This is a genomic window from Bacillus sp. IT-79MI2 (assembly GCF_949768135.1).
In the GTDB taxonomy this organism is placed as follows: domain Bacteria; phylum Bacillota; class Bacilli; order Bacillales; family Bacillaceae_G; genus Bacillus_A; species Bacillus_A pseudomycoides.
The window spans coordinates 1-56,706 of record NZ_CATKPV010000052.1 but is presented as its reverse complement, the minus strand read 5'-3'; the positions used below and the strand labels follow the sequence as shown (position 1 = coordinate 56,706).

The 56,706-nt window shown below is 36.7% G+C and carries 65 protein-coding genes and 2 pseudogenes (1 of these 67 only partly in view); 32 read left to right on the top strand and 35 right to left on the bottom strand.

Going from position 1 to position 56,706, the window contains the following annotated elements:
* Window positions 1-365: the 5' portion of a hotdog fold thioesterase gene (locus ACM6HU_RS10560; protein ID WP_016112332.1), read on the bottom strand. It extends 19 nt beyond the left edge of the window; 365 of the gene's 384 nt are visible here — the first part of the coding sequence; the start codon lies at window positions 363-365; its stop codon lies beyond the left edge, outside the window.
* A gap of 93 nt (window positions 366-458) precedes the next feature.
* Between ACM6HU_RS10560 and ACM6HU_RS10555 the strand changes: the two genes are divergently transcribed.
* Both ACM6HU_RS10555 and ACM6HU_RS10550 read left to right on the top strand, forming a co-directional pair.
* Window positions 459-1,202, top strand: coding sequence for a DUF3298 and DUF4163 domain-containing protein (locus ACM6HU_RS10555; RefSeq protein ID WP_016112333.1), 744 nt, complete (start codon window positions 459-461; stop codon window positions 1,200-1,202).
* Window positions 1,203-1,252: 50 nt separating this feature from the next.
* Window positions 1,253-1,843 carry a biotin transporter BioY gene (locus ACM6HU_RS10550; RefSeq protein WP_016132151.1) on the top strand — a complete coding sequence of 197 codons (591 nt, stop codon included), beginning with the start codon at window positions 1,253-1,255 and terminating at the stop codon, window positions 1,841-1,843.
* Between the two features lie 47 nt (window positions 1,844-1,890).
* Here the strand turns inward: ACM6HU_RS10550 and galU are convergent, their stop codons facing one another.
* Window positions 1,891-2,778 carry a UTP--glucose-1-phosphate uridylyltransferase GalU gene (gene galU, locus ACM6HU_RS10545; RefSeq protein ID WP_016112335.1) on the bottom strand — a complete coding sequence of 296 codons (888 nt, stop codon included), beginning with the start codon at window positions 2,776-2,778 and terminating at the stop codon, window positions 1,891-1,893.
* Window positions 2,779-2,969: 191 nt separating this feature from the next.
* On the bottom strand, window positions 2,970-4,694 hold the full coding sequence (locus ACM6HU_RS10540; RefSeq protein WP_077295378.1) for a phospho-sugar mutase: 1,725 nt from the start codon (window positions 4,692-4,694) through the stop codon (window positions 2,970-2,972).
* Window positions 4,695-4,837: 143 nt separating this feature from the next.
* On the opposite strand from ACM6HU_RS10540, the gene cdaS reads away from it, so the two are divergent.
* Window positions 4,838-5,443: a sporulation-specific diadenylate cyclase CdaS gene (gene cdaS, locus ACM6HU_RS10535; RefSeq protein WP_016132153.1), complete on the top strand. Its 606-nt coding sequence runs from the start codon at window positions 4,838-4,840 to the stop codon at window positions 5,441-5,443.
* Between the two features lie 38 nt (window positions 5,444-5,481).
* Here cdaS and ACM6HU_RS10530 read toward each other — a convergent pair whose 3' ends face one another.
* The 5 genes from ACM6HU_RS10530 to ACM6HU_RS10510 all read right to left on the bottom strand — a co-directional run bounded on the left by ACM6HU_RS10530 (window position 5,482) and on the right by ACM6HU_RS10510 (window position 9,018).
* Window positions 5,482-6,966 (bottom strand): leucyl aminopeptidase, encoded by a 1,485-nt coding sequence (locus ACM6HU_RS10530; RefSeq protein ID WP_016132154.1) that lies wholly within the window; start codon window positions 6,964-6,966, stop codon window positions 5,482-5,484.
* Between the two features lie 75 nt (window positions 6,967-7,041).
* Window positions 7,042-7,416: a DUF309 domain-containing protein gene (locus tag ACM6HU_RS10525; protein ID WP_077295376.1), complete on the bottom strand. Its 375-nt coding sequence runs from the start codon at window positions 7,414-7,416 to the stop codon at window positions 7,042-7,044.
* 69 nt (window positions 7,417-7,485) lie between these two features.
* Complete coding sequence (locus ACM6HU_RS10520; protein ID WP_016112340.1) at window positions 7,486-8,112, bottom strand: 3D domain-containing protein; 627 nt, start codon at window positions 8,110-8,112, stop codon at window positions 7,486-7,488.
* An 85-nt stretch (window positions 8,113-8,197) separates the two neighbouring features.
* Entirely contained in the window at window positions 8,198-8,515 is a 318-nt protein-coding gene (locus tag ACM6HU_RS10515; protein ID WP_016112341.1) for a YuiB family protein, read from the bottom strand.
* The gene (locus tag ACM6HU_RS10510) at window positions 8,512-9,018 is read right to left on the bottom strand and encodes an NUDIX domain-containing protein (protein WP_016112342.1); all 507 of its coding nucleotides are present in this window, start codon (window positions 9,016-9,018) and stop codon (window positions 8,512-8,514) included. Before ACM6HU_RS10510 ends, ACM6HU_RS10515 begins: the two co-directional genes overlap by 4 nt.
* 152 nt (window positions 9,019-9,170) lie before the next feature.
* Here ACM6HU_RS10510 and ACM6HU_RS10505 point away from each other — a divergent pair, with 152 nt between their 5' ends.
* On the top strand, window positions 9,171-9,506 hold the full coding sequence (locus ACM6HU_RS10505; RefSeq protein ID WP_229161394.1) for a DUF5391 family protein: 336 nt from the start codon (window positions 9,171-9,173) through the stop codon (window positions 9,504-9,506).
* A gap of 143 nt (window positions 9,507-9,649) precedes the next feature.
* Here the strand turns inward: ACM6HU_RS10505 and ACM6HU_RS10500 are convergent, their stop codons facing one another.
* The gene (locus tag ACM6HU_RS10500; RefSeq protein WP_016132155.1) at window positions 9,650-10,858 is read right to left on the bottom strand and encodes an NAD(P)/FAD-dependent oxidoreductase; all 1,209 of its coding nucleotides are present in this window, start codon (window positions 10,856-10,858) and stop codon (window positions 9,650-9,652) included.
* Between the two features lie 468 nt (window positions 10,859-11,326).
* On the opposite strand from ACM6HU_RS10500, the gene ACM6HU_RS10495 reads away from it, so the two are divergent.
* The 4 genes from ACM6HU_RS10495 to ACM6HU_RS10480 all read left to right on the top strand — a co-directional run bounded on the left by ACM6HU_RS10495 (window position 11,327) and on the right by ACM6HU_RS10480 (window position 14,770).
* Window positions 11,327-12,316 (top strand): NAD(P)/FAD-dependent oxidoreductase, encoded by a 990-nt coding sequence (locus ACM6HU_RS10495; protein WP_016132156.1) that lies wholly within the window; start codon window positions 11,327-11,329, stop codon window positions 12,314-12,316.
* Window positions 12,317-12,504: 188 nt separating this feature from the next.
* A complete protein-coding gene (locus ACM6HU_RS10490; RefSeq protein WP_016132157.1) occupies window positions 12,505-12,771 on the top strand; it encodes a hypothetical protein in 267 nt (88 codons plus the stop codon).
* An 89-nt stretch (window positions 12,772-12,860) separates the two neighbouring features.
* Window positions 12,861-13,340, top strand: a complete 480-nt coding sequence (locus ACM6HU_RS10485) for a GyrI-like domain-containing protein (protein ID WP_016132158.1) — start codon at window positions 12,861-12,863, stop codon at window positions 13,338-13,340.
* 182 nt (window positions 13,341-13,522) lie between these two features.
* Window positions 13,523-14,770, top strand: coding sequence for an MFS transporter (locus ACM6HU_RS10480; RefSeq protein ID WP_016132159.1), 1,248 nt, complete (start codon window positions 13,523-13,525; stop codon window positions 14,768-14,770).
* Window positions 14,771-14,787: 17 nt separating this feature from the next.
* On the opposite strand, the gene ACM6HU_RS10475 is transcribed toward ACM6HU_RS10480, so the two are convergent.
* The 3 genes from ACM6HU_RS10475 to ACM6HU_RS10465 form a co-directional block, all read right to left on the bottom strand.
* Complete coding sequence (locus ACM6HU_RS10475) at window positions 14,788-15,666, bottom strand: helix-turn-helix domain-containing protein (RefSeq protein WP_077295372.1); 879 nt, start codon at window positions 15,664-15,666, stop codon at window positions 14,788-14,790.
* A gap of 145 nt (window positions 15,667-15,811) precedes the next feature.
* The gene (locus tag ACM6HU_RS10470; protein ID WP_016112350.1) at window positions 15,812-16,744 is read right to left on the bottom strand and encodes an N-acetylmuramoyl-L-alanine amidase family protein; all 933 of its coding nucleotides are present in this window, start codon (window positions 16,742-16,744) and stop codon (window positions 15,812-15,814) included.
* Between the two features lie 308 nt (window positions 16,745-17,052).
* Window positions 17,053-17,313 (bottom strand): hypothetical protein, encoded by a 261-nt coding sequence (locus tag ACM6HU_RS10465; protein WP_016132161.1) that lies wholly within the window; start codon window positions 17,311-17,313, stop codon window positions 17,053-17,055.
* A 199-nt stretch (window positions 17,314-17,512) separates the two neighbouring features.
* Between ACM6HU_RS10465 and ACM6HU_RS10460 the strand changes: the two genes are divergently transcribed.
* Window positions 17,513-17,965 carry a DUF523 domain-containing protein gene (locus ACM6HU_RS10460; RefSeq protein ID WP_414848131.1) on the top strand — a complete coding sequence of 151 codons (453 nt, stop codon included), beginning with the start codon at window positions 17,513-17,515 and terminating at the stop codon, window positions 17,963-17,965.
* A gap of 32 nt (window positions 17,966-17,997) precedes the next feature.
* Here the strand turns inward: ACM6HU_RS10460 and ACM6HU_RS10455 are convergent, their stop codons facing one another.
* From ACM6HU_RS10455 to ACM6HU_RS10430, 6 genes are all read right to left on the bottom strand, one after another.
* Window positions 17,998-18,351 (bottom strand): YxeA family protein, encoded by a 354-nt coding sequence (locus tag ACM6HU_RS10455; protein WP_016112353.1) that lies wholly within the window; start codon window positions 18,349-18,351, stop codon window positions 17,998-18,000.
* A gap of 191 nt (window positions 18,352-18,542) precedes the next feature.
* Window positions 18,543-18,698: an FbpB family small basic protein gene (locus tag ACM6HU_RS10450; RefSeq protein WP_077295370.1), complete on the bottom strand. Its 156-nt coding sequence runs from the start codon at window positions 18,696-18,698 to the stop codon at window positions 18,543-18,545.
* A 264-nt stretch (window positions 18,699-18,962) separates the two neighbouring features.
* Window positions 18,963-19,316, bottom strand: coding sequence for a HesB/IscA family protein (locus ACM6HU_RS10445; RefSeq protein WP_016112355.1), 354 nt, complete (start codon window positions 19,314-19,316; stop codon window positions 18,963-18,965).
* A 41-nt stretch (window positions 19,317-19,357) separates the two neighbouring features.
* Entirely contained in the window at window positions 19,358-20,224 is an 867-nt protein-coding gene (gene dapF, locus ACM6HU_RS10440; protein WP_016132163.1) for a diaminopimelate epimerase, read from the bottom strand.
* A 178-nt stretch (window positions 20,225-20,402) separates the two neighbouring features.
* A complete protein-coding gene (locus tag ACM6HU_RS10435) occupies window positions 20,403-21,629 on the bottom strand; it encodes a NupC/NupG family nucleoside CNT transporter (RefSeq protein ID WP_016112357.1) in 1,227 nt (408 codons plus the stop codon).
* A 155-nt stretch (window positions 21,630-21,784) separates the two neighbouring features.
* The gene (locus tag ACM6HU_RS10430; protein ID WP_000595023.1) at window positions 21,785-22,024 is read right to left on the bottom strand and encodes a YuzB family protein; all 240 of its coding nucleotides are present in this window, start codon (window positions 22,022-22,024) and stop codon (window positions 21,785-21,787) included.
* Between the two features lie 679 nt (window positions 22,025-22,703).
* Here ACM6HU_RS10430 and ACM6HU_RS10425 point away from each other — a divergent pair.
* Together ACM6HU_RS10425 and ACM6HU_RS10420 are read left to right on the top strand one after the other, a co-directional pair.
* The gene (locus ACM6HU_RS10425; protein WP_016112358.1) at window positions 22,704-23,774 is read left to right on the top strand and encodes an NAD(P)/FAD-dependent oxidoreductase; all 1,071 of its coding nucleotides are present in this window, start codon (window positions 22,704-22,706) and stop codon (window positions 23,772-23,774) included.
* 354 nt (window positions 23,775-24,128) lie between these two features.
* Window positions 24,129-24,287, top strand: coding sequence for a YqbF domain-containing protein (locus tag ACM6HU_RS10420; RefSeq protein ID WP_016112359.1), 159 nt, complete (start codon window positions 24,129-24,131; stop codon window positions 24,285-24,287).
* Between the two features lie 93 nt (window positions 24,288-24,380).
* Here the strand turns inward: ACM6HU_RS10420 and ACM6HU_RS10415 are convergent, their stop codons facing one another.
* Both ACM6HU_RS10415 and ACM6HU_RS10410 read right to left on the bottom strand, forming a co-directional pair.
* The gene (locus ACM6HU_RS10415) at window positions 24,381-25,187 is read right to left on the bottom strand and encodes a nucleotidyltransferase domain-containing protein (protein ID WP_077295368.1); all 807 of its coding nucleotides are present in this window, start codon (window positions 25,185-25,187) and stop codon (window positions 24,381-24,383) included.
* A gap of 87 nt (window positions 25,188-25,274) precedes the next feature.
* A complete protein-coding gene (locus ACM6HU_RS10410) occupies window positions 25,275-25,583 on the bottom strand; it encodes a YuzD family protein (protein ID WP_016112361.1) in 309 nt (102 codons plus the stop codon).
* Window positions 25,584-25,791: 208 nt separating this feature from the next.
* On the opposite strand from ACM6HU_RS10410, the gene ACM6HU_RS10405 reads away from it, so the two are divergent.
* Window positions 25,792-26,028 (top strand): NifU family protein, encoded by a 237-nt coding sequence (locus ACM6HU_RS10405; protein ID WP_000431179.1) that lies wholly within the window; start codon window positions 25,792-25,794, stop codon window positions 26,026-26,028.
* 91 nt (window positions 26,029-26,119) lie between these two features.
* Here ACM6HU_RS10405 and yutH read toward each other — a convergent pair whose 3' ends face one another.
* Window positions 26,120-27,121, bottom strand: coding sequence for a spore coat putative kinase YutH (gene yutH, locus ACM6HU_RS10400; RefSeq protein WP_033670849.1), 1,002 nt, complete (start codon window positions 27,119-27,121; stop codon window positions 26,120-26,122).
* Window positions 27,122-27,240: 119 nt separating this feature from the next.
* Between yutH and ACM6HU_RS10395 the strand changes: the two genes are divergently transcribed.
* Window positions 27,241-27,732 (top strand): phosphatidylglycerophosphatase A, encoded by a 492-nt coding sequence (locus tag ACM6HU_RS10395; protein ID WP_016112363.1) that lies wholly within the window; start codon window positions 27,241-27,243, stop codon window positions 27,730-27,732.
* Between the two features lie 296 nt (window positions 27,733-28,028).
* Window positions 28,029-28,304: a stage V sporulation protein S gene (locus ACM6HU_RS10390; protein WP_003201532.1), complete on the top strand. Its 276-nt coding sequence runs from the start codon at window positions 28,029-28,031 to the stop codon at window positions 28,302-28,304.
* Window positions 28,305-28,461: 157 nt separating this feature from the next.
* On the opposite strand, the gene ACM6HU_RS10385 is transcribed toward ACM6HU_RS10390, so the two are convergent.
* Window positions 28,462-28,947, bottom strand: a complete 486-nt coding sequence (locus ACM6HU_RS10385; RefSeq protein WP_077295366.1) for a GNAT family N-acetyltransferase — start codon at window positions 28,945-28,947, stop codon at window positions 28,462-28,464.
* 165 nt (window positions 28,948-29,112) lie between these two features.
* Between ACM6HU_RS10385 and ACM6HU_RS10380 the strand changes: the two genes are divergently transcribed.
* From ACM6HU_RS10380 to ACM6HU_RS10350, 7 genes are read left to right on the top strand one after another with little or no spacing between them, the layout of a single operon-like run.
* Window positions 29,113-30,369, top strand: coding sequence for a TerD family protein (locus tag ACM6HU_RS10380; protein WP_016112365.1), 1,257 nt, complete (start codon window positions 29,113-29,115; stop codon window positions 30,367-30,369).
* A gap of 12 nt (window positions 30,370-30,381) precedes the next feature.
* A complete protein-coding gene (locus tag ACM6HU_RS10375) occupies window positions 30,382-31,596 on the top strand; it encodes an HpcH/HpaI aldolase/citrate lyase family protein (RefSeq protein ID WP_016112366.1) in 1,215 nt (404 codons plus the stop codon).
* Window positions 31,523-32,911 carry a phosphoribosyltransferase family protein gene (locus tag ACM6HU_RS10370; RefSeq protein ID WP_077295364.1) on the top strand — a complete coding sequence of 463 codons (1,389 nt, stop codon included), beginning with the start codon at window positions 31,523-31,525 and terminating at the stop codon, window positions 32,909-32,911. The genes ACM6HU_RS10375 and ACM6HU_RS10370 overlap by 74 nt, the downstream gene beginning before the upstream one ends.
* Entirely contained in the window at window positions 32,908-34,026 is a 1,119-nt protein-coding gene (locus ACM6HU_RS10365; RefSeq protein ID WP_098116784.1) for a cysteine protease StiP family protein, read from the top strand. The genes ACM6HU_RS10370 and ACM6HU_RS10365 overlap by 4 nt, the downstream gene beginning before the upstream one ends.
* Complete coding sequence (locus ACM6HU_RS10360; protein WP_016132166.1) at window positions 34,023-34,835, top strand: HAD family hydrolase; 813 nt, start codon at window positions 34,023-34,025, stop codon at window positions 34,833-34,835. Before ACM6HU_RS10365 ends, ACM6HU_RS10360 begins: the two co-directional genes overlap by 4 nt.
* Window positions 34,836-34,895: 60 nt before the next feature.
* Window positions 34,896-35,564 (top strand): vWA domain-containing protein, encoded by a 669-nt coding sequence (locus ACM6HU_RS10355; RefSeq protein WP_016132167.1) that lies wholly within the window; start codon window positions 34,896-34,898, stop codon window positions 35,562-35,564.
* A complete protein-coding gene (locus ACM6HU_RS10350; protein ID WP_016132168.1) occupies window positions 35,561-36,856 on the top strand; it encodes a helix-turn-helix domain-containing protein in 1,296 nt (431 codons plus the stop codon). The genes ACM6HU_RS10355 and ACM6HU_RS10350 overlap by 4 nt, the downstream gene beginning before the upstream one ends.
* Window positions 36,857-36,905: 49 nt before the next feature.
* On the opposite strand, the gene ACM6HU_RS10345 is transcribed toward ACM6HU_RS10350, so the two are convergent.
* From ACM6HU_RS10345 to ACM6HU_RS10330, 4 genes and pseudogenes are all read right to left on the bottom strand, one after another.
* A complete protein-coding gene (locus ACM6HU_RS10345) occupies window positions 36,906-37,169 on the bottom strand; it encodes a response regulator transcription factor (RefSeq protein WP_016132169.1) in 264 nt (87 codons plus the stop codon).
* Between the two features lie 18 nt (window positions 37,170-37,187).
* Complete coding sequence (locus ACM6HU_RS10340) at window positions 37,188-37,733, bottom strand: hypothetical protein (RefSeq protein ID WP_016132170.1); 546 nt, start codon at window positions 37,731-37,733, stop codon at window positions 37,188-37,190.
* Window positions 37,734-37,898: 165 nt separating this feature from the next.
* Window positions 37,899-40,471: pseudogene (locus ACM6HU_RS10335) on the bottom strand (FtsX-like permease family protein).
* Window positions 40,455-41,243 carry an ABC transporter ATP-binding protein gene (locus tag ACM6HU_RS10330; RefSeq protein WP_016132172.1) on the bottom strand — a complete coding sequence of 263 codons (789 nt, stop codon included), beginning with the start codon at window positions 41,241-41,243 and terminating at the stop codon, window positions 40,455-40,457. The pseudogene ACM6HU_RS10335 and the gene ACM6HU_RS10330 overlap by 17 nt, the downstream one beginning before the upstream one ends.
* A 259-nt stretch (window positions 41,244-41,502) precedes the next feature.
* Between ACM6HU_RS10330 and ACM6HU_RS10325 the strand changes: the two are divergent.
* Window positions 41,503-41,589, top strand: a pseudogene (locus ACM6HU_RS10325) (flavodoxin family protein); the annotation flags it as partial.
* 602 nt (window positions 41,590-42,191) lie between these two features.
* Here ACM6HU_RS10325 and ACM6HU_RS10320 read toward each other — a convergent pair.
* The 3 genes from ACM6HU_RS10320 to ACM6HU_RS10310 form a co-directional block, all read right to left on the bottom strand.
* Complete coding sequence (locus ACM6HU_RS10320) at window positions 42,192-42,956, bottom strand: TIGR01457 family HAD-type hydrolase (protein WP_003208886.1); 765 nt, start codon at window positions 42,954-42,956, stop codon at window positions 42,192-42,194.
* A 98-nt stretch (window positions 42,957-43,054) separates the two neighbouring features.
* Window positions 43,055-43,687: a helix-turn-helix transcriptional regulator gene (locus ACM6HU_RS10315; protein WP_016132174.1), complete on the bottom strand. Its 633-nt coding sequence runs from the start codon at window positions 43,685-43,687 to the stop codon at window positions 43,055-43,057.
* Window positions 43,688-43,768: 81 nt separating this feature from the next.
* A complete protein-coding gene (locus tag ACM6HU_RS10310; RefSeq protein ID WP_003201498.1) occupies window positions 43,769-44,209 on the bottom strand; it encodes a DUF86 domain-containing protein in 441 nt (146 codons plus the stop codon).
* A 147-nt stretch (window positions 44,210-44,356) separates the two neighbouring features.
* Between ACM6HU_RS10310 and glpX the strand changes: the two genes are divergently transcribed.
* From glpX to ACM6HU_RS10295, 3 genes are all read left to right on the top strand, one after another.
* Entirely contained in the window at window positions 44,357-45,328 is a 972-nt protein-coding gene (glpX, locus tag ACM6HU_RS10305) for a class II fructose-bisphosphatase (protein ID WP_016112379.1), read from the top strand.
* Between the two features lie 18 nt (window positions 45,329-45,346).
* Window positions 45,347-45,613 (top strand): DUF3055 domain-containing protein, encoded by a 267-nt coding sequence (locus ACM6HU_RS10300; protein ID WP_003208880.1) that lies wholly within the window; start codon window positions 45,347-45,349, stop codon window positions 45,611-45,613.
* Window positions 45,614-45,988: 375 nt separating this feature from the next.
* Entirely contained in the window at window positions 45,989-46,489 is a 501-nt protein-coding gene (locus ACM6HU_RS10295; RefSeq protein ID WP_016132175.1) for a hypothetical protein, read from the top strand.
* 112 nt (window positions 46,490-46,601) lie between these two features.
* Here the strand turns inward: ACM6HU_RS10295 and ACM6HU_RS10290 are convergent, their stop codons facing one another.
* Window positions 46,602-46,874 (bottom strand): YutD family protein, encoded by a 273-nt coding sequence (locus ACM6HU_RS10290; RefSeq protein WP_371388589.1) that lies wholly within the window; start codon window positions 46,872-46,874, stop codon window positions 46,602-46,604.
* Between the two features lie 148 nt (window positions 46,875-47,022).
* Between ACM6HU_RS10290 and ACM6HU_RS10285 the strand changes: the two genes are divergently transcribed.
* Window positions 47,023-47,601: a YhcN/YlaJ family sporulation lipoprotein gene (locus tag ACM6HU_RS10285; protein WP_016112382.1), complete on the top strand. Its 579-nt coding sequence runs from the start codon at window positions 47,023-47,025 to the stop codon at window positions 47,599-47,601.
* A 39-nt stretch (window positions 47,602-47,640) separates the two neighbouring features.
* Here ACM6HU_RS10285 and ACM6HU_RS10280 read toward each other — a convergent pair whose 3' ends face one another.
* Window positions 47,641-48,375 (bottom strand): MerR family transcriptional regulator, encoded by a 735-nt coding sequence (locus ACM6HU_RS10280; protein ID WP_016112383.1) that lies wholly within the window; start codon window positions 48,373-48,375, stop codon window positions 47,641-47,643.
* Window positions 48,376-48,542: 167 nt separating this feature from the next.
* Here ACM6HU_RS10280 and ACM6HU_RS10275 point away from each other — a divergent pair, with 167 nt between their 5' ends.
* The 4 genes from ACM6HU_RS10275 (at window position 48,543) to ACM6HU_RS10260 (ending at window position 51,216) form a co-directional block, all read left to right on the top strand.
* On the top strand, window positions 48,543-49,322 hold the full coding sequence (locus ACM6HU_RS10275) for a YhfC family intramembrane metalloprotease (RefSeq protein WP_016132176.1): 780 nt from the start codon (window positions 48,543-48,545) through the stop codon (window positions 49,320-49,322).
* Window positions 49,323-49,411: 89 nt separating this feature from the next.
* Complete coding sequence (locus ACM6HU_RS10270) at window positions 49,412-49,981, top strand: histidine phosphatase family protein (protein WP_016132177.1); 570 nt, start codon at window positions 49,412-49,414, stop codon at window positions 49,979-49,981.
* 28 nt (window positions 49,982-50,009) lie between these two features.
* Window positions 50,010-50,720 (top strand): N-acetyltransferase, encoded by a 711-nt coding sequence (locus tag ACM6HU_RS10265; protein WP_077295395.1) that lies wholly within the window; start codon window positions 50,010-50,012, stop codon window positions 50,718-50,720.
* Window positions 50,721-50,739: 19 nt separating this feature from the next.
* Complete coding sequence (locus ACM6HU_RS10260) at window positions 50,740-51,216, top strand: YbaK/EbsC family protein (RefSeq protein WP_016132179.1); 477 nt, start codon at window positions 50,740-50,742, stop codon at window positions 51,214-51,216.
* A gap of 108 nt (window positions 51,217-51,324) precedes the next feature.
* On the opposite strand, the gene lipA is transcribed toward ACM6HU_RS10260, so the two are convergent.
* On the bottom strand, window positions 51,325-52,221 hold the full coding sequence (gene lipA, locus ACM6HU_RS10255) for a lipoyl synthase (protein ID WP_003201659.1): 897 nt from the start codon (window positions 52,219-52,221) through the stop codon (window positions 51,325-51,327).
* Window positions 52,222-52,411: 190 nt separating this feature from the next.
* Here lipA and ACM6HU_RS10250 point away from each other — a divergent pair, with 190 nt between their 5' ends.
* A complete protein-coding gene (locus ACM6HU_RS10250) occupies window positions 52,412-53,410 on the top strand; it encodes a M23 family metallopeptidase (protein WP_003208964.1) in 999 nt (332 codons plus the stop codon).
* Between the two features lie 156 nt (window positions 53,411-53,566).
* Here the strand turns inward: ACM6HU_RS10250 and yunB are convergent, their stop codons facing one another.
* The 3 genes from yunB to ACM6HU_RS10235 form a co-directional block, all read right to left on the bottom strand.
* Window positions 53,567-54,304 carry a sporulation protein YunB gene (yunB, locus tag ACM6HU_RS10245; protein ID WP_016132180.1) on the bottom strand — a complete coding sequence of 246 codons (738 nt, stop codon included), beginning with the start codon at window positions 54,302-54,304 and terminating at the stop codon, window positions 53,567-53,569.
* A gap of 55 nt (window positions 54,305-54,359) precedes the next feature.
* Window positions 54,360-54,662 (bottom strand): YunC family protein, encoded by a 303-nt coding sequence (locus ACM6HU_RS10240; protein WP_003201652.1) that lies wholly within the window; start codon window positions 54,660-54,662, stop codon window positions 54,360-54,362.
* 67 nt (window positions 54,663-54,729) lie between these two features.
* Window positions 54,730-56,121, bottom strand: coding sequence for a bifunctional metallophosphatase/5'-nucleotidase (locus ACM6HU_RS10235; RefSeq protein ID WP_077295358.1), 1,392 nt, complete (start codon window positions 56,119-56,121; stop codon window positions 54,730-54,732).
* A 194-nt stretch (window positions 56,122-56,315) separates the two neighbouring features.
* Between ACM6HU_RS10235 and ACM6HU_RS10230 the strand changes: the two genes are divergently transcribed.
* Window positions 56,316-56,609 (top strand): hypothetical protein, encoded by a 294-nt coding sequence (locus tag ACM6HU_RS10230; RefSeq protein ID WP_141522328.1) that lies wholly within the window; start codon window positions 56,316-56,318, stop codon window positions 56,607-56,609.
* The last annotated feature ends 97 nt before the right edge of the window (window positions 56,610-56,706 follow it).

Below are 56,706 nucleotides of genomic sequence, written 5' to 3'. Positions count from 1 at the left end.
TTAATTGCAACTGTACATCTTGAAATGCAAAGTAAATCATCATTTTCATCAATGATTCGCACATCCCAAACCATTGTTGTTTGTCCTTTATGGATTGGCGTACCGATTGCTGTTACGATTCCATCGCGTTTCGAGCGAATATGATTCGCATTTATTTCAAGACCAAAACAAATACACTTTTCTTGATCAATTAAATTATAGGAGCCTACGCTCGCTACAGTTTCTGCTAATGCAACTGATGCGCCACCGTGTAAAAAACCAAAAGGTTGATGTGTGCGTCCATCTACTGGCATAGTTGCTACTACTTTTTCTTCCGTCATTTCTAACAGCTCAATCCCAAGTGCATCCATTAATGTTTTCGGCATACTACTTCCTCCTTTTTCTTGTTTAAAAATGTATAATTTTCCCTATTTATTTTCAAACTACCTATAGCACTTATATAAGGAGGTTCTATCTACATGAAAAACAAATTCTATATTCTATTACTCTTAGTCTCCTTGCTCATTATTGTACCAAATTATACGAATGCAGCCCACCCTTCTAACCTGACAATCGATATTAAGCCTGTCACACAAAAAGGTAAGAAACCTTATCTTGAATATCAAATTAGCAGACCTTATTTTAGTAATTTTTACGATACAAAATTTCAAAAAAAGTTGAATACATACTATAAAACAACTACTGATCGTTTTAAAACAACATTAGCGAAAGAAGCAAAAAAATATTATACAGAGGCTCAGGAATCAAATGCTCCTTTTCATCCATATGTTGCAAATGTTGACTATAAAGTAACATTGCAAAAATCTCCCTTACTCAGTCTCTATGTAAATTATTATCAGTATACAGGTGGAGCACACGGACTATATACATGGAAGGCGAATACATTTGATTTAAATGAAAAAAGATTACTTAATTTGGACGACTTATTTCAAAAAGACAGTACGTATCAAGATATCATCCGCACAGAAATCGTTAGACAAATTAAGCAAAATGAAAGCATCTATTTTCCAGATGCAACTGAAAAAGTCATGAGTACAAAGAAATTTAACTATTATTTAGAACCCGATCATCTTGTCATCTATTTCTCATTATATGAAATAGCTCCTTACTCAAGCGGTATTCCACAATTTCGCATTCCATACACTTTACTTAGAAAAGCACTAAAGCCTAACTATCAAAACATTTTAATTGACAACGGATAAATGGATTCGCTACTATATTGTTAACCAAACAACAACTGGAGGTTAACAATATGAGACGATTACGTGCTTTAGATTTAGCACTAGCTGCTATGTTTGTTGCGCTCATGGCAATCGGTGCGAATATCGTATCCTGGGCACCGTTTTTACAAGTGGCTGGTATTCCACTTTCCATGCAACCATTTTTCGCAATTTTAGCAGGTCTTCTTCTTGGAAGCAGACTTGGGGCCTTATCTATGACTGTTTATATGCTTGTTGGTGTTGCAGGAGCACCAATTTTCGCGCAGTTCAAAGCTGGATTTGGCGCACTTTTAGATCCTACTGGTGGTTTTATTATCGCATTCATTATCGTTGCTTACGTATCAGGAAAACTAGTAGAACCAAGAGAAAAACCACAATTCAGTACCTTTGCAATCGCGTCTTTTACAGGAATTATTTTAACCTATATCATTGGTACTACTTATATGTATGCGGCTGTAAACTTCTGGATGGGCGGAAATATGAGTTACAAAGCGGCCTGGACAATTATGATGTGGTTCGCGGTTAAGGATATGATCTTTACAATTATCGGTGCTATGATTGCACCTCGAATATACTATGCAGTTCGTCGTTCTGCTTATCAGCATTCTCATTCAACACTATGACAATGAAAAAGAGTTACTCCAACGTATGGAGTAACTCTTTTTTTATATTATGATTCTTGCTTCATTTGTTCTTCTAAAATTTTCTTCATCATAACAAGCATGTCATCTCTTAATTCTTCATGCTGAAGTGCCATTTCAATTGTCGTTTGAACAAAGCCTAATTTTTCTCCAACATCGTAACGCTTTCCTTCAAAGTCATAAGCAAATACACGTTGAATTTCATTTAAACTTTGGATTGCATCTGTTAATTGAATTTCACCACCTGCACCAACATTCTGGTTTTCTAAGAACATAAAGATTTCAGGTGTTAAGATGTAGCGTCCCATAATCGCTAAGTTTGAAGGTGCTGTACCTTGCGCTGGCTTCTCAACAAACTTTCGAACTTGATAACGACGACCTTCTTGTTCTAGTGGATCAATAATTCCATAACGATGTGTTTCTGCTTCTGAAACTGTTTGCACACCAATAACAGAAGAAAGTGTTTTATCATATTCGTCAATTAATTGACGTAAACATGGTTTTTCAGCTTGAACAATATCATCACCTAATAGAACAGCAAATGGTTCATCACCAATAAACTTACGTGCACACCAAACCGCATGCCCTAATCCTTTTGGCTCTTTTTGACGGATATAATGAATATCAACCATTTTAGAAGAAGCTTGTACTTTTTCAAGTAACTCATATTTTTTCTTCTCTAATAAGTTTTGTTCTAATTCGAACGCATTATCGAAATGATCTTCAATAGAGCGTTTTCCTTTACCAGTAACGATAATAATATCTTCAATTCCAGATGCCACAGCTTCTTCTACAATGTATTGAATCGTTGGCTTATCTACAATTGGAAGCATTTCTTTCGGCATCGCTTTTGTTGCCGGTAAAAAACGCGTTCCTAATCCCGCAGCGGGAATAATCGCTTTTCTTACTTTTTTCATAACAAATACCCTCTTTTCTGTTCTAATCGTCAAATACCTTTTCTTATTGTATCGTGTGATTCTCTATTTTCTATACAGTGAACCTTTCATCCACCTTCAGCAAGCGAATTTTTTCCACATGCAAGAAAAGAGGAGGCCGTTCTACGTTCTCCTCTTTCTTCCTCCATTAATGGAAGTAACACTCTATCTCATTATAAACGATTCATGATATCTTCTTTAATAGCAAGTAACTTTTGTTCACTATTTTGTAAGGAATCATCTTTCACACCAAAATAAAACTTGATTTTTGGCTCTGTTCCAGATGGACGTAGGCAGAACCAAGAACCATCCGCTAATTGATATTTTAACACATTTGATTTCGGTAAGTGAATCTCTTCCTTACTTCCATCTTCTAGAGATGTAATGATGCTTGCTTTATAATCTTCTACAGAATTCACTGTTAAGCCAGCCACTTCTTTTGGTGGATTTTCACGGAATGATGCCATCATCTCTTGAATTTTCTCTGCACCATCTTTTCCTTTTAGCGTTAACGATACAAGGTCTTCACCGAAGAAACCGTATTTCGCAAACACTTCTAATAAACCATTGTATAACGTTTTGCCTTGTGATTTATAATATGCTGCAACTTCACATGCAAATAAAACAGATTGTACTGCATCTTTATCACGGCAGAATGGACGAATTAAATAACCATAACTTTCTTCATAGCCAAATTGAAATTCATATTGTCCACTTTCTTCATACTGCTTAATCTTCTCACCGATAAATTTAAATCCAGTTAATGTATCTACTGTATCTAAACCATACGCTTTCGCAATTGTACGACCAATTTCAGAAGTTACGATTGTTTTTAACACAACACCGTTTTCTGGAAGTGTATCGTTTTGTTTCTTTTGTGATAATAAGTAATCAAGCATTAACGCACCCGTTTGGTTTCCTGTTAACACTTGGTACTCACCAGCGTGATTACGAGCAGCTACACCAAGACGATCTGCATCTGGATCTGTTGCGATTAGCACATCCGCTCCCACTTTCTCTCCGTCACGAATCGCAAGTTCAAACGCTGCGTGCTCTTCTGGGTTTGGGGATTTTACTGTTGAGAAGTTTGAATCTGGTAACTCCTGTTCTTTTACAACTGTTACGTCTGTAAATCCAACTGCTTCTAAACCACGACGCGCTGGAATATTGGATGTTCCATGTAGTGGTGTAAAGACGATTTTTAAATCTTTTCCAACTTCTTGTACCATTTCTTTATTGATGATGACTGTTTTTAACTGTTCTAAATATGCATCATCTACTTCTTGTCCAATGATATGTAATAAGCCATCCGCTTTCAATTGCTCCACATCAGCAACTTCTACTGTTAATTCATCTTCTACTTCATTTACGTAGCTAATTAACTCGTCTGCTTCTTTCGGAGGCAATTGTCCACCATCTTCTCCATATACTTTATAACCGTTATATTCAGGTGGATTATGACTTGCCGTAAGAACAATTCCACTTACTGTATGTAAATAACGCACTGCAAAAGAAAGTACTGGCGTTGGGCGTAAACTTTCAAATACATATGTTGTAATGCCATGAGCACCAAGGGTAGCTGCTACTTCCATTGCAAATTCAGGTGATTTATGACGAGAATCATACGCAACAACAACGCCACGTTTCTTCGCTTCTTCACCTAATTTTTCAATAAAGTGCGCCAATCCTTTTGTTGCTTTTCGAACTGTATATACGTTCAAACGGTTCGTACCAGCACCAAGTTCTCCGCGCATACCACCTGTACCGAATTCTAAGTTTTTATAGAAGCTATCTTCTATTTTCTTTTCATCCTGCTTCATATTTTCTAGCTGTTCTTTTAGTTCTGCATCTAAGTTTACATAGGAAAGCCAGCGACTATATTCTTGTTTCCAATCCATTATCTTATCTCCTCTCGCATGTCATAACTACATTATATGAAAAAAACGACAAGTATCTCAATATATTTTAAAGTATAGCAGGATTTTACTATTGTGATTTGCACACACTAATGCTATATAATTCAAACAAAAAGGTGAGAAAAATGGAAGAATGGGGATTATCAGACGAGTTAAAAATAAAAACGAAACAAATGATTGAGGTTGTAGAAGCGGAATTACAGAGCATGAAACAAACGGTTGAACAAGACGGTGAGTGCATTTTATGTAAAATGGAAGAAATTCACCATCTACTAAGCAATGTTCAAACCCTAGCAGCTTCTTATTATTTAAAGGCATATTTATCACCATTTACATCAGGTTATGCTCCCCTTACAACAGCAATTCAGCATTTAGGTGATAGGAAACATGGTGCATTAATTGTTGTAGAAAGAAATGATTCACTTGATTCCCTTATTCAAACTGGAACAAGACTTGAAGCATATTTAACCGTTCCACTACTGGAATCTATCTTTTATCCAGGAAATCCTCTTCATGACGGAGCTATTCTCATTAGAAGTAACCATATTGTTTCAGCAGCGAACATTCTCCCTCTAACAAAAAATACAGAGATTGACTCAAAACTTGGAACACGCCACCGAGCTGCAATAGGTTTATCCGAAAAAAGCGATGCACTCATATTAGTTGTCTCTGAAGAAACAGGTCGCACATCTTTTGCGTTAAACGGAACGTTATATACCATTTCTTTATAAGAAAAGGCAGCGTAATCCGCTGCCTTTTCTAAAACTTCTTATTCTTCTCCAAAACGGTCAACCAGTGTCGCAAGTGTACGAACCATTGCACCTGTTGCTCCTGCTGGTCCCAAATCATGTGCACTCGTTGTATCAGAAGTTCCAGCGATATCTAAATGTACCCATGGCGTTTCTTCTGCAAACTCACCGAGGAATGTTCCCGCCATTACTGCATGACCTTCACGGCCTGGTGAGTTATTTAAATCTGCGAATTTACTGTTACGAACACGCTCTTTATCGCGCTCGAAAATCGGTAATTGCCAAATCGGCTCATCTGTTTCCATCGATGCTTCTAACACTTGTTCAAACAATGCTTCATTGTTTGTCATTGCACCCGTTGTATGGTTTCCAAGCGCAACAATGACACCGCCTGTTAACGTTGCAACATCAACAAGATAGTTTGCACCAAGTTTCTTCGCATACGTAATACCATCAGCTAATGCTAAACGTCCTTCTGCATCTGTATTTAATACTTCAATTGTTTTTCCGCTCATAGATGTAATCACATCATCTGGTTTAAATGCTGTACCACTCACAACGTTATCAGTCGATGGGATAACAGCAACTACGTTTTGTTCTGGGCGAAGTTCTCCGATAATTTCCATTGCCCCAAGAACAGCTGCAGCGCCGCCCATATCACCTTTCATGCCAACCATGCCTTCACGTGGTTTTAAAGAGTAGCCCCCTGTATCATATGTGATCCCTTTTCCTACAAATCCGATAACATCCGTCCACTCTTCTTTTCCTTTATAAATAAGAGCGATCATTTTTGGTGGCTCTGTAGAACCTTGGTTTACTGCAAGTAATGCACCCATACCAAGATCTTCCATCTCTTCTTTCTCAAGTACTTTATAATCCATATCATATTTCTCAGCTAATTCAACTGCATACTCTGCAAGTTTTGTTGCTGTTAATACGTTTGGCGGCATATTTACAAGTGTACGAGCTGAATTTGTCGCACGTCCATGCATATACCCTACTGTTAATGCAGCCTCGATTTCTTTTGCATCTTCTGCTGTAATAACCGTAAAGTTTTCCAACTCTACACTTTCTTTTTTGTCCGTTTTATATGTTTGTAAATCATATGTACCAAGGCAATATACTTCATTGGCAATATGTGCAACATCAATTGCGTCTAACTTATCTGTTACAAAAGAATCAAGTAAAATTGCTGCATCTTTTACCTTCGCAGTTTTTAATGCTTTAAATGCTTTACTGAGCGAAGCACGTAACGTTTCTGTTGAGTATGATTCTTTTTTGCCCAGACCGACAAAATAATAACGTTTTACAGTTGTTTTTCCTAGGCTATGTACTTTTGAAATAGCTTTTTTCTTTGCAGAAAGCTCTTTTTCTTCTAGTAAAACTTTTAATTGTCCCTCAAATGCTTTGTCTAATTCCTGTACAAAATTACTCGTATTTTCTTCCTCAAATAAAGCAACGATGACTGCTTCATGACTTACTAATTCTTTTTGTACTTGAAACATGTTCAGACCCCCTAGATTTCTCTATTTTCATTATAACTGCATTTTCCCTAAAATGCGATAATTCTAACTTCTCTTTCACTTCATATATATAATGAGCTCCGGTAATGCCGGCAAATCATGTACTTGTTCATATGGGACTTTCTCTACCTTTTCAGGTATGATTTTCCGGAAACTTTGAATAAATGCCACGACTTCGTTCACATCTAAATTCCAATACAAAGGACAGTACGGTGTCAAATATTGCTCCGCCACTTCCATCATAAGCCGCGCTCCTTTTATATTTCCATAGCTGTAATGATACTGAGCAACTACCATTTGTAATAAACCTTTCAAAAATAAATTACTTCGCTCTTCCAGCCACATTTCCTCGAGCAAATCGTGGCACGTATAATAATCTCCTTCATTATATTTCACGAAAAACTCATAATATGCCAAAGGATAGTCTTCCACTTCCGCACCTCGTTTTTCTTATATTGTGAATGAAGACAAATAAAAAAGTCTAGTGTCAATCTCACTAGACTATTTCTGTTTCAAATATTGACCGCGGAATACTTGCAGCGTTTCATCTTGATTGAGCATCGTTAACTCATCTTCTGTTAACTTACCGTTCCCCATTTTCACTACATATACATTTACTTTTTTCTTGCCCCACTCACTATATACATCTTGAACGGTTTCATAATATAAATCGAGTCTATTTCCTTTTATGGCCCCGCCTTTATCTGCTACCACACCATAGCCATAGCCTGGTACAAAAAGAATGGTTCCAACCGGAAACACACGTAAGTCAGCTGCGATTGTAGAATATATATCCCTTTTTGCCTTCACGCCAGAATATGTAATGCCATACTCTGGGTGTCCAGGTCTTTTACCGGTTGATTCTATCCCTGACGTATAACCGGTTGCTGTCATTTCCATTACACGATATTTAGACCAGTCTTTTCCCTGCTCTAAAGCATTTATCACTTCTTTACTCGGAACAACTTGTTGCCCTCTTTCTGCTGCATGTACTTCTTTTACATTGCCTTCTTGATATGTTTTTACAATCTCTAGTAGAGAGACTCCTGTGAACGCTTGCCATGTCACGCATAATGCTGCTACAAGTAAACAAGTCATCATAATGCGAATACCATATCGTTTTAACATTTTAATATTCCACACTCCTTCATCGTTAGTCATTCCCCATACGATGTAGAAATATGCAAAAAAATAATCCCCAGAAAACTGGGGATTAAAACATTTGATATCCGCTTTGGCGCAATTTTTTTATTACAATACCAGACAAAATTGCCCCGATTAATCCAGTTGATAAAATAAAAAGATCGGCTTGTCCAAGATGCGATACACTTGTCCCAAATGAAGAAAATGTTTCTTTTGGTTTTGAAAAATAGTCCCAAACACTCGCTTTATTAATGATTAGTATGCAAACAATTGGATAGACAATAACCATCACCCACGTAGCACGTAAAATCATATTGAGCAAAAATCCAATTCCAAAAAACAAAATAAAAAACAACATCATTGAAATAAGTAGTACCGGTATACTCACTTGTTCCCCATCTCCTTCTCTCCCGCCGTAAACACATGATACGCTGTATATCCAAATTGCTCTCCTGGATTTAGTGTCGTATCCATCTCAAGAATTGGTCCTGCATTCCCTTCTAATAAATATCGAACTAATATAGAAGTATCTTGATCATCTGCAATATCTTTCGGATCTAAAAATGCTACTTCCGACAATTCCTCTTCTTGAACGGTAACCTCTTCTCCTTCTGGTTCCAGTAAAAAAATAATCATATTATCGCTAATCTCATCACGAATGACACCAGAACGAATGCCAATCACTCCTTTTACATGTGTAACAATGCCTGTCTCTTCTAAAATTTCACGCTTAACAGCTTGGTCAATCGTTTCGCCCTCATTTACGAAACCAGCGGGCAATGACCATTTCCCCTTTAAGCCTCCGTATTTTTTCTTAACGAAGAGCCAACGACCATCTTTTGTAGCTACAAGCCCACTTACAGCTAGCCAAACATTCCCACGCTTCCCCATGATGTAAAACCCCTTCCGATTAAACGAACAGAATATTCATTCTTTTCTATGTATTATACTATATTTTTCAGTAAGAATAATATAATCTTCCCTATTCCTCAGTTACTACGCTTTTTTCTACCTCTCTAAATTTCCCATATTTTTGATGTAATGTGAATGTCAGGTATTATTTCCCTATAGAAAGGTCTCGAATTACTTCAAAATTCTTCCTTGAATATTACATCACACCTATTCATTGCGAAAGGAGTAAAAAGAAAAATGAGAAATCAATCAGCACGATTTTACTATTTTATATCGTACCTCTACTTCTTTATATAGCAGGAATAAAGGCAATGAGATTCATCATGGCAGTTCTTTGCGGTATGGGACTATGCATAAATCTTGTGATACTTGCATCCGTATTTATTATAATGCGCGTAAATGACTATAGCCTTTCTTCCGTCTTAGGAGTCATCATTTTTGCGCGACGGTATCACTCACAAATATAATTTGGTTTTTTGTTGCTTTTCGGTCAAACAAAATGTCTACTTATACACTGAATGTTCGTTGAAACAGAACTTTAAGAAAAATTTGTATTACATGAAAAAAGCAGAAACGACTCATAGCCGTTTCTGCTTTTTTCTACTATATATTAAAAGAACTTTAATTTACCTTTTTTAAGAACTAATAAAGGTCCACCAAGTAAGAATAAGTAACGGTTGTCGATTACTTTCTTCATGAAGGAAGCTTTCCATCCCGTTAACTTTTTACCCATAACAACGCCCATTGCATCGTCATGTCCTAATGAACACACAGATCCTTTGTTATCAAATACGAATTTCTTCATTTCGCCTTTACCGCGAATTAACACAGATAAGTTATGCGCAATGTTGTAACCTTGTTGAATTGCAATTTGTGCTGTTGGTGGATATGGACGATTAATTTCTTCATTAATGATTAACGCTGCGTCACCAACCATGAATACATCTTCATGACCCGGAGCGTGCATATACTCATCAACTTTAATACGTCCGCGCATTGCTTCAAAGCCAGACTCTTCCACAATACCGTTACCACGAACACCCGCAGCCCAAACAACCGTTTCAGATTTAAGTAATTCTACATCGTCACCGTTCGCAACTAGAATACCTTCTTCAGTTGCTTCTTTAATTGCCGTACCGATGCGGAATTCTACACCTTTTTTCTCTAACTGTTTTACAGCGTACTCAACTAATTCTGGATCGAAACCAGGAAGTGCCGACGGAGCAGCTTCCACACAAATAATACGTGCTTTTTCACGTGGAACATCATACTCTTTGCAAAGTTCAGGAATACGGTTTGCAAGTTCCCCTACATACTCGATACCTGTAAATCCTGCACCACCAACAACGATTGTCACTAACTCATCGCGCTTTTCAGTCGCATATTGAGAGAACTTGTATTCCATATGATCACGAATTTGACGAGTTGCATTAATATTAGTAATAGAGAATGCATGCTCTTTCAATCCTTTAATGCCAAATGTTTCAGATTCGAAACCAAGACCGATTACTAAGTAATCATACTCTAACTCAGCGTTTTTTAAGATAACGCGTTTTTCAGCTGCTTTAATTTCTACAACTGTATCTTGTACAAAGTTTACTTTATTTGTATCAATAACGTCTTGAATGTCGAGACGGATTTTATCATGATGTAATGTGCCAGCTGCACTTTCATGTAACCAAGTTGCTTGGTAGTGATAGCTGTTGTTGTTTACTAACGTAATTTCAGCTTCACTTACAGATAATGTTTTTTGTAGACGAACAGTCGTAATCATCCCACCATAACCTGCACCCAAAACTACGATTTTTGGAGTTTTCACTAAATCACAACCCTTTTCTTTATATAATAGTAAATAAGCATAAGACCAAAGTATTAAACACTTATTTTGTCAAGAATGTAGAATTCCTCACATTCTTAACCATAACAAAACGTATTCAAAAAATCTTACGAAATTTGTCATAAAAAATTAACATAATACTTTCCTATATTAGTCGGTTTTATTTCAGAATTCAAGCACCTAGAGAATTATCAATATTTTAAAATAACATAGCGTTTTCAAGGGTTTTTCAGCCTTTTTTTCATGTATTTTCCTACTTGGTATACTTTATACATTTTCATCCTATCTATGCACAAGCTTACATATAATTCAGTCATTTCTTGCAGTATTCTAAACTGAAATATGGTATCATTTTTATTGTAAAGTGCAATCTTATTTGCAGGATTTCCGTATACATATGAACAATATATGGAATCAATATCGAAATTCCATCTATAGGGGGAATAAATAGTGACAGAAATTCAAAAAGTTTACGACATAACGATTATCGGTGGAGGTCCAACAGGATTATTCACAGCGTTTTATGGCGGAATGAGACAGGCAAGTGTAAAAATTATTGAAAGCTTACCGCAGCTTGGAGGACAATTATCCGCACTATACCCTGAAAAATATATTTATGACGTAGCGGGATTCCCGAAAGTACGCGCGCAAGAACTTGTCGATAATTTAAAAGAACAAATGAAAAAGTTTGAACCGACTGTTTGCTTAGAAGAAGCAGTTGATACACTTGAAAAGCAAGCTGATGGCGTATTTAAGCTTGTAACAAATAAAGGAACACACTATTCTAAATCTGTCATTATTACAGCTGGTAATGGTGCCTTCCAACCACGCCGATTAGAACTAGATAGTATAGAGAAGCTTGAAAAGAAAAACTTACACTACTTCGTTGATGATATGAATAAATTCGCTGGAAAACGCGTCGTTGTATTTGGCGGCGGCGACTCTGCAGTGGACTGGACAATGATGTTAGAACCAATCGCTAAACAAGTAACAATCGTTCATCGCCGTGATAAATTCCGTGCTCATGAGCACAGCGTAGAAAACTTAATGAACTCTCGTGCAGACGTAAAAACACCTTACGTTCCAGTTGAATTAATTGGTGAAGACAAGATTGAACAAGTTGTTCTGCAACATGTGAAAACAGAAGAAAAAGTTGTTATTGACGTTGATGATGTCATCGTAAACTACGGCTTCGTCTCTTCTCTTGGTCCAATTAAGAACTGGGGCTTAGACATTCAAAAGAACAGCATCGTTGTAAACTCTAAAATGGAAACGAACATCCCTGGTATTTACGCAGCTGGTGACATTTGTACATATGAAGGAAAAGTAAAGCTGATTGCATGTGGCTTCGGTGAAGCACCAACAGCAGTAAACAATGCAAAAGCTTACTTTGATCCAAATGCAAAACTGCAACCAATGCATAGTTCTAGTATGTTTTAATTGATAAATGAAACGGACTCCTTTCGTATGAATGGGGTCTTTTCTATTAAACTGCCCCCACCTTCATTTCGTTTAGGGGAGGGGGGACTACTCGGTTAAAACGATAAATCCTTTTACTGTTTCATAAGCCAGCGATAAAGTTCAAATCATTATAGGAAAGTCATCTTTTTAGAAAGGCGGTTTTTGACATGGACATTAGATGGAAAAGTGAAGAGATTATTTTTGACACACTAAGAGAATCTGAAGTATGGGCGGACTCGATAGCAAACGAAATATATGGAAGAACGATTGATGGGTATATAACCCCTGACTATAAAGTAGCTTATGCCCTTTCATTTTTCTTAGCTTCAGTTCCTAACTTCATCGTTCACACAGAAACATGTGTAATAAAAGATTCATTCATTTATAAAGTCTGGGTAACCACTTTGACCAGTGCAGAGCAAAAAAACGTCTAAAGGGCACCTCTTAATCCTCCCCTTATCTGTATAATTATGGTACAATCAAAAGAACGTTTGTTCTTACTGAAAAAGGAGGAGTATAAAACATGAGTCAACCAAAGTTTATTAAAAAAGAAGCTTTCCAAGCGATTGGCATCTCCGCTACAACAAAAAATGAAATTGAAATGTCCACTGAAGGAAAGATCCCCAAGCTATGGACCGACTACTGCCAAGGTCAAATAACAGATCAAATTCCTAACAAAAGTAAGCAAAGCGAAACACTTGCATTGTATTCAAACTATGAGTCCGATGAAACTGGAGCCTATACATATACAATCGGTATGCCAGTCTCTTCATTAGACACCATCCCTGAAAATATGACATCTCTCACAATACCTGCTCAGACATATGCGGTATTTACGACTCGCAAAGGCCCAGTATCAGAAGTCACCGTAGAAACATGGCAAGACATTTGGAAGTGGTCGAAAGAAAACAAACGTGCTTTCACAACAGACTTTGAATTGTATGATGAACGAGCGATGGATCCAAATGATGCGCAAGTTGATATCTATATTGCATTAGCCTAAACCATATAATAAGAAGGTGCTTTCGCATCTTCTTATTTTTTTGCCTTAAAAAATCCACTGGGCAAATGTGCTATTATTGTCTACAATGAAAAAGTGCAGTATAGAAATATTAGAAACTGTATAAAACGAGTGTTAACAGGATTTTATATCCACTCAAAATTGTTACATAGAAAGGAAGCAATATGGAGGAACTACAAAAAAACAAATCTGCTCCAACAGAAGGCGGAACACCTTTACTACAAAATACAAACTTCCTATTTCTCTGGGCAGCTACTCTATTTTCAAGCTTTGCTTTAGCTTTTTTTACCTTTTCCCAAACATGGTACATAGCGAAAACATTAAATCTCGAAGCTTCACTAGGTGTTGTCTTTGTTGCACTTAGCGTCCCAAGACTTATCTTTATGATTGTCGGCGGAGCTGTCGCAGATAAATTTCCGAAAAAAAATATTATGTTTTACTCAAATATCATTCGTGCACTTCTTGTCGCAACAATTCTAATCTGGTTTATCGTTGGTCATGTAACGTTATATACGTTTGCTTTGTTTGCTTTGTTTTTCGGATTAGCGGACGCCTTCTTTTGGTCAGCAGACGGTTCCATTCTCCCTGAACTTGTAGAAAAACATCGTTTAACACAGGCGAATTCACTTACCCAAATGACGAACCAAGCATCCGTAATTTTAGGACCTGTACTCGGTGGCATTCTCATCAAGTTTAGTAACTATGAGACCATTTTTACTATTACTATTCTGCTTCTCATTATTGCTGCTATACTCGTCCAAAAAATCCAATTTACATTGCAAGAAAAAACGGATATAGACAAAGGAATGTTTACCTCCATTAAAGAAGGCATTTTGTACGTAAAGGAATCGCCTTTTCTTTCAACATTTCTTACCTGTAGCGCCTTTTTAAATCTATTTTTAATCGGCCCAATGCAAGTTGGCTTCCCGTTATTTATCAAAAATGTACTGCATGGTGACTCGCTTCAATTTAGTTATTTAGAAGCAGCTGTTGGAGGCGGAATGGCAATTGGTGCTGTCATTGTTGGCCTTAAAAACATTAATCGTAGACGCGGCTTGTTTTGCATCATTATGATGCTGTTATCTGGCGTTTTCTTCTTATCCATTAACTTCAGCACAGCACTTTGGCAAGCATTATTAGCAGGCGTATTTTACGGCATTACAATTGCCATGGCTATCGTTCCGTTAATGGCGATGATTCAATCTACTGTCAAAGAAGAAATGATGGGGCGCGTCATGAGCTTGCTGATGCTATCATCTATGGGCTTCATCCCGCTTTCCTATGCATTCACATCACTCGCACTTGCAGCTGGTATTCCGATTGTGACGATTATGAAAAGCGGCGCAATCGCAGTGATTGTCTTTGTATTATTTATTGCGATTCGCGTTCCTGTTGTACGAAAATTCGATTAATCAAGGGGAGTCATGTGTCATATGCATGACTCTTTTTTGAATGGATCAAATAAGGTCACCTTCCTGCTCCTTCTTATAGCCGCCCCCCATTCTAACCCAACATCTAAAAATAGAGCTCGCATCGTACTATACAAGAGTGCTCTAACATCTTTACGAATCTCTCCACATTTATACGCTCTTACCACACTTTTCGTACGACAGATAAGTTGCGTACAAGTCTCCTCATCCGTAATCAATTGCTCAAAAAATACCCCTTGTTCTAATAAACCACTCTTTTTATAAGCAAGTTCCACCTTACTCCAAAGCAAATTAATCGTTTGTGGATTTCTCGACATCGGAACAATTGCATCTACAAATGCAATTGGAATATCATGACGACAATATGTTTCATCAAGTTCATACGTTTCTCTTTTCTTTTGTACTTGAGAAAAGTTTTTAAAAAGAATAGTTTCCTCCTTTTCTGACACCTCTTCCTTCTTACGCCCCTCTACATGTACGCTCTTTTCACATGCGGTCATTTTCATACGGTCATCCATACGGTCAACAGCTGCTTTACGAAATACATATAAGTTCGCACTATATCCCCCGCGCTTATATCTTTCTTTCGTAGGAATCCGCTCAATAATCCCGAGTTCCTCCAGTTTGGCAACAGAGCGACGCACCGTACGAATACTTTTTCCTATTTTGGTCGCAATTGTTGCCATTAACGGACAAGCAACTCCAACTGTTTTTTGCTTTTCATTAATCGCATATCTCCCTAAAAAACGAATCACTAAAAAGTCCGTTTTATTTATGTTTGCTTGATAACAGATTAAAATTTGCTGCTGGTATGTATTAAACTCTTCTTTACTTTGAAATTCGCTATATGTTTTCATTAAATGATAGAAAGTTCCCATTTTTATCACCCCATATATAAATAGGTGCGATAAAGCAGAATGGGCGATTTATTTTTAAAATTCTTGATGAACTGGAGACGTAAAACAAAAAAACAGGCCGCATTCAATTATGCGACCTGTCTTGTTTATCAATAAGGACTATTTCTTACCAATAACCAACCCAAACACCGTTACTATTGAACTTGTGCCATTTGTTATCAATAAATACCGGGCCTGTTCTCATATCACCAAAAGAAGCATCGAGGTAGTACCAGCTTCCACCAAGTTTTAACCAACCTCTGTGTTCTGATCCATTTTGGTTAAAGTAGTACCAGTAATTGCCCGATTTTTGCCAACCGGTTTGCATAGCACCAGTGTTATCGAAGTGGTAATATACCTTGTTTATAGAAACTCTTCCAGTTTTCATTTCTCCGCCGTATGAGTCAAGGTAATACCATTTTCCGCCAGTAGATAGCCAGCCTGTTTGTTTTACCCCATTATTATTTAAGAAATACCAAGAGCCATTAATTTGCGCCCAACCTGTTTTCATAGCACCAGTGTTTGTATCAAGATAGTAATACGTATATTTTCCTGTTTTGTTATCTTTGAATGAAATCCAGCCTGTCTCCATAATTCCGTAACTGCCAAGGTAATACCATTTTCCGCCAGTAGATAGCCAGCCTGTTTGTTTTACTCCATTATTATTTAAGAAATACCAAGAGCCATTAACTTTCGTCCAACCTGTGTGCATTGCTCCCGTGCTTTCATTTAGATAGTAATATGTATATTTCCCTGTTTTTTTATCTTGAATGGAAACCCAGCCTGTTTGCATAGTTCCATAAGAGCTAAAGTAGTACCATTTACCACCAATAGATGACCAACCTGTTACCTTTTTCCCATTTTTATAGTAGTACCATTTACCCTGTTGTTTTACCCACCCTTGAGCTTGAGTAGCCTTACTTACACTTGCAACTTTAGGAGTAGCAGTAGAATTTTGAATCGTCTTGTTTTCTTCTGCATGAGCAATAGCTGGAATTAATAGTGCAGTAGAAAGTACAGAAGTAGCAATCATCTTTTTCATTTTATTTCCCTTTTTCATTCTCTTTCCCCTTTTCAAAATAGATAGTTTATATTATTTTACCAATTTTATCTAACAAATTAAATGTTTTTTTGTAATATATATACAAATAAATAAACAGATGGTTATGAGCTATAGATTGTTATAAACAAATTACTAGATAATTTTTTAAAATTATACAAGTTTGATAGCGTTCTAAAATGCGCTATATGTTTTCATGAAATGATAGAAATCTCTCATTTTTGATGCTTTGAAAGCATAAAAAACAAAGCAGGTCGTATTTAATCCCGCGGCCTGCTTTACTTATCGATAAAGACTATTACTTATAATTAACAAATCCAAACACCGTTATCATTAAAATAGTACCAGTTGTTATCAATAAATTTTTCACCTGTTACCATTTTCCCATAAAAGTCGAGGTGATACCAGCTTCCATTTTGTTGTACCCAGCCTTTAGCTTGGCTGGCATTACTTACATCCGTAATTTTAGAAGCAGTAGCATGTTGAATCGCCTTGTTTTCTTCTGCATGAGCAATAACTAGAATGAATAGCGCAGTAGAAAGTAAAGATGTAATAATCATCTTTTTCATTTTTTTCCAAAAAAAATATATTCTGTACCATTTTGCCAAGTAAATCTATTAAATTAAATGTTTTTTAAAGGTCCATATATATGATTGAATTGTAAGATTATTACGAAATATATATTACATCTTTCTTTACTTTGAAATTCACCATATGTTTCCGTTAAATTATATATAAGAGATCCCCTAATGATCTGAGGTGAAAAACATGATTATAATTAGTACATGCTTAGCTGGCATTGCTTGTCGTTATGACGGAAATGACAACCTAATCTCAGCAATAGAAGAGCTATTACAGAAAGAGGAAACCGTCCTTGTTTGCCCAGAAGTATTGGGAGGTTTACCTACCCCCCGTCCATCAGCAGAAATCATCGGCGGCAATGGGGACGATGTACTAGATGGTAAAGCAAAGGTGATGGATAAAGACGGGAACGATGTAACAAAATTTTTTGTTCAAGGAGCTTATCAAGCTTTGGAAAAAATAAAAGATTTAAATCCCGAATATATCATTTTAAAAGAGCGAAGTCCGTCTTGTGGTAGTTCTACTATTTATACAGGAGAATTTAACGGAAATAAACAAGAGGGGTACGGTGTGACAACAGCATTGTTTAGACGACATGGCTTTACAGTAATTTCAGAAGAAGATTTTGAAAACAAATAAAGGATTTGACCTAGAGGTCAAATCCTTCTTCATTATTTCACGCCTAATTTTCCTTTCACTTTTGCAGGAAGCTCGTCTTTCTTTACTTCTTCCCAAGCTGTTACACCTTTTTTATCAGAATAATATACGCGTAAAAATGCTTCTTTACGAAGGTTCTTATTAGCTGTAAATTCCATTTCTTTTTCTTTACCTTCTTTATCGAATGCAGGTAATTTATACTCAAATGATTTGTATGTGCGACCATCATCAGCTTTACCTGTCTTTTCCGTTCCATCAACTGTAATTTGAACGTAGTACTCATCTTTTCCCATACGGTTCAAATCGCAACCAACTAGAAGGCTAGCAAATACAACTAAAATACTAAAAAGTGCAATATATCTTTTCACGTCATTCACCTCATGTGTTTTTTATTATGTTGTTATCATAATCTCTTTTTGCTTGAGGAGAAATTCAAAAACATGACATGAATATTACACTTTTGTAAGATTAAGCACTGAAAAAACAAAAAAGATAATCAACTACTGCAACTAGTCGATTATCTTCTTTTTTGTATATCAACAAAGTTTTCGTATCCTAATTAGGAAGCCGATTTATTAATTGTATAACGTTGTTCAATACGTTGTTCAATTTTTTCCATCTCTTGTTTATCATTCAATATCTTTTGTTTATTTTCTTGTACCAATTCTTTAAACGATTTATGAAGTAATTTACAATGTTTGTTCGCCATAATCATTTCTCCTTATTGTCTGTGCAATCACAGATATAAAATAAAATTTTCCAATCACCATAAATTTTTTGTCTTTATTTGTCGAAAAATTATTCTTAATTCAAGAATACTATAACTTCCGAGTTTTTAGACCTATTTGTTTGAACATTTTGTGAATTTAATAAAAAAAGAGCGTCCGTCTTCGGACACTCTTTTCCTTTATAGCGAATTAAATAAGCGTTTGATTAAGTCTGCAAAACTCAATCATATCTCGATACGAAAAGCATTACATTAGCACTCTTCCGGCTTACCAGCATTCGACGCCGTACGGAAAGATGATCCACATCCGCATGATGCGATTGCATTCGGGTTATCGATTGTGAACCCGCCGCCAAGCATAGATTGCTTGTAATCAATTTTTACTCCTTTTACAATCGGAGCACTTTCTTTATCAATAACAAATTCAACACCGAAAAACTCAAGAACTGTGTCGTCTTCATTTGGTTCTCTTTCAAATCCTAGACCGTAAGAAAGACCGCTACATCCACCGCCATGCACAGCAAGGCGAACGTATTTCTCCCCATCTTCAGCATCTTTTAACATATCTTTAATTTGAAATGCTGCTTGTTTTGTTACATCAATCATGAAATCCACCTTCCTTTCTTCTATCTTTCTATTATACATCTTTACGCTTCTATCTTGTACTCATACACTCCGCGGCAAATTACTTCTGCTGGACCTTTCATCAAAACGTTTCCTTCTTCTGTCCAAGCAATCATTAAATCGCCACCTGCTAAATGAACCGTAATTTCTTCACCACGCTTCATTTTTTCATTTAACACTGCTGCCACAACTGCTGCGCATGCTCCTGTTCCACACGCCTGCGTTACACCTGATCCGCGTTCCCAAACGCGGAAGTTCATTTCATTGTCATTCACAATTTCAATAAATTCAACATTTACGCGTTCCGGGAACATTTCATGTGTCTCAAGTACCGGTCCTAATGTTGTAAGCGGAGCTTCTTCCACATCATCAACAAAAATGACCGCATGCGGATTTCCCATTGAAACAGCAGTAAACGCATAGCGATGATTATTGTATAGGAAGTCTTCACGAATAAACGGTGTTTCTCCCTCGCCAAGCATCGGTAACTCTGCACGAGTTACACGAGGTGCTCCCATATCAATTTTAGCTAATGTAACGATACCGTCTTCTACTGTCACTTCAGCCGTTACAATTCCAGCCATTGTTTCTATTGTAAAAACGGTCTCTTCTACTAGTTTATGCTCATACGCATATTTCGCTACGCAACGCAGTCCATTCCCACAGCTTTTTCCTTCTGACCCATCATTATTAAACATGCGCATTTTTACTGGTGCTACTTCAGACGGACAAATTAAAATCATTCCATCTGCGCCAATTCCAGTGTTGATATTCGACACTTTTTCCGCTACAAGAGATAGTTCCTCTTCTGGAATTTGCTCTTCAAACATATTTACATATATATAGCTATTCCCAAGACCATGCATTTTTGTAAAAGAAAATTTGTTCATCCTCATTCACTCCAAAAAAAATTTGTTGTTTTAAGTATAAAATGCATGCTTTTGGAACACAATAAGAACGTCCCCCGTTTCTCATATTTGACAACGTTTTGATGGCTTTTATATAAGAGCCGTTCTTACACAAATTGTGTAAGAAAAAAGCCCTTCTCGGAAAGGGCCTTTTTTTATTTCACACAAACATTCCTGCAATTGCAGCGCTCAATAAGTTAGCAAGTGTTCCAGCTACAATTGACTTTATTCCAAATTTCGCAATATCACTACGACGGGTTGGCGCCATTCCCCCAAGTCCCCCAAGTAAAATGGCAACAGAAGATAGATTCGCAAATCCGCAAAGTGCAAAGGTAATCATTGCCATTGTTTTCTCTGAAAGTTTCCCCATATAAGGAGCAAAATCAGTAAACGCTACAAACTCATTTAAAATTAACTTTTCTCCAATAAAACTTCCAGCTGTAATGGCTTCTGCCCACGGTACACCAATGACAAACGCAAGCGGTGAAAAAATATATCCTAATATAAGTTGTAGTGATAGATCTGGATAACCGAAAAGACCACCAATCCCACCAACAATTCCATTCAAAAGAGCGATGATGGCAATAAAAGCAATTAACATTGCCCCAACATTTAAAGCAAGTGATAATCCATCAGCTGCTCCGCGCGCTGCGGCATCGATGACGTTTGCTGGTTTTTTGTCACCATCTTTATCATCGTCTTCATGCTTATTATGTACTTCTGGCTTATCTGTTTCTGGAAACAATAATTTTGCCATAACAAGTCCAGCAGGTGCCGCCATAACGCTTGCCGCTAATAAAAACTTAAGCGGCACGCCAAGCGCAGCATATCCAAAAAGCGTTGAGCCTGATACAGATGCTAATCCTCCCACCATCACCGCAAACAGCTCTGACTTTGTCAGGCGTGGCATGTATGGTCGAATCACAAGCGGAGCTTCTGTCTGTCCTAAAAAGATATTCGCTGTTGCAGATAACGATTCGGATTGACTAGTCCCTAGTAGCTTTGCTAGTGCACCACCGACAATTCGAACAATCCATTGCATAATTCCTAAATAATATAAAACAGCAATAACCGATGATAAGAAAATTAAAATTGGCAGCACCCGAAACGCAAATACGAATCCAGTTGTTTTCGTTGGGTCCCCTAAACTACCGAATAAAAATAAAATACCAGCATTCGCAAAATCCATAATCTTTTGCACAAACTGCGTTACCTTCTCTAAAACCATTCGCCCTACATCCCACTCTAATACGATAAAGCCAAATAATAACTGAATTGCGAGTCCACCAAATACAGTACGCGGCGAGATTGCTCTTTTATTATTTGAAAGTAAATAACCAATTAAAAGAATAACGATTATTCCACCGAATCCCCAAATAATATTCATTCTGTCACCTCTAAAGTTCAAATTCTTTGTTAGCATTTCCTCTAAAAGAATTTTTACTCTGGTGAAACAATTGAACTCCCCCACCTTCACTTCGTTTAGAGGAGGGAGTCTTCTCGGTTAAAATGATAAAAAAGACGTTGCTTATATGCAACGCCTTAAAACATTGGGTTTTCATCTAAATAATCGTATACATTTTTCACAAGCTCTTCTACCGTTGCACCTTGTACGACTTCCCCGTTTACAAGTGCAAAAGGCCCTTCAAAACAAATGCCACAATATCCCAGACAACCGTACTCCATAACATCTAAATTTGGATCTTTTTCAAATTTTTCTAGCGCTGCTTGTGAGCCACTCGCAAGATTACCTACACAAAATTCGATTAATGGCTTAATCAAAACAATCCCCCCTGTATCTCCAAAAAATAAATCTATAATATGAAAACTAAGCTGTTTCTTGTTGTTTTAATTACACCTAATAAAATATTTAGCTACTTTACTGTTTCATTTCGAATCAAAAGATCTTCTCTATATAAATCCATGTTGATTTCCCAACATACAGTTCACTGCTATGAAAACAAAAAAAGATCTCCACTCATTTCCTCCTTCTGGTTTCACACCGCATGGGGCCAACAAAGGCACTGACCGCTTCTATCCATCGGCGGACGCTCTCTCCAACCTAAAAGAAAGGGTTTCTATCGTTTTTTTATCTACATATTGATTTCCCAGCATACAAACTACTGCTATGAAAACAAAAAAAGATCCCCACTCATTTCATCCTTCTGGTTTCACACCGCATGGAGCCAACAAAGGCACTGACCGCTTCTATCCATCGGCGGACGCTCTCTCCAACCTAAAAGAAAGGGTTTCTATCGTTTTTTTATCTACATATTGATTTTCCAGCATACAAATTAAAACAGTTTGTCCACTTTTCTTCTTATTGTACAACAGAGTACACATTCATGCATTGTTATTTGTTCACAAATTCGATATAATTTGAGTGAGTAAAGTCAAAATATTTTTTCAATATATAATTGTATGATTAGGGGATATTTCAACAGAAAAGGGGTAATCCATCATGAAACACCTCGTATTACTGGGTGGCGGCTACGGTGGAATGAGAATTCTACAACGGCTTCTTCCAAACAATCAACTCCCAGATGATGTCCAAGTGACATTAATCGACAAAGTACCATACCACTGTTTTAAAACAGAATATTACGCATTAGTAGCGGGTACAATTTCAGAAACACATATTCGCATTCCGTTTCCAGAACACCCGCGTCTCAACATTCAATATGGCACTGTAACGAATGTTGACATTGAAAACAAAGCCGTTCATCTCGATGGCGGTGAAGTTGTCGAATATGATGACTTAATTATCGGTCTTGGCTGCGAAGACAAGTATCATAATGTTCCGGGGGCGAAGGAATATACACATAGCCTTCAATCAATTGAACAAACTCGTAAAACGTATGAACAATTAAATAGTTTAGAACCAAACGCAACGGTCGCTGTTGTCGGTGCTGGTTTAAGCGGTGTTGAAGTTGCAAGTGAACTTCGTGAAAGCCGTTCTGATTTAAAGATCTACTTATTTGATCGAAAAGATCGCATTTTATTCCCGTTCCCAGAAAAATTAAGTAGATACGTAGAAGAGTGGTTCGTAAAGCATAATGTTACAATTATACGAAACTCTAACATTACGAAAGTAGAACCAAACGTTGTGTACAACCATGACGAACCGCTTCAATGTGATGCAATCGTATGGACAGCTGGTATTCAAGCAAACGAAGTTGTTCGAAACCTTCCAGTTGAACAAGATAGTAGTGGTCGGATTGTATTAACAAAATATCATAATATTCCAAATGATGAGCATGTTTATGTTGTAGGAGATTGCGCTTCTCTTCCACATGCCCCATCTGCACAGCTTGCTGAGGGCCAAGGTGAACAAATTGTCCAAATATTATTAAAACGTTGGAACAATGAGCCCCTTCCTGATGAACTACCTGTTATTAAATTAAAAGGTGTTCTCGGTTCTCTCGGTAAGAAACACGGATTCGGATTATTAGCAAATCAACCATTAATGGGACGAGTTCCTAGACTTCTCAAGTCGGGTATCCTTTGGATGTATAAATATCATAATGGTTAAAAAACAAGAGCTTATCGCTCTTGTTTTTTTCTATTTTTCTCCTTTTTTGATACGATATGAATATGTAAGTACAAATTGAAAAACCGGAATAAAACCTAATCTTTAGATGGGAGAGAGCATCTAGCCATGCATAGAAGCGGTTAGGGCCTTTCCCTGCCCCATGCCATGTTAAAACAAAGGGAGTAAACGAGTGGAGATCCGCTTTTGTTTCCATAGCCGCGTTTTATATGTTGGAAAATCAAGATGGGTTTATATAGAATCCCTGATTAACACACCTGGTATATTAATCCAATTTAAGGATATTATAGTAATAAATCTTTAGATTTGTATCGTTCTATAATGGAGGTATCGGTTATGTATTATGTTAAACTAATTCAGGGACAATCCTTCTATGCTTTTGATCATCGCTTCTTGCTAGATCAAGAAGAACAAGTTACACAAAGAATTTTTAAATACCTGTGCAAAAATGAGTTTTTCGAAGTACGTAAAGACGAGAATACTTCCACAGCATAATAATGAGTAGCTAAGTAGTGTGTACGTTAAGCACTAACAAATCCCTTTATCTACAAACTGAGCAGCCATACTATTTGTAGTATGGCTGCTTTTTTATCCTTCCCATTTCCTCCGGCACTCCTCTATCCCACTAAGCAAATACTTCTTCGTCATATCTGCCCGCTTCCAAATGGAAATCATTCGTTTTGCTCTCTTATTATGACGCATCCGCTCTACCTCTTGTAACAAAGGCATCCATTTTTCACTAGACGCCCTCATCATATATTGTAATCCCTCATCTTTTGAAACAATTATTTTATGCTCTAATGTATACAAAATGCGTCCCATCGTTACAACAGCTGATTCTACCCATTCTTCAATTAAAAATAAATATGGCCGTGATGCTTTTTTACTCCAGTACTGTTCTACATTATATTTCATCGTTTCTACCACATCACTCCATGGCGTCTGAAACGGAAGCTTACTTGCTTCCTCCCCAATTACAGTAATCCCTTGATTTTTTAACGTCCACCACGTTACAGCATTCACATCCCAATGTCCTGTGTGAGCTTTTCCATCTGCACAATAGACATACTGCAGCATTTCCTCATTGTATTTCCCTAAATCAGCAAGTGGAATATACATACCGTCCATTCGTCTTCCTAACATGCTTTTACTCAATTTTTTGTGTAACTCAATTATTTGTATGTTCTGGGTTTCACTGACCGACTCTCTCGTTACTGTAACAAAATCAACGTCACTCGTTTCTAAATGAAATGCTCCTAATGCAATTGAACCATATACATATACTCCAATTAATTGTTCGTTTAAAAAAATATCTTGTAATCCAATCACATATCGCTCCATTAAGACCTTTACTTCTTCTGGAAGTCTATGTTTCACTACCCCTTTCACACGCATACCCCCTTGATAAGATTACCTATAAAGGTTATTTTTTCCACATAAACATATAAGAGAAGCCTTTGCTACCGCAAAGACTTTTTTGTATTATAAATATTTCTCGATTTCTTCATATACGTCCTTCAAACGAGGATTCCCTTCTCCAACGATTTCACCGTTTACAAGAACAACTGGATAAAATAAATCCTCTTCAATTACACGCTCTACGAAAGCTTGCTTTTCTGCATCTTCTTGCTCTTCTTGAATATCAACGTATTCAAACTTAAATTTATCATCTTGACCTTCATATTTACGACCAATTGCCGCTTGTAGCCATTCAAATGTTTCAGTCGAAGACGGCATTCCAACGCAGCTCGCACAAATTACTTTTGCCCCATATACTTGAACATTTACCATTATTTCTCCCCCACTTCTCTGTTCTAACAGTACGATTCGGTGACTTTCCTCATAAGCACATCTCTTTACAAGCTTAATTCTTGTCCTCTATACTGAAAAAACACATTGTAAACATGATACAATATTTCGACAATAAAACAAAAACAGAAAAAATAGATTTTCCCCTGTATCTTGATTATAATAAAATGGATGAAAGGAGTCGATAAAAATGGAAAACCCAAATATGCAAGAACAAGTACTAGAAGTATTAGATAAATTACGTCCGTTCTTACTTCGTGATGGCGGTGACGTTGAATTAGTAGATATTGAAGAAGGTATTGTAAAACTACGCCTTATGGGTGCATGCGGTAGCTGCCCAAGTTCTACAATCACATTAAAAGCTGGTATCGAACGCGCACTACTTGAAGAAGTACCAGGCGTTATCGAAGTAGAACAAGTATTTTAAATTTAAAGCGGTAGCGGCTCGCTTAGAATTGCTTCCACTGGATAATTTACAAAAAAAGAGACCACTATGGTCTCTTTTTTGTAAATTCGTATTAAGATAACCAATCCAACTTTCGAATTCCGAGCTTATCAACAGGCAAGCGAAGAAATTCATAAAAATGCTTCATAAATTGCTCTGAACGGTTCACATCGTGTAAAATGTCTTCTAAGCGATCTCGATACATACTTTTTTGTTCTTCATTTCCCGTCAGATAGTACTGTTCTACCGTTTCAAAGTAGCGAAGTGGAAAGAGAAGACGCGCAAATAATAGACGCCAGCCAAAAGAAGAAAGTGCATAATTTTTCTCATAATCCGTTACAAACTGAAAAATTGTTTGTTCCCAATCTTTCTTCTTTTCCATCGATACATATCGAATCCATTCCGCCAAATCTCTACTTGGATGATCATATACCCAATCGATGGGGATTTTTAATTTATTAGTTTGCTGCCATAATAAAGGGGTACAGCGTTCTTGACAGATTGTTGCTGCATCGGCAAGCTGAGGTGTATCATCTATTTCTGTATCAACAACATATTGAATGGCATTTTCAGCAATGCCTAAATAGTATGGGAAAGACTCAATAAATAGTTGATCAAATACATCTGATGGCTGATTCATAAGTTGTGATTGCCAAAATCGCTCTAATTGATCGAGCCTTTTTTCCCACAACGACTTCCATTCACCAATGCGACTTAATTGTTCTATTTCTTCTGGAAAAAAAGCGCCTCGTTTATGGAATAAGGAAAGCTCACTACCTAACGAAGTAGCATGTCGTTCAAGCAAACGCATACCTTTTAATAAACAGTAATTTTTTTCTTCTATCTCACTTACATAGTAACCGTGCACCGTCGGGACGAAAGTCGCAACAGTAATATCCCCTTGCTGGTTCATATAATCGCTTAATTTTTTCATTTCAACAAGTACATCTTCCTCCATATTTCCAATCGGAAGAAGTACATAAATTTTATTGCGAATCCAAAAGCTTTTATAGGGGCCAAGGGGGATTAATTCTTTGACATGCATTTGATAATGCTCATAAATATGCTGAATCATCATAGTCGCCACCTATGGTTTTTCTTTATATATATGAGCTTGTGCTCGCCTTTCATTCCTATGCACATGATAAAGCAGTAAAACGTATACAAATAATAAAAAGAAAAAAAGGTGATAACATGAAAGAATCAAATCAACTACAAGAAAGAGCATTACAACTTCTACAAGAACGTGGTGTAACAATCGATGATATTGCGGAGCTTGTTCATTTTCTTCAAAAGAAATACCATCCAAATTTAGAGATGTCAGAATGTCGTTACAACGTAGAACGTGTATTATCCAAACGCGAAGTACAAAATGCACTCATTACAGGAATTGAATTAGATGTCCTTGCCGAAAAAGGAATGTTAAGTGAACCATTACAAGATATCGTAAAACGGGATGAAGGATTGTACGGAATTGATGAAGTCATCGCACTTTCTATCGTAAACGTGTATGGCTCTATCGGCTTCACAAACTTTGGATATATCGATAAATTAAAACCAGGTATTTTAGAATACTTAAATGATAAATCAACTGGGAAAATCCATACATTCCTTGATGACATTGTTGGCGGTATTGCCGCTGCCGCTTCTAGTCGTTTGGCACATCGTGCGGAGCATGGGGAATAAAGTAAAACAATAGTCAGCATAATTTTACGTAATACTTTCAGCTGAAAATGTTATAGAAAGCATAACGGACCATGTGAAAAAATCATGGTCCGTTATGTTTTTCTTTCTTTTCAAGATTTTTTCATACACCTATTATTTTTTTATTTACACGAATAAACAGGAATAGTCTAAAAAGTAGCGAATGAATAAACTTAATGGTTCTGTTTGATTGGGATCTGAATATTAGTTAAAGATATGCGAATTACATTCCTTTCAGTAATAAAAAAAATGATTCAATAACAGGAGGAGCAACTTATATGGATAATATTTTAAAAGTATCATCAAAATCCAATCCCAATTCGGTTGCAGGTGCCATTGCCGGTGTATTAAGAGAAAAAGGTAGTACAGAAATTCAAGTAGTTGGAGCTGGTGCTTTAAATCAGGCGGTTAAAGCCGTTGCTATTGCAAGAGGATTCGTAGCTCCTAGCGGCATTGACCTTGTTCTCATTCCAGCATTTACAGATATCACCATCAATAACGAGAAAAGTACAGCAATCAAATTAATTGTCGGCCCTAGAAAAATTAGATCGTAGAAAAAATAATAGCTTATCATTCAAACCATCCATACAAAAATTATGAAAGAACATCCCCACTCAACTGCATTCTTTTATTAGATTCATAAATACCAATTGTTAAATGATATATGAAAAGACTGATAACAATCAGTCTTTTTCCTATTGTATCAATTCTTCAGTTTCTCTTCTTCCTACAGGAATATGTCATCAAAATAAACTCTCTTCCTCTATCATCAAAAGTTTTTTCTGCTACAAAACCTACCTGTTGATATAACCTTATTGCACGTTTATTAAAACCTGCAACACTTAAACGAAGTCTATCCGGTTGGATTTGCTCTTCCGCCAAATCTATTCCAGCTTGCAAAAAGGCTTTCCCCAGCCCCCGCCCCGTTAGCTCTGGCTTCATTCCAAGCCCAATATCTACAGTATCTTCTCCCACGTATAACTCCGCATCTCTTCCCCCTGGCACTTGTGCGTTTTCACCAAAACAAAAATAACCTATTAATTCTCCATGTTCATTACAACAGCCATAATATGTACCATCTAATAGTTCTTCTATTGTCTCTTCACTGCCTGAAAAGCTGTATAACGAATATAGTTCCTCATACTGCCATGTATTGATTTCTTTTGCTTCTGCCTCTGTTAGTTTGTGTATATTCATTTTTCTTCTTCCTTTCAAAAAAACAATTTCCTAACAAATTTCTACATTTATCTTATTATCTCACTTTGTTTTTGAAAAGTTTGTAATTTTTTAAAATACTAAATTGGAAAACTTTTCTTAGCATGTTACGATTGGATTAACTATTCTAAATGAGGTGAAATCAAAATGCCCCTACAGTTATGTAAAGGACAAAAGGTAGATTTAACAAAAACAAATCCTACATTAACTCATATAAAAATAGGTCTCGGCTGGAATCTTCCTACAAATTCAAATTCACATGCATTCGATTTAGATGCGGCTGCTTTTTTATTAGATGCAAATGGACGCTTAACAACAACAGACCATATTATATTTTATAAACAGCAATCTGCTTTACAAGATGCGATTACACTTTCATCAGACAATCGTACAGGAGCTGGATCTGGCGATGACGAGGAAATTTCCATCTCCCTTTCCAAACTTCCATCTCATATTGAACGTATTATTTTCACTATTACGATTCACGAAGCACAAACTCGTCTGCAAACATTTGGACAAATAGCTCACTCTTACGTCCGCATTCTAAACTCCGCAAACAATGACGAAATGTTCCGCTATAATCTGGAAGAACAATTCTCATCCGAAACTGCACTAATCGCCTGTGAAGTCTATCGTTACAAAGGAGAATGGAAATTTGATGCCATCGGTCGCGGTGTGCAAGGCGGGCTTATCGAACTTTCTAAACAATTTGGTTTATCCCATACACCACCTGATTTTTTTGCAAAGGCAACCGCTGCACCTTCTCCTATTTCAAAAAGTATTAACCTTTCTAAAATTGAATTAAAGAAGTCTGGAGATACGATCAACTTACAAAAAACGGACAAGCCTCTTGGCGAAATTGCAGTGAACTTAAACTGGGGTAAACAAAGTACACCAAAACAAAAAGGATTTTTTTCATCCTTAACTGCAAATAGCTCCCCTCAAATAGATTTAGATTTAGGCTGTTTGTTTGAATTTAAAGACGGTTGGAAAGGCGTTGTACAACCACTTGGAAATATATTTGGTTCATTTTATAACGAGCCTTACATTCACTTAGATCAAGACGATCGCACTGGTGCTTCAAATAAAGGAGAAAATTTACGTATTAACGGAGACATGATTCATGAAATAAAAAGAATATTAATTTTCTCTTATATTTATGAAGGTGTAGCTAACTGGTCACAGGTTGATGGTATTGTCACATTAAAACAGGAAAACGGCCCAGATATTATTGTAAAAATGGATGAGCACCGTAACGGTTTCAACACATGTGCAATTGCAATGCTCGAAAATGTAAATGATGAGACATTCAAAGTACAAAAGCTTGTGAAATATTTTAGAGGGCACCTAGAAATGGATCGGCATTACAAATGGAACATGAACTGGGTCGCAGGTTCAAAATAAGGTGGTGACAACTTGAAGCATTTTTCCTATCTGTCTTCTGAAGAAAAGAAAAAACTTTTCTATCAAGAGCCAATAAGCTTTTCCAAAGATATCACAAAAGAACAATTGGCTTACGCATTAGGTGCTACTCTATACACACCTGGTACAAAGAATACAATTGCAGTGGATATTGCCGCGAAAAAGCACGAAGGTGCTACATCAATCGTACTTTGTTTAGAAGATTCCATTAGTGATGGAGATGTGAAACTTGCCGAGCAAAATGTCGTCATACAAATGCAACTACTGGCTCATATGATTGATGCAAACAGGCTTCTTCCATCAGACGTGCCACTTCTCTTTATCCGGATTCGTGAACCGAAACAGATGCGTTCACTCATTCATGAACTAGGTAGCGCCGTTCATTGTATGAGCGGTTTTGTCTTTCCTAAATTCACACCTGCGAACGGAATGTCTTACATTCATGAACTACAGGATATAAACGAAACATATTCACTTTCACTTTACGGGATGCCTATTTTAGAGTCTCCTGAAATTATTTATAAAGAAACTCGTATTGATACGTTACTAGCAATTAAAGCAATCCTAGATTCTTATCGCACTTTCATTTTGAACGTACGAATTGGTGCCACCGACTTTTCTGGCATATTTGGCATTCGCCGAAATAAAGATACGACAATCTATGATATTGCTGTTATTCGTGATTGTATTTCTGATATTATCAATATTTTTTCTAGAAAGGCAGATGAATACGTTATATCTGGTCCTGTGTGGGAGTACTTCGGAAACAAGCAGCGCGTACTAAAACCACAGCTTCGGCAAACACCGTTCCGTAAATCATTCGGAAGCGCTGGAGTAACAATGCGTGAGGAAATGCTTCATCGTTATGAGGACGGGCTCATTCATGAAGTATTGCTCGATCAAGCAAATGGATTAATTGGAAAAACGGTGATTCATCCTTCTCACATTAAACTCGTACAAGCCTTGCACGTTGTAACACTAGAAGATTATTTAGATGCAAAAGCTATTTTCGAAGGTGCTCAGACGTATAACGGCGTTATGAAAAGCAGCTTTTCTAACAAAATGAATGAAGTGAAGCCACATTATAATTGGGCGCGTAAAACACTTCTGAAATCTAATATTTATGGGGTGCTACATGAACAACAAACTTTCTTCGATCTCCTTACCGAAAAGTCAAAACAAAACGTACACGTACCACATTTTAAATAAAATAACAGTTTATATAGATGTGCTACATAATCCATATTTATTATCGCCAGATCAACTGTTTCAAATGGCCGCAAGAATGAATAAGAACCGCGGCTTTTTATTTGTGAGTACCATTTTAGGAAAACATCTTCCTGTTCTACCTGCAATCTCTTTAGCTGGAGGCTGTGCTCTTGCCGCAAGATATATGGAAGTGCTACATCGTACAAATCATCCATATCAAAAAGAAATTCTTAACCTGATTTCTTCTAAAGACAGTACCAATAATGAGCTAGAGGCAATTCTCCAGTATCAATTCCCTCTAGAAAAAGAAGTATTATTTATCGGATTTGCAGAAACAGCTACCGCATTAGGCCACTCGATGTTTCAATGTTTTCAAAATGCAAAATATGTTCATACAACAAGGGAGATGATCTCACAAATCGATCCTATCATTACATTCGAAGAGGAACATTCTCACGCAACATCACATCGTTGCTATGTGGACAAAAGCTATTTTCAAAATGAACAGCCCATCGTCCTTGTGGATGATGAAATGACAACAGGAAAAACCGCACTTAATATCATTCGATCTATTCAAGAAAAGTTTCCAAGAAAAGAATATATTATTGCTTCTTTATTAGATTGGCGCTCAGATGCGCATCGAAAACAATTTACAGAACTCGAGCAAGAACTTGATATTACGATTCATGTGATTTCTCTATTAAGCGGTTCAATCGACGTAATTGGTAGTCCTGTTACTACTTCTTCTTCACATGATGAAACATCCTATAAATCAATAGAGTCTAAGATAGAAAAACATATGATTTCATGTCCTATTTTACCTTATACATCTATAAACCATGATGTCAGTTACATAAACTACACAGGACGTTTTGGCATTTCATCCGATGATCAAAAGTGTATCCACTCTTTTGCTAAAAAGATTGGTCATGATTTAAAGAAAAATCGAAAAGGTCAACAGACACTCTGCTTAGGAACTGGCGAGTTTATGTATCTTCCAATGCGAATCGCAGCTGAAATGGGAGAAAACATTTCCTATCAATCAACAACACGAAGTCCTATTCATCCTTACGCGGGTGATGTACAATACGCTATTCACAGTCATTTTCCCTATGAAAGCCCTGAAGATAAAGCAGTTACAAGTTATTTTTATAATATCCAGCCTGGGGACTACGATGAAGTCTTTCTTTTTATAGAGCGTGATTTACAGGAAGATGCTTTCCATCCCCTTCTTACACAATTACAAACAGTTATTCCGCTCATTCATATCGTTTCATTTAAAGGTTTAGTAGAAAGTGAGGGTGAAGAAATATGACCGAGCCCAAAACATTACAGCTTATCGGTAGTTATGCGAAAGAGGATGCTATTTTTCTATTAAAAGATATTAGTGATGTCATAGAAGAAAGCGTAACAGAAGAAAGAGAACGAGCAATTCAATCGGGCACACATTACTCTGAAATGCTTCCAATTGAATATAAACCATCTAAACCTTATATGGATTTATTTTTCGCTTCACTCGAGCAATACAAACGTAAGCTAGCCATTGCGGCCGGTGTAGTAGCCGAGCAAATTATAAAAACGAAAGGAAAGAATCTTGTTCTTGTTTCACTAGCGAGGGCCGGTACACCAATAGGTGTTTTAATAAAACGATATATTCGTTATCAATATAATCTTGACTTGCCGCATTATTGCGTTTCTATTATTCGGGGGCGCGGCATTGATGAAAATGCCCTTCATTATATTTTGAAGCACCATCCAAATCAAACGATTCAGTTCATTGATGGCTGGACTGGAAAAGGTGCGATAAAAAAAGAACTACGCCAATCTGTGCATACATTTAATGAAAAGAATCATGAATATATTTCAGACTGCATGGCAGTTCTTGCTGATCCGGGCCATTGTACTTCTATATATGGAACACGAGAAGATTTTCTCATTCCAAGCGCTTGTTTAAACGCGACCGTATCAGGGTTAATCAGCCGCACTGTTTTAAATGAAACTTATATTGGTCCAAATGATTTCCACGGCGCCAAATATTATCGAGAACTAGAAACAGAAGATTTATCTAACTTCTTTATTGAAAAAATCACAGCGTTATTCCCTTCCATTAGCGCTGACGTAACAACGCAACTAGAACACATTATTGCTACCTATACAGAACCATCTTGGCAAGGTATGCAAGACATCGCCTCTATTCAAAAGCATTTTGGAATAGAAAATATAAACTTAATTAAACCAGGAGTTGGAGAAACAACGCGTGTTTTACTAAGACGAGTACCATGGAAAATTTTAATCCAGGGTGAAAACAATCCAGATTTAAAGCACATTTTACTTTTAGCAAAAGAAAAAAATGTTCCAGTAGAAATCTATAAAGATATGACGTATTCGTGCTGCGGACTCATCAAACCCCTCGGGAGGAAAACTTCATGATTTTTGCAAGTGATCTTGATCAAACGCTCATTTATTCTCGGAAATCATTTCGCGCTTCTATAGACGATGAACACATTCAGCTTATCGAGACGTTAGATGGGAAAGAGATCTCTTTTATTACACACAAAACCATCTCTTTATTAAAAGAACTACAATTACAAGCAAAATTCGTCCCAGTTACAACACGAACCATTGAGCAGTTTCAGCGTATTACGTTATTTCAAACAGAAGTCATTCCGGAATATGCGATTACGAGCAACGGCGGCAATATTCTTCACAATGGCAAACAAGATAGCACTTGGAAAAACATACAAACAAAGCGCTTAGTAGCATGCATGGAAAAAGAAGATGTTCTAACAGAATTTCAAAATATTTCTCATGAAGAATGGGTCATTTCACAAAAAACAGCTGATGATTTATTTCACTACTGCATCATTAAGCGTGACAATATTCCATACGACGAATTACACTCATTCACCACTTGGCTCGATAAACAAGGATGGACTCATTCATTGCAAGGCAGAAAATTATATTTTGTGCCAAAGCCTGTGAACAAATGGGATGCTGTTCAGTATGTACAAGAAAAAGTCCAGGCAACAACCATCATTACAGCAGGAGACTCCTTGCTTGATTTATGCATGCTTGAAGGAGCAAATCATGCAATCGCACCTCTTCATGGTGAACTTGAAACAAAACAAGGGAGTTTATTACCCCATATTGTAAGAACAAATGAAATTGGTATATATGCAGCGGAGGAAATTGTCAGTAAAGCACTTCAAATGGTCCATAGTTCTCTTCCTACTGCGTAATCTATACATACTTCAAGAACCGGCATCTTTGTTACATGATAAAAAAAGGAGCGATTATACTTGAGTACAATTACTTTAAGAAAAGAAGCAGTACGCGTTGTATTAGAGAAAAAGAAATTAACAGGCGTTGTCGCAAAAGTTGCGCTCGTATTAGACATTTCTGGGTCTATGCGAACACTTTATAAAAACGGTACTGTCCAAGAAGTTGTTGAACGTGTTCTTGCTGTAGCAAGCCAATTCGATGATGATGATTCATTAGATATTTGGGTGTACGATAATGAGTTTTCAAGATTACCAGCCGTTACCGAAAAAGATTTTGCTGGTTATGTTGAAAAACATATTTTAAATAACACTTCCATTCATAAATTTGGCCGAAATGATGAGCCACAAGTAATGGAAGATATCATAAAAAAATATACGGTTGAAGAAAAAAGCGCAGAGCCTGCCTTTATTATTTTTATTAACGATGGAGGCTGTAAAAAAGGAATCCAAAAACCGGTTGTATTCTCTTCTAACCAACCGATTTTTTGGCAGTTTGTTGGAATTGGAAACGGCAAATTCGACGTTCTTAGAAAGCTAGACGAAATGGAAGGGCGTTTCATTGATAATGCAAACTTCTTCTACATTCGCGATATCGAAAAAACAACAGATGAAACGTTGTATAACAATTTGTTGAATGAACTTCCGATGTGGATAAAAGAAGCGAAGGAGAAAAAGGTGATACTTTGAAAATAGGAGAAAAGATACGTCAAATCCGGATACATCGCGAAATGACACAAGGGGAATTAGTAAATGGAATTTGTTCTATTCCATATTTAAGTCGAGTTGAAAATGGAACGGCAAAACCTTCTCATTCTTTTTTAGAGAAGGTTTCAGCCAAACTTAATATGAGCCTTGATTATCTCATGGAGCAAAATAGCACTAATTTTGAGAAAGATATAACAACAATTACTACCAAATATAAAAAAGCGAATGTATTAACTGAAAGTGAAATCTCTTTTTTAGAGTTACATACTCGGGAAATGCATCCACTCCCAATTCTTTTACAGATTTTCGGTGTACTACTCCATTATTACGCTCGTACTAGCTCACCAAAAAAAGGTGATTCCATTTATCAACAAGCAATAAATTTAATACCTAATCGGCCAAATCAATTATTTGCTGAAGATTTTTCCTATTATTACATAGCATGTGGTAATTATTTTTATATGAAACAAGATTTTATTAAAACAAATGAATACTACGAGCAGGCAAATCAATTATTAACTATGGAAGAGAACTTACAAAGGGCTAATTTATACTATAATATGAGCCTAGTTAAACAACGTCTCATTAAAAACCAGAGTGTGAGCCGGAAGTATTCAAAAAAAGCATATGAAATATATAGCAAGTTAAATAACAAAGTTTTCATATCAAGTACGCTTATTACAATTGCTGTACAATACCATCTCGATGAAAGATACGAAGAATCCTTACAATACTTAAAAGAAGCTGAAGGATATGTAAAAGAACTTCACAATCCTGCTATGTATTTTGCAATGATTTATTACAATTACGGAAGAGTGTATCAAGGATTAGAAAAATTCGATACAGCAATTCAACACCTCAACCGTTCCTTGAAAATAAATGTAGCAATCAATCAGCAAGAGTCAAATATTTACGCATTGCGAAGTCTCATTGAAATTTACTTACACTTAAAAGAATGGGAGCAAATCAATAAAGTCATGCCGGAAGCCATCAAAATCTTAGAAGCTTACGATATGCCTTCTGTGTACATCGAAATTCATGCATATAAAGCGCATCTCTATAAAATTCAAGGTGACTCTTATAGCTACGAGAAAGAAATGCAAAGAATTATTGATTTTGGAATGGATAATAGACAATATATACAGGTAAAAAAACTAGCTACTGAATTAGGGGATCATTTTTATGGATTGCGTGCTTATAAATTAGGAGCAAAATATTTTAAAATCGCCTTACAATGCGACCTTGATATAGAAGATTTTCAAAACAACTTCTAAAATGACAATTCCCCTCTTTGCATACAATCAAAGAGGGCGAAAATTATAATTAAAAAACAACACTCTTCTGTTTCACCCTCTGTAAACAATTCTCTTCCCTAGGAGCTATTTCTACCGTAATTAACCCATAATAATAGGCCCGGATTCCAATTTCTACACGATGATGAATGTTCCACTTTTCCTTAATTGAAGCAACTAGCTCTCCTACCCTGCGCCGACTAATATACAGCGTTTGAGCAATTTCTTTATCTTTCATTCCTTTTGATACAAGAATGGCTACTTCTTTTTCTTTTGCACTTAATCTGACACTCATTTTTTCATTCTCCTTCCTCTATTCCTCTCGATTTACAATCCATTGACATAAAAAAACGGGAGATAGATTGTTCTCATATAATAAAACATCTTCCTTAACAGCAATTTCAAAAGAACATGTTAACTCACCGTGAATATCCAAAAATTTATTTATTCTCTTAACCATATACATAAGCACTTTTTCTACCTCTTCATCTAATAATCGCTCAAGTCTACTATGCTGGATTGTATAGCCGATTGCTAATGTTGCAACCTCATTTTGAAGACGATCAACATCACAAATATACATGAACTCATCACAAACAAAATTCATTGTATATATCCCTGGAACATAAATACTTTGAACTGCTACAGGGTTAGAAATAATAAGAACGGGAACAACAGGAGAATTGGTTAAATCGATTTCTTTAAATGCTTCATACAACAACTGAGCCAAAATATTAATATGGACATTCAATACCTTTCCATCACCTTTATCATGCAATGAAAAAAGTTTGTCTGAAATAATACGCTGATACAATCTAACCGTCTGTTCGTTTCTAATGAATAATTCGTTATGAATCATGAATGGATCACCTCCACTTTCAAGTCCTTACTATTACTTTATAACGCGAGGTTAGTTAATTTATAGTAGTTAACAATAACGAAAAAACAGAGAGGATTTTTTATCATTTACTAAAAAAAGTTAACCATATTCAAAAGAAAAAGACCGTTATAAAAACGGCCTTCCTTACGCTGACAACTCTTTAAGCGTATCACTTAATTTAAAATCCCTTAACTGGAATGAAGCGATCATTGCTGCACTTGTTCCGAGTATAACACTCGCTGCAGCTAGTAATAGCACTTGATTATACGGAATTGTAATAAGCGTTAATTCTAAACTTGATAAGACAATATAACTGAAAATCACTCCACCTCCAATACCTATGATTCCAGCTATCGCACCAAGTAATGTACCTTCTAACCACACAATTCTTCGCATTTGCTTAGGGATAGCTCCTATGGCACGAATCATACTAATCTCAGCACGTCTTTCATGTAAGCTTGCAACAATCGCGTTCATTAAGCCAATACCTGAAATAACAAAAATAATGACTACCAATAAACGAATTAACATAACCATTTGAGATAATAGCTGCTCTTGCTCTTTTAACAAATCGGTACTATTTATAACCTCTATATTATTTTTACCATTTGTTATCTTTGTTACTTTCTTCTTAATTGTTTCAAAAGGTACCTTAGAGTCCGTCATAATTTGAATCGATTCATATCCTTGTACATGAAACATATTTCGCGCCCATTGTTCATTTACGAAGACGTAAGTACTTTGCATTCTCAAGTTTTTCTCGATAATAGAAACGACTTTAATAGACTGTTTTTGCTTCCCTTTCCCTTGCACTTCAATCGTATCATGTAGCTTAATCCCTAAATTTTTTGCTGTTTCTTTTGTAATTACTCCTTCTCCATCTTTTAATGGAGTACTCAAGTTTTGACCAGAAATAACTTTCATCTTGGTCACCTTTTGAAACGCTGTAATATCAGTACCCACAACTTCCATCGCATCATAATTATATTTATTTTTCTTCATAAATTCGTACCATTCTTGATTTGCTTCTTTAAAGTCATAATTTACGAGTTTAGATGTGGAATCAGAGGCTGCTCCGACAATTTCTTTTATCCCTTCAACGTCTTGTATCTTTCCTAGCCAATTAAATGGGATATTTTCAATTCCTTGTGACTCCATTGAAACACGAATGACTAAATCTGCTGGTAAATTCTTTTGTAATCCTTGCTTCATTCCTTCATACATCGCATTCACATACATCGTTCCAACTAGCGATAACATAAATCCAAATGCTAGAATTGCGACTGAAACAGCTGCCTTTTTACGATAACGAATGACATTTCGGCTACTAATTGTTGTCTCAATGCGAAATATCATTTGAAATGGTTTTACAATAACTGGGGTAATAACACGAATACATAACGGAATTGCAAACAACAAACCTACTGCAAATAACAGTGCTCCTATCGCACTTGGATTAAAACCAATATACCTCTCAGCAAACACACCACTTAAACCAATTACAGCACCCACTATTAAAATAACGAGACTGAAAATGCTCCATTTCCGTTCTTTCTTTTGATTGCTTAGAACTCCTGGTCTTAATGCTTCAACAGGAGGAATTTTTCTTACCATAAATGCTGGTATAATCGCGCCTATTACTGACATGATAATCCCTAGTAAAAATGTAATGAATAAAATCTCAACTGAAATAGAAAATGATTCTTGCCCTGTACTTTCTACATTCACCCACTTGTTAATAAAAGAAGCTGCGAGCTGATGTGTGCTAGCACCAAGTACAACTCCTACTAACGAACCAATCGTTCCAATACATAATGCTTCTAATAAAACAACGAAAATTACTTGATTTGGATTACTACCAATCGCACGTAATAAAGCCCATTGTTTAAAGCGACTTCTTACAGATAAGAAGAAGCTTCCCATAATTAAAAGCGCTACAACAAATAAAGCAATTCCGCCTAAACTAAAGACTAATGGCTTCATCACATTTAATCTTTCTAATGCTTTATCTACATATGTACGCTGATCTATTTTAATATTTTCAAATTTTTTATTCGCATCAATAGCAATCATTCTCTTCACATTGACATCAGATGTTTTCACTTGAACAAGGTTAAATTGACCTTGTAAGTTTAATTCCTGTTGCATCCAAGTAATTGGAAAATATGCGCTATGTCCCATTGCTGCCATCAATGGTGGATTCAAAATCCCTACAACTCTCAAATTTTTTCACCGTGCGGTGGAAAAGGCAGACGAATCATATCTCCTACTTTTATATTTTCTCGATCTGTATACCCTTTCGTAAGTGCTACTTCCGCCCCTTCTTTCGGATATCGCCCTTCTGTAATTTTATAAGAACGCATATCGGGAGAATCTTGTTCCACGCCCCAATACGATGGTTTGCCAGAAAGCTCTTTATAATTTGGTAACGGATAAGGAATAAGTACTTTTGATATTTTTTCCGCACTTTCAAGACCGTTCAGTTCTTTTAATTTTTCATCTTTTAAATACACATCATTTTTAATATAACCAAATTGCAAATCATAATCACCATAACGACTCACAACCTGCTCTTTAACACGTTGTTCTACAGACTGATTTCCTAGTAGTAACATTGTTGCTAACATGACACCTAAAGCAGCCCCAAGAGCGATTAACATGTTCCTTAGCCAATTCTGTCTAATAGACTTGGCCGCATATTTAATTATCCAAGACATCGTTCTTATCACCTACCTTAAAGTGCCGATTCATAACCTCTTGAATGTGCGTAACTTGCTGCGGAATATGCCGGAATTTCCATCCTTTACTTTCGGCATGTTCATGAATTACTTCACCATCTAGTAAGAAAACAACTTTATCTGCATGAGCGGCTACAAACGGGTCATGCGTTACAACAACTGCCGTTTGCCCTAATTCATCACAAGCATTACGAAGAGCCGCAATGATATTTTTGCTATTTTCAGAATCCAACGCTCCTGTCGGTTCATCTGCTAATATAATAGCTGGTTCATTGGCAAATGCTCTCGCAATGGCAACCCTTTGCTGCTGGCCACCTGATAATTGCGATGGTAAGTGCTGTTCTTTCCCTTTTAAACCAACAAGCTCTAATAAACGCTTTGCTGCTGTTGTCGCCTTCTTCTGCGGGACATTATCTAACAGTAACGGTAATCCCACATTTTCTTCCGCATTAAATACTGGTATTAAATTAAACTGCTGAAAAATAAAACCTATTTTATGCCTCCGAAACAACGCGAGTTCTTTTTCTTTTAATGATGAAATTTCAGTACAGCCTACTCGAATGCTTCCCGTCGTCGGAATATCTAATCCTCCAAGCAACTGTAAAAGAGTGGTTTTCCCCGACCCACTCGCTCCCATAATACAAACGAAATCACCTTTTTGGATTTGAAGATTAATCCCCTTTAATATCTTTACCTTACTATCACCAATATCAAATGACTTTTCTACCCCTTCAATTTCAATGATATTCATTTTTTATACCCCTTTTTTTTATTTAATTATCTTTATATTAAATATATATTCTGCTGCGAGACCAAGCTTCCTATCACACTGTACTTTTATTGTAATATAAATATATTTTGAAACACACTTCGCAAAATAGCACATCTTACATTTTCTAATAAGAATTTGAATTTCTTGACTCCCCCTCAATTCGTAACCATAATAATTACAATAATGTTTTCTTTTTAAGAAAAAGCTATCAACATATCCACAAATAGGAGGAACAATGATGAAGCATCTAATCGTTTATGCACACCCAAATCCACAAAGCTTCAATCATGCGATTTTAGAAACGGTAAAAAGTGAACTTGAAGAAGTAAAAGAAGTAGTGAATCGTTTATTAGGGTAAAATGAAAACTTCCATCAGTGAGGTTAACGCAGAGTGACATGCTGATTTAATTTTCTCAATAACGGATATGACCGAACATGGTAAAATAGTAAATAGGATGAGAGTCCTAATACATATGTGGTTTTCAAGTCAAAAAAAGACACTCGAAAGGGTGTCTTTTTAACATCCGCATATAGCTAGTACAAACAAAACGAATAGAATAATTACTATGGATATTCCAAAATTGAATGTAATCGTATGATCCATATCCCTTCCCCTTCTCGCAAATCCATTTATAAAAAATATTATTAAAGTAAAAAGACACTCAAGTGAGTGTTTTTTAGCAGCTAAATCCACCTTCCCAACAGCTGTATAATCCCTACTTTAGTAAGTGCTCAAAACAGTAAGCTGTGGATATTTTGACGGATTTACATTACTGTATGTTGATTAACGATGAGTGAGCAGGTCTTTTTCTATAATTTAAACAATGAATGTAATTTTAATATACACTTACGCCCATCCCTACTTAAATCGAATTACAGCCTTCATTCAGCAAAAAACAGGCAATCTAAAAGATTGCCTGTCCACTATTACATCTTCTCAATCCACTCTGTCAAGTTATGCACAACTTGTGTTGGCTGCACGTCATACTCTGTTAACTTCTCCACAGTTGTGACTCCAGTGTGGACAAGAAGTGTATGCATACCAGCATTTATCCCCGCTAAAATGTCAGTATCATAGTTATCCCCAACCATTAGCGCTTCTTCTTTCGCCATGCCAAGTACTTTTAGTGCTTGTTCCATAATAATGGATTCTGGTTTTCCGATAAAGATTGGCTCTACACCTGTTGATACTGTAACAACAGATGTTAAGGAACCGTTTCCAGGTAATAAACCACGCTCAGTTGGAATGGCAATATCTCCATTTGTTGAAATAAATGTCGCACCATTACGTACTGCAAGACATGCTTTCGCTAGCTTTTCATATGTAATTTCGCGATCTAATCCAACAACGACAAAGTCAGGATTTTCATCCACAAGCTTGAATCCTTTTTCTACAAGTGCGTCATGCAATCCTTCTTCACCAATCATATACACAGACGCATCTTGTTTACGCTCATAAATAAAGTTTGCTGTTGCCATGCTTGTTGTAAATACTTGCTCTGGTTTAGCTGGAATATCGAAACGAACAAGCTTTTCTGCCACTTGCTCTGGCTTACGCGTTGAGTTATTCGTTACAAACAAATAGGGAATGCCGCGCTCCTGTAGTGCTTTTACAAAGTCGCTTGCTTCTTCAATTTGTTCTTCACCGCGATACATTGTACCATCTAAGTCGATTAAATAGCCTTTATACATCCATCTGTCTCTCCTTTTTGTCTAGCGTTCATACCCTTCTTATATTAACCGCTTTTTCCAAAGAAAAAAACGCTTCGTCTAAAAGCGTCCCATAACGTTCATTTTTTCTCTTGTATGTGATACGAACAGTGACAGTCACCATTGCACATATTTGATAACACTTTCACATTTTTATCAGAAAACAACCGCTTATACATGTTTTCTTCCTCCAAACAAAGCTGTGGATATTTTTCAGCAACAGCCTTTAATGGACAATTTTGTTTTTGTAATATGTATGAGTTTTCTCCCTCTTGCTTCACCTGTACCATATATCCGTTTTTCTCTTGAATAGCGGCAACTTCCCGGAGCTTTTGTAATACATTATCTTGGCTGCTCATTCGCTTTTGTAATTGCTCCTCCATCCGATTCGTTCTCGCCTTTAAAATAGCATTAACAAGTGTTTCATCACCGATTGACTCTAAATCCTCTAACACTTCTAAAGCAAATTGCTTATAATCTTTCGGAAACGAATCTTCTCCTTTTTGACTTAGGCCGTATAAATATGTTGGCCTTCCCACATGTTGACGCACCATTTTCGACTGAATGATTTCTTCTTTCTCAAGCTTACTTAAATGACGACGTACTGCCATCTCCGTAATCTCTAAAGATTCAGCTAACGATGCAACTGTTTGTTCACCATTTATTTTTAAAAGCTGTACAATTTCTTCCTTCGTTGTACGTGCTTCCCCCATTTCTCATCCTTCTCTCTTTTGAGCCGTTCCCATAGACAAAAAAGACCCCCAAAAAGGTTAATGGGGATCTTATCCATGCGCTTATTCTGCTACAAATGCAGATACAGGCCCTAATTCCTTTTCTAAGTAACGGCGAATATTCGCAGGGTATTTTTGTACCACGGCAATTTGTTTTTGAATCGTTGTATATAATTCTTCATGGTTCATTTGAATATAATCTTGCATAAGCATTTTCCGAAGAACAATCACTTCTTTTATCCCTTTTCCTTCTTCCTCACTTATGACTTTTTCGTCCATTAAAATATCAATAATATCTTCATAACTCCCTGGATCACGCATAATAAATCCATCAATCATTGCATTTCCAACATCTAGTATGCAATCAATGATGAGATGCGACATACGCTCTAATGCGTAATATTCAAAATCCGTTTCATATTCTTGCTTCTCTTGAAATGTATCTACTACTTGTTCTAAACATGCTAACATTTGCTCTATTTTTTTTCTGTCTACAAAGTACATGAATGTCACCTACCTGGAAATTAAAGCATTTACATTTTAATTGTAACCGTTTCTTCTGAAAAAATCGACAATTTTTCGAATTCACCTTTCACGCGTTATTTGTTATAGTTATAATTGTATGATTTTTGAAATTGGAGGAATGTCACCTTGGAACGTGAACTCGCATTAGAAATTGTCCGTGTAACAGAAGCAGCAGCCTTAGCATCCGCACAATGGATGGGCCGCGGAAAGAAAAACGAAGCAGATGATGCAGCAACTACCGCTATGCGTGATATGTTTGATTCAGTAAACATGGCAGGTACTGTTGTAATTGGTGAAGGAGAACTTGATGAAGCACCAATGTTATATATTGGTGAGGAACTAGGAACAGGTAACGGTCCAGAAGTAGATATCGCCGTTGATCCATTAGAAGGGACAAACATCGTTGCAAAAGGTCTTGCAAATGCAATGGCAGTTATTGCAGTCGCAGATAAAGGAAACCTTCTTCATGCTCCGGATATGTACATGGAAAAAATCGCGGTTGGTCCAAAAGCAGCTGGTAAAATTAGCTTAGATGATCCAATTGAAAAAACAATTGATATTGTAGCAGAAGCAAACAATAAGAAAATTCGTGACTTAACGGTTATCGTCCAAGAACGTGAACGTCATCAAGATATTATTAACCGTGTTCGCGCAAAAGGTGCACGTGTAAAACTATTCGGTGATGGAGATGTTGGTGCGTCAATCGCAACAGCTCTTCCAGGAACAGGTATTGACTTATTCGTTGGTATTGGCGGCGCTCCAGAAGGCGTTATCTCTGCAGCAGCACTAAAATGTCTTGAAGGCGAAATGCAAGCACGCTTAGTTCCAATGAACGAAGAAGAAGAAGCACGTTGCCGTAAAATGGGATTAGAAGATCCTCGTCAACTTCTTATGTTAGATGACTTAGTATCTGGTGACGACGCAATCTTCTCAGCAACAGGCGTATCTGCTGGCGAGTTATTAGATGGTGTGAAATTCCTTGGCGGAGACTTAGCAGAAACATATTCTATCGTTATGCGCTACAAAACAAGAACGGTACGCTTTATTAAAACGCATCACCATTTAGATCATAAGCCTCACTTAAACTTAGATATTTAAAAAAGGAGCCTGTGTAGTATGGAAGAACGTTTCTTTCTTTACGACGATACAGTCGATACAAAAACGCGTTTCGTTAGCTTTATGGGAGAAAATGAGCGCCACGATTTAGCGCTTTTATATTCCGATCGCCATTACGGTAAAACAATTGTCCTTGATATGCAGCGTAATAAATTTGCAATCATCGGCACTGACGATTTAAACGAACCCGGCTACTTAGAGCACGCTTTTTCTGTCTCTGAAGAGATTGCAGAAGAACTTCGCTCATTCTTATTTGAACTTATATAATATTATGGCACCAGCTACCTCGATAGCTGGTGTTTTTTATACATAACAAAGTTTTGAATTTTCAATCTTTTATGTTATACTTATGAGCAAATCTATTTGGAAGAAAGGACGTCTACTACGTATGCCAACATTTACTTTGTAATGGATCAGCAATTGAATAGCATTACTCTCAAAAAAGCTGTGTGCTTTATCAAGGGAGTAGTCTGTTCATTTCCCATTACAAAGGAACGTAACGCATCTGTAGTATGATGTTTACGGAGGTTCCTCTTAAGGGACCCTCCTTTTATTTTTGTCTATTTCTTCCCTATTCATACTGCAAGACATCCAAATAGCTGTATTACGTTCCTTTACCCAATATATACGAGGTGAAGGAAAATGCAGAAAGTACAACTTTCTTGGAATTTATATGAAAATGAATTTGAAACGACAGTCGAAAAACATTGTAAAAATTGCGGGCATACCACCCTTTTTACTGACATAAACGTTCGTAGGCATAACGCAAATGGAAAGAACATTTACCGCTTTGCCATTTATAAATGCTCAAAAGGACATACGTGGAACAAGAAACTTCACATTTATAAGTCTTTTTCTGATCATGTTGAAACGATCGATGTGTTTCAAAAAGAACAAGGTGAGATGATCACTACTATCTCGATTATGCAATATAAAGAAGCTGGCACTACAGAATTAACCATTGTATTAGAAACAGTTTTGGGCTCTCATCGCATGGATAAAGCACTCGCTGCGTATATTTCAGATTGGAGCCGCACCACGATTGTAGACAGAATGAAAAACGGACACATTCAGTTGAACGGACAACAGATGAAACCAAATACAACCCTTTCAGAAGGTGATCTTATTTCAATTTGCTTGTAAAGGGGATAAATGATTATATTTGCCGCGGCGCTGTTTTATTTTTCAAGTAAACCAAAGCCCTATACTTGAGTAAAAAAAATTCCTCTTACGCCTATCGTAAGAGGAATTCTTTTTACTTCTTCACTTTTCGTAATACAAAGTGTGCACAACCAAAATTACAGTACTCGTATAAGTACTCCGATAGTGTACTAATTTTCGTATCATATGTCGCACGTTGGTTACTATCATCAAAGAAGCCGCGCAATCTGAGTTGATCGTACCCCCAGTCACCAACGATATAATCATATTTATTTAAAATTTCTGCATAGCGTTCTTTAAATGCTTCTTCACGAAAACCGTTACGATAGTCTTTAATTACTTCGTATTGAACATTATTAATGCTCATTGTAGCATGAATCTCCTGCTTTTGCTCCATCATTAACTTCCTTTCTAAGCATTCTTCTTTTTATCGTATCACAAAGCCTAACAACCAACAATTTCAAATACAAAAAATTGAAAAGTAGTAAATGCTATGGAGAAGGAGGTGATACATCTTGAAAAAACAAATGATACTCTCTCTTCTCACGCTCTCTTTATTTGTAGGTTGCTACTCGACAAATAAAGCGGAAATGGAACATGAAAAAGGCAGCCGCGTTCTTGTCTCCAATAAAAACGACATGTATCATACAGAAAATACAAATACAAAGCTTACAAGAGTCGGATACTCCTCTAAACAAAAACATGAAGTATCTAACAAACAAGTGGGTGCCATTAACCGCGAGAAGGTAGCTGAAATGATTACAAGTATGACAGTAAATCTTCCGGATGTCACAAATGCTGCTACACTTGTGACCGATGACGAAGTATTTGTTGTATACAAAGCAAAAACAAACGATCCTGCTCTTGTAACAGATCAAGTATATAAAACGGCTTTATCCATCGTTCCCCGTTATTATAAAGCATATGTATCAACAGACCAAAAATTGATCACGCAAATTCAAGGCCTGCAATCTGGTACATTAAACAATAAAGAATATGAACAAAGCCTTGATATGCTAAAACGTGAAATGGGGAAAAATCCGCATTTGAATAATACGCAGAATCAAACATTAAATGACATGCTTAAAAAATAAAAAAGATGGCGGCTGCCCACTTGAGACAGCCCCATCTTTTTATTTTTTACGGTTATCTGCGTATACCGCCATTGCATCGCACATAAACTGTGCTAAACCTTCTCCAAATTGGTCAATATTTTTTGTAAAACGTTCATCATCTACATACATTTGACCTAATCCTTTGAATGCCTCTAATGAATATTGACCGAAGTTTTGCAAGTAATCGTACCATTCTTGAATTGCTTCTTGTGCTTCTTTAGAATCAGGCGCGCCATTTCGAAGTGTAGCCAGCTTTCTATAAATACCATTAAACTCTTCTTGCTTTTCTTTAGGCATGCCAGCTGCTGTCTTATTCGCTTTATCCACAGCTTCGTCTCCCCATCTCTCACGTGCTTCTTGCTCATATGGGTTTTGACTGAAATCAAATCCTTCAAATTTTTCTTTATTCGTCATTTGAATCTCTCCTTTTGTATGCTTAATTGTCTTATCAATTGTCGCAATCACCTTATCCAGTCTAGCTCGCTTCTCGAGCAGCATTTTCTTATGCAATTGAAGCGCTTCTTCCCGGTCAAATGAAGGACTCATGATAATTTCCTTAATCTTCTTTAAAGGGAAGCCAAGCTCTTTAAAAAATAAAATTTGCTGCAATGTCTCTAAATTTTCATTGGAATACAGACGATACCCTGACTCTGTCGTCTCATCTGGGGTTAACAACCCAATTTCATCATAATGATGCAGTGTGCGCACACTAATACCAACTAAATCAGCTACTTCTTTTACCCTCATTGTCATTGTTTCGCCTCCCTTAATACATACAATAAAATATTACGTAACGTGAGAGTCAATAAAAAATGATTATTAAATTATGTGTTTTTTATGACTAAAAGCTCCTCCACTCCACATTCCCTTAAAATTCAGGCATAATATATATGTACATATATTAGAAAGCGGTGAAAAATATGGTTTCAAATGCTGTAATTACCAGTATGATTGTGCAACTAGCGATTTCGGTTCTAGTTCCAATTATTGTACTTGTTTATTTTCGAAAAAAATATCATATAAACTGGAAAGTTGTTGGTGTTGGGGTTCTTATCTTTATTGGATTTTCACAAATTCTCGAAACACCTTTTCACGTATTTATGCTGGGCAATCCAACAACATCGGAAATATTGAAAAACCCATTTCTTTATGCCATCTATGGTGGACTTACTGCCGCTATCTTTGAAGAAGCAGGTCGATTCATAGCCTTCTTCTATTTACTTAAGAAATATCAAGAATATAAAGATGGTTTAGCATATGGAATTGGACACGGAGGGATTGAATCTATTTCAATTGGGGCTCTAGCTAGTCTTCAAACTCTATACTTTGCTATTTCAATCAATAATGGAAGTTTTTCAAAACTTATTGAAAAAGCCCCTCAGCTCAGTCAAGTGCAAGATTTATTACTTAGCACTCCTTCCTATCTCTACCTACTTGGTAGCTTAGAAAGAATCTTAGCTTTGGTCTTACAAATCGCCTTCTCAATGCTTGTATTATACGGCGTAAAACATAAGAAATATATTTTTGTTATATATGCCGGCTTGTTCCATGCATTTATAGACTTCTTTGCAGCTCTTTATCAAAAGCAAGTTATCAACATATTTGTTGCAGAAGGAATCACGCTTATTTTTACAATTTGCGCTTTCATTCTTATTCGTAAAATGAAAGACAAATTAACAATTGAATCAGAAAAAAGCTAAGCCCACGTGAGCTTAGCTTTTTTCTATAGAGGATTTTTTTCCTATTTGTCGAAGTATGTATGGTCAACTTGAAAAATGAGGGATGGATTTTGAAAAAACTTATCGTAGTACGTCACTGTTCAGCAACTGGACAAGAACGAGATGCAGCACTAACAATTGCAGGGGAAAAACAAGCACACTTTCTTGCTAATTTTCTCATACAGAATAACCTGCAAATAGAGTCCATTATTTCAAGCCCTTTTACTCGAGCCATTCAATCCATTGCACCATTTGCATTACGAACCAATCTACCCGTAGGCGAAGATGAGCGCCTAGAGGAACGCATATTAAGCAATAATCCAATGGAAGATTGGCTACAAAAACTAGAATATACTTTTACAAATATAGATATTGCCTTTTTAGGCGGAGAGTCAACAAAACAAGCGATGGACCGCGTCGCATCGCTTATTCAAGACATTTTACAACAAGAACACCAAGTAACATTACTTGTTACACATGGAAATTTATTAACGCTCATTTTAAAGTACTTTGATAATCGGATTGGTTTTCTAGAATGGAAAAACTTAAGCAATCCTGATATTTACGAAATTACACTTGATGAACAAACGACAATCCACAGATTGTGGGGGAAGACCGTTGAAAATTGTTACACGAGATAATATTGAACAAGAACATATCTGCTGTGCAATGTCAGACAAAAAAGTGAAACGTGGTGTCGAGCTAAAAAAAGAGTGGCTAAAAGATCGATTTGAAGAAGGACTTATGTTTAAAAAGCTAGATGTAAAAGGAAAGGTGTTCATTGAACACATTCCAGCTGAGTATGCATGGGTGCCTATCTCTGCACCAGGATACACATTCATCAATTGCTTTTGGGTATCGGGGCGTTTTAAAGGGAAAGGCTATGGTGCACAGCTCTTAGAAGAATGTATGCAAGATTCTAAAGCGAAAGGAAAGCATGGAATCGTTGTTATTTCAAGCAAGAAAAAACGCCCCTATTTATCAGATGGCAGCTACTTAAAGAAAAAAGGGTTTCAAGTATGTGATACAGCACCGCCTTATTTTGAATTACTTGTATACAAACTTGATCCAAATGCTCCTTCACCACATTTCACAGCAAGCGCCAAAGACATGAAGATTCCGAATCAAAACGGCTTGGTTGTCTATTATACAAATCAGTGTCCTTATACTGATTATTACATTCATCAAGAATTAGCCAATATCACTCAGCAATATCATATCCCTTTCGAATGCATTCAGTTGACATCGCGAGAAGATGCGCAACATGCTCCTTGTGCCTTCACGACATACGGAGCTTTTTATAACGGAGAATTTTTAACACATGAAATTTTAAGTGCAAAAAAATTTGAAAAAGTCATGTTGAACATGCAACAAATATAGAAAGGGGCATTACAAAAATATGTACGAAGAAGTAATCTCTTTATTACATAAGACAAATGTTTCTTATGAAAAATTTGAACACGAACCAGTTCTCGATTATGAAACAGATCGTGTTGTTCGTGAACGCCTTGGCTTGCAGGGTGCTCCAAGTAAAAGCTTATTTTTAAAATCAAAATCTGGATCCTATTACGTTTTCTTCACATTGGAAGGAACTCGTCTTGAGAAAAACGAAATGAAGGAAATCACGGGGCAGCGCTTATCAATTTGTTCACCTGATGAACTAAGAGAACAAACAGGATGTATTCCGGGATGCGTCGCTCCTTTTGGTTATTCACAGAATGTAACAATTATTGTGGATAGTTCCGTCTATGCCTATGACAAAATTTTAATTACACCGGGTGTTCCGGAATTTACAATTGAATTATCCACAGAAGAATTGAAAAAGATTTTATCCATATGTCAAAATACCGTTTTAGAATATAGAAAAACAAATTGAAAAACCGCGGTAAAACTTCCTTCATTGTTTACTTTATTCTTTCCTATTTAGTTGTGTTTGAAGTAAAAAATCCTTCTTAGTTTTCACGCTAAGAAGGATTTTTTACTATTATTTTGCTTGTGCTGTATTTTCTTTTGCAGAACGTACTTGCTCATCTGCATGGTAAGAAGAACGAACAAGCGGGCCAGCTTCACAGTGGCTAAATCCTTTGCTAAGAGCAATTTCTTTTAACTCTGCAAATTCAGCTGGTGTGTAGTATTTAATAACTGGTAAATGCTTTTTAGATGGTTGTAGGTATTGTCCAAGTGTTAAAATATCCACATTGTTCGCACGTAAGTCGTCCATTGCTTCAATTAAATCTTCTCTTGTTTCACCCAGTCCCACCATAATGCTAGATTTAGTTGGAATATCAGGTTGCATTTCTTTTGCACGACGTAAAAACTCTAATGAACGATCATATTTTGCTCTAGCGCGAACTCGGTCAGATAATCGACGTACTGTTTCAATGTTATGGTTTAAAATATCCGGTTTTGCATCCATTAACATTTTTAAATTTTCTTCTACCCCGCCCATATCAGATGGCAGTACTTCAATAGACGTGAATGGATTTTTGCGACGAACAGCGCGCACTGTTTCAGCAAAAACAGCAGCTCCGCCATCTTTCAAATCATCACGTGCAACCGCTGTTATAACAACGTGTTTTAAGCCCATGTGTACTACAGAATCTGCTACGCGTTCTGGCTCTTGTAAATCAAGCTCCGTTGGTAAGCCTGTTTTAACCGCACAAAAACGACAAGCACGTGTACAAACCGCACCTAAAATCATAAACGTTGCTGTTTTTCTTACAGCCCAGCATTCGTGAATGTTCGGACATTTCGCCTCTTCACAAACGGTATGTAACTGCTTAGAACGCATCATTTTCTTTAAGCCTGTATAGTTTTCATTTGTATTTAACTTAATTTTCAACCATTCGGGCTTGCGCTTATATTCTGTTTGTTTTGTCATGTTATCAACTCCGCACAATATGAAATAGTTTACCGTGTTCGCTTCTTTCAATGTAACATATCTATTCTAACGTATGAAAGCGATTTGCTCAAATGAAGATTCCAAGAATTTTTACCAATGATTTACTATAATGAAATATCTCGTATATCCCACACTAAAAAGAGTGATGTTGTGAAAGGAGTTTATTTTTATGCTTCGAAAGATTGCCTTATTGCTTTCTATTTGTTTTCTTCTTGGGCAAGGCATTGCCTATGGTGAAGTGAATCAAAATCAAATATACGAAAAGCGCATGACACTATATAAAGAAACTGAAAAAGATGCTAATATTCCATGGTATTATTTAGCCGCAATTGATCAATATGAACGCAATATACGGAGCGTAAGAAAAGATATTCCGAAAAAGCCCGATGCTATCATATCAATTTACTTTAAACCAGAAATGTGGGCTGGACCTGCCAATGGTTCTACTAACGATACTCTTCCCCATACGATTTCTCTGTTTGGAGGGATTGGTTTAGATGGCGATAAAGACGGAATTGCAAATGCAAATAACGACCGAGATCTTTTGCATACAATGGCAACTATTATAAAAAAGCAAGGGACTTCAGAAGACCGTATTAAAATTATGCTCTGGGAATATTATAGACGTGCAAAAACAGTTGAATTAATTACCGAATATGCTCGAATCTATAAGCACTATGGTCGTATTAACTTAGAAGGGAATGCCTTCCCTCTTCCTGTCCATAGCGACAATAGCTACCGTAGTACATTTGGCGCTGGGCGGAGTTTTGGAGGAAGACGTATTCATGAAGGCACCGATATTTTCGCAAGGCACGGTGTACCAGTAAGATCTACCTGCTACGGCGTTATTGAAACAAAGGGTTGGAATCGCCTTGGTGGTTGGCGCATCGGCATTCGCGATTTATATAACAATTATCATTATTACGCACATTTAGGTGGCTTTTCTAAAGAAATACAGCTAGGACAAATTGTAGAACCAGGAACCGTTCTTGGCTTCGTTGGTAACACAGGTTATGGACCTCCTGGTACAGCTGGAAAGTTTCCACCACACTTGCACTTTGGATTATATAAAGACAACGGGTATACAGAATGGGCCTTTGATCCGTATATGCATTTAAGTTTGTGGGAGCGGAAAGAACGTGCGAATTTAAAAAACAACCGTAGCTAATTGCTACGGTTGTTTCCTTTTAAGTACTATAATGTCTTTTCAAACTTACTCATCCGTTATAATACATATTTTGTTAATTCCTTGCTTCATTTGATAAAAATTTCCATGTTTTTAGTATTAACTTAAAAAACCAATAAAACACAAAAAAGCGAATGACTAATCATCCGCTTTCTTCCCCTTACTATCTGGCATAACAACTCCGCCGCTTCCATAATAAGATGGTACCTCTCCTTGTACAATTCGTGTTGCAATTGGGATATTTTGTTTTACTGTAATTTCTTTTGTACGAAATGGAATAATTACCTGTAGCGTAACCTGCACTTCCATAACAACTTCAATCGCTGTATTGTTAATTCCATGCGGTTTTACATTTTGCTTAATATCCGTATTCACATGACCAATTGTTGTAAAATCAATCGGAATATCCGGCCCTAAATTACCAAGGAGTGCATTATCCGTTATGCGTCCAAGAGGAACAGACATTGACACTCCGCTCTCTTCTGGAAGACCGAGTGCCTTCATATTCCCCTTCTCCACTTGATGCAAATATTTCTCTATGTATGCAGTAGTCGATGTCAAAATCTCATTTACTTGCTTTGTATTTAAATCGATTGTGGATACTCTTCCATTCTTATCGTTTTGTACTTTCATTAATGAATCCACATCAAATCCTTCCTTAATTCGATCCTTTACCGCTTTCGTCATCACAACCGTTGCCATTTTATGTGTCTGCGTTTCTCCATATTTTATTAATGTAGGTTGAATACTTTTATTCACAATCCAGAATCCTTGTAAAGTTAACAATAAAAAAATGATAAACGAAATGAGTAGTACATGCCGAAAGGGGAGCGGTCCTTTTCGGAAACGCGAAGCTTTTGGACGAAATGTACGCATAAAAAAACCCTCCTTCTTATATCATTTCTATGCAAGAAAGAGGGACGATATATACTTATATCATTTTTAATAAAGCATCTTTTCCAATTGTTCCTGCTGGAATGCCTAGAGCCTCGGCTTCAGTCGTTACCGATTCAAGCGGCGCTTCAAGAAGCTGCTCAATCGTTCTCACACCAACTGCGCGGCCAGCAATAATACCTCGGTCCCCTAACTTCTCGTTTAATAGGCCGACATCTAAAGCTCCACACATAATATATCCCTTATCGCTCATAACAGCCAACAAATTTGTTTTCGGAAGCTTTACGCTAACCGCTATAAACGTATAGTTATCAATGATAATTGGTTCCACATTAACCATAGTTCATACACTCCTCTCTTTCTTATCTTTATGAAAAGAGAAAAATGAGTGTTACAGGTTAACTAGCCTATAGTTTGATGGAAGATGTATAAGTTATCAACATCTCTGTTAACACATCTCGCAATAACTCTGGCATATAATATTGTTTTTCAGAAAGTGTGGATAGTTCTGGGTATAAGTACCCGAATGTAAACATATCAATCGTTCCGACAGTGTATATACGTTCTAACTCTAATGATTCTCCATTAATCAATACATCTTCGAGTAAAATTTTATTTCCAGGAATCGTATCTAATGTAACTTCCAGACCATCATAAATCATTTTCCCCATAACTTTCCCGCGAAAACCAAGGCCTTTTACCTCAAGTTGTTCCATATTTGGACGACGTGCTTTTAAAATAACATCTCGTAATGTTTTTCCTTTTACTTTTAGTGCACATGGATTAATAGGATGTGGACAAATGCGGTGGATATCTCCGCGCGTTACAATTCCTTCTTCTAATCCTTCTAATAACACACCCGCATTGACCATCCCAATTCCCGCATTACACCATTTTTTTAATGCACCTGCTAACATACGGGAAATTTGTGTCTCCTGGAACCAATCAATCGGCAATGGTTCTTTTAACTCAACAATCGGATCTGCCATAATAAGTTCGCTTTCTTTCTCTAACGCTTCAATCGTCGGCAATGACTCTCCGTAAGCTGACAGACGATTTGTACGAATCGCTCTCCCATCCTTTTCTGTCACTCTTTTTGTCTCTAGATCCACCGTTAGCTGAACATGTCCGACATAATGCCCCCACTTTTCTCCGCAGCAAAGCAAGGTCCCCTTCACAAGAACACCACGCTCAAACAAATGATGCGTATGTGCCCCTAAAATAACATCAATATCATAATGCTCTGCCATATACTCATCTGCATTCTTTCCAAGATGAGAAAGAACGACAGTAACATCAGCTTTTTCTTTCACTTCTTCTAAAATTACTTCCAAATGTGCAATTGGATCTTCAATATGCCAATCCAGCATTTCATAGAACTCTGGATAAGCTACCGTTAAGCCTATAAAAGCGATCGTAACTCCATCTGCAGTTGTATGCAGCTTGTACGGTTTTGCCCAATTAGGACGCGTTCCATCTCTTTCAAATAAATTAGCTACAAGCACCTCAAAATTCGCTTCATCGTATAAATGTTCAAGATGCTCCTTCGCTAATGTAATTCCTTCGTTATTTCCAATCGTTACATAATCATATAGCGCTTCGTTTAATAATTTCGTATTGCCCTTGCCATTCGTTGCTTCCGTTATACGATGAAAACGATCCACATGATCGCCAATATCTAATGTGAAAACAGATTCTCCTGCTTTCTGTCTGCGCTTTTTCTCTTCTTGTACAAACCGAGAAATTTGCGGCCAGTTTTCAAAATGACTATGTATATCGTTTGTATGATAAAGGTGAATGATTGTTTCTTTATTTATATCCAGAGAAAAAACCTCCTCTCAATTCCTTACTGCCTTTTACGCTATCTACTTGCAATAATCCTGTAAATACTTTTCGCCTTTTCTTGCTATTTTACATTGTACTCTCATTGGAGGAAAAAGCAAAAAGATACCTTTTAATTAGAAAATTTTCACACTAAAATGGATGTATGGGGGTGATTCCTTTGTTTAACAAATATAGCTTTCTCTCTCTGTGGGTTACATTAGCTGGAGTTGTTTCATTTTCACTCAGTTATGCCCTTGCAGCAAATTTAAGTTTTTTACCAATCATTTTCTTTTTTATTAGCACCGCTTGCATCATCCTCGGTCTCATATTCAGCATGATAGCTATAAACAAGAACGAACCAAGCAAATGGAAGTTTGTCGGTATTTTTGTTCCACTTCTAGCTGTTATTTTCATATTACTCATCCCTGTTCTTATTGGAGCATTTGGATTTAGAGAACCGTAAAAGCACCGATATATTTGCGACCAAGTAAAAAAGCGCCCTGCAAACAGGGCGCTTCACTTTTACCTAATGACTAATATTGGCACTTGGATATAATGTC

Excerpts from the sequence above, each read along its gene's own strand:
- ACM6HU_RS10475 (WP_077295372.1), bottom strand. The coding sequence starts at position 15,666 with ATGGGAACTTTCTATCATTTAATGAAAACATATAGCGAATTTCAAAGT.
- ACM6HU_RS10420 (WP_016112359.1), top strand. The coding sequence starts at position 24,129 with ATGTATTATGTTAAACTAATTCAGGGACAATCCTTCTATGCTTTTGAT.
- ACM6HU_RS10405 (WP_000431179.1), top strand. The coding sequence starts at position 25,792 with ATGGAAAACCCAAATATGCAAGAACAAGTACTAGAAGTATTAGATAAA.
- ACM6HU_RS10365 (WP_098116784.1), top strand. The coding sequence starts at position 32,908 with ATGACCGAGCCCAAAACATTACAGCTTATCGGTAGTTATGCGAAAGAG.
- ACM6HU_RS10555 (WP_016112333.1), top strand. The coding sequence starts at position 459 with ATGAAAAACAAATTCTATATTCTATTACTCTTAGTCTCCTTGCTCATT.
- ACM6HU_RS10485 (WP_016132158.1), top strand. The coding sequence starts at position 12,861 with ATGAGTCAACCAAAGTTTATTAAAAAAGAAGCTTTCCAAGCGATTGGC.
- yunB (WP_016132180.1), bottom strand. The coding sequence starts at position 54,304 with ATGCGTACATTTCGTCCAAAAGCTTCGCGTTTCCGAAAAGGACCGCTC.
- ACM6HU_RS10490 (WP_016132157.1), top strand. The coding sequence starts at position 12,505 with ATGGACATTAGATGGAAAAGTGAAGAGATTATTTTTGACACACTAAGA.
- ACM6HU_RS10415 (WP_077295368.1), bottom strand. The coding sequence starts at position 25,187 with ATGCGTGTGAAAGGGGTAGTGAAACATAGACTTCCAGAAGAAGTAAAG.
- galU (WP_016112335.1), bottom strand. The coding sequence starts at position 2,778 with ATGAAAAAAGTAAGAAAAGCGATTATTCCCGCTGCGGGATTAGGAACG.
- ACM6HU_RS10530 (WP_016132154.1), bottom strand. The coding sequence starts at position 6,966 with ATGTTTCAAGTACAAAAAGAATTAGTAAGTCATGAAGCAGTCATCGTT.
- ACM6HU_RS10510 (WP_016112342.1), bottom strand. The coding sequence starts at position 9,018 with ATGGGGAAGCGTGGGAATGTTTGGCTAGCTGTAAGTGGGCTTGTAGCT.
- ACM6HU_RS10315 (WP_016132174.1), bottom strand. The coding sequence starts at position 43,687 with ATGGGGGAAGCACGTACAACGAAGGAAGAAATTGTACAGCTTTTAAAA.
- ACM6HU_RS10550 (WP_016132151.1), top strand. The coding sequence starts at position 1,253 with ATGAGACGATTACGTGCTTTAGATTTAGCACTAGCTGCTATGTTTGTT.
- ACM6HU_RS10520 (WP_016112340.1), bottom strand. The coding sequence starts at position 8,112 with ATGTTAAAACGATATGGTATTCGCATTATGATGACTTGTTTACTTGTA.
- yutH (WP_033670849.1), bottom strand. The coding sequence starts at position 27,121 with ATGATTCAGCATATTTATGAGCATTATCAAATGCATGTCAAAGAATTA.
- ACM6HU_RS10280 (WP_016112383.1), bottom strand. The coding sequence starts at position 48,375 with ATGACAATGAGGGTAAAAGAAGTAGCTGATTTAGTTGGTATTAGTGTG.
- ACM6HU_RS10370 (WP_077295364.1), top strand. The coding sequence starts at position 31,523 with ATGAACAACAAACTTTCTTCGATCTCCTTACCGAAAAGTCAAAACAAA.
- ACM6HU_RS10395 (WP_016112363.1), top strand. The coding sequence starts at position 27,241 with ATGAAAGAATCAAATCAACTACAAGAAAGAGCATTACAACTTCTACAA.
- ACM6HU_RS10410 (WP_016112361.1), bottom strand. The coding sequence starts at position 25,583 with ATGGTAAATGTTCAAGTATATGGGGCAAAAGTAATTTGTGCGAGCTGC.
- ACM6HU_RS10340 (WP_016132170.1), bottom strand. The coding sequence starts at position 37,733 with ATGATTCATAACGAATTATTCATTAGAAACGAACAGACGGTTAGATTG.
- ACM6HU_RS10240 (WP_003201652.1), bottom strand. The coding sequence starts at position 54,662 with ATGGTTAATGTGGAACCAATTATCATTGATAACTATACGTTTATAGCG.
- ACM6HU_RS10250 (WP_003208964.1), top strand. The coding sequence starts at position 52,412 with ATGCTTCGAAAGATTGCCTTATTGCTTTCTATTTGTTTTCTTCTTGGG.
- ACM6HU_RS10435 (WP_016112357.1), bottom strand. The coding sequence starts at position 21,629 with ATGAATATTATTTGGGGATTCGGTGGAATAATCGTTATTCTTTTAATT.
- ACM6HU_RS10450 (WP_077295370.1), bottom strand. The coding sequence starts at position 18,698 with ATGATTATGGCGAACAAACATTGTAAATTACTTCATAAATCGTTTAAA.
- ACM6HU_RS10445 (WP_016112355.1), bottom strand. The coding sequence starts at position 19,316 with ATGATTGATGTAACAAAACAAGCAGCATTTCAAATTAAAGATATGTTA.
- ACM6HU_RS10330 (WP_016132172.1), bottom strand. The coding sequence starts at position 41,243 with ATGAATATCATTGAAATTGAAGGGGTAGAAAAGTCATTTGATATTGGT.
- ACM6HU_RS10385 (WP_077295366.1), bottom strand. The coding sequence starts at position 28,947 with ATGAATATACACAAACTAACAGAGGCAGAAGCAAAAGAAATCAATACA.
- ACM6HU_RS10380 (WP_016112365.1), top strand. The coding sequence starts at position 29,113 with ATGCCCCTACAGTTATGTAAAGGACAAAAGGTAGATTTAACAAAAACA.
- ACM6HU_RS10290 (WP_371388589.1), bottom strand. The coding sequence starts at position 46,874 with ATGAGCATTAATAATGTTCAATACGAAGTAATTAAAGACTATCGTAAC.
- ACM6HU_RS10460 (WP_414848131.1), top strand. The coding sequence starts at position 17,513 with ATGATTATAATTAGTACATGCTTAGCTGGCATTGCTTGTCGTTATGAC.
- ACM6HU_RS10265 (WP_077295395.1), top strand. The coding sequence starts at position 50,010 with ATGTCAGACAAAAAAGTGAAACGTGGTGTCGAGCTAAAAAAAGAGTGG.
- ACM6HU_RS10260 (WP_016132179.1), top strand. The coding sequence starts at position 50,740 with ATGTACGAAGAAGTAATCTCTTTATTACATAAGACAAATGTTTCTTAT.
- ACM6HU_RS10480 (WP_016132159.1), top strand. The coding sequence starts at position 13,523 with ATGGAGGAACTACAAAAAAACAAATCTGCTCCAACAGAAGGCGGAACA.
- dapF (WP_016132163.1), bottom strand. The coding sequence starts at position 20,224 with ATGAACAAATTTTCTTTTACAAAAATGCATGGTCTTGGGAATAGCTAT.
- ACM6HU_RS10320 (WP_003208886.1), bottom strand. The coding sequence starts at position 42,956 with ATGTATAAAGGCTATTTAATCGACTTAGATGGTACAATGTATCGCGGT.
- ACM6HU_RS10300 (WP_003208880.1), top strand. The coding sequence starts at position 45,347 with ATGGAAGAACGTTTCTTTCTTTACGACGATACAGTCGATACAAAAACG.
- ACM6HU_RS10295 (WP_016132175.1), top strand. The coding sequence starts at position 45,989 with ATGCAGAAAGTACAACTTTCTTGGAATTTATATGAAAATGAATTTGAA.
- ACM6HU_RS10275 (WP_016132176.1), top strand. The coding sequence starts at position 48,543 with ATGGTTTCAAATGCTGTAATTACCAGTATGATTGTGCAACTAGCGATT.
- ACM6HU_RS10425 (WP_016112358.1), top strand. The coding sequence starts at position 22,704 with ATGAAACACCTCGTATTACTGGGTGGCGGCTACGGTGGAATGAGAATT.
- ACM6HU_RS10360 (WP_016132166.1), top strand. The coding sequence starts at position 34,023 with ATGATTTTTGCAAGTGATCTTGATCAAACGCTCATTTATTCTCGGAAA.
- ACM6HU_RS10465 (WP_016132161.1), bottom strand. The coding sequence starts at position 17,313 with ATGAAAAAGATGATTATTACATCTTTACTTTCTACTGCGCTATTCATT.
- cdaS (WP_016132153.1), top strand. The coding sequence starts at position 4,838 with ATGGAAGAATGGGGATTATCAGACGAGTTAAAAATAAAAACGAAACAA.
- ACM6HU_RS10345 (WP_016132169.1), bottom strand. The coding sequence starts at position 37,169 with ATGAGTGTCAGATTAAGTGCAAAAGAAAAAGAAGTAGCCATTCTTGTA.
- ACM6HU_RS10390 (WP_003201532.1), top strand. The coding sequence starts at position 28,029 with ATGGATAATATTTTAAAAGTATCATCAAAATCCAATCCCAATTCGGTT.
- lipA (WP_003201659.1), bottom strand. The coding sequence starts at position 52,221 with ATGACAAAACAAACAGAATATAAGCGCAAGCCCGAATGGTTGAAAATT.
- ACM6HU_RS10310 (WP_003201498.1), bottom strand. The coding sequence starts at position 44,209 with ATGTACTTTGTAGACAGAAAAAAAATAGAGCAAATGTTAGCATGTTTA.
- ACM6HU_RS10470 (WP_016112350.1), bottom strand. The coding sequence starts at position 16,744 with ATGAAAAAGGGAAATAAAATGAAAAAGATGATTGCTACTTCTGTACTT.
- ACM6HU_RS10540 (WP_077295378.1), bottom strand. The coding sequence starts at position 4,694 with ATGGATTGGAAACAAGAATATAGTCGCTGGCTTTCCTATGTAAACTTA.